Source organism: Paenibacillus sp. A3M_27_13 (assembly GCF_024213315.1).
Lineage (GTDB): Bacteria > Bacillota > Bacilli > Paenibacillales > Paenibacillaceae > Paenibacillus > Paenibacillus polymyxa_B.
In genome coordinates this window covers 115,344-173,014 of record NZ_JANAVE010000011.1, presented here as the reverse complement: position 1 = coordinate 173,014, position 57,671 = coordinate 115,344, and the positions used below count along the sequence as shown (strand labels likewise).

Sequence of the window (57,671 nt, the reverse complement as noted above, 5' to 3'; positions counted from 1 at the left end):
CCAAATTTGATTTGACCCTAAACGCCCAAGAGACCCAGAATAATATTGTATTTGGGTTAAAGTATGCTACTCGTCTGTTTAAGAAAGAGACAATAGAAAAACTTGGGGTCCATTTCATCAATGTACTGGAAGAGATCACAGCTTACCCCGAAAAGATGCTGTCCGAAATAAATATACTATCTCAGGATGAAAAACAGCAAATACTAAATAGTTTTAATGATACAAAGGCAGAATACCCTAGGGATAAGACTCTACATGAGCTGTTCCAAGACCAAGTGGAAAGGACACCTGATAATGTAGCTGTAGTGTTTGAGGACAAGCAATTAACCTACAGGCAGCTCAATGAAAAGGCAAATCAGCTTGCCAGAGCACTAAGAAGTAATGGTGTAAAGCAAAACAGCATAGTTGGAATAATGGTAGAAAGATCCGTAGATATGCAGGTTGGAATACTGGGAATTTTAAAAGCAGGAGGTGTCTATTTACCAATTTCAACCAAACTTCCTGAACTAAGAATAAAAAAATTACTGGAAGATAGTAATGCAACTATGCTGTTGACGCAATCACATTTAGCGGATAAAGCAGAGTTTTACGGTAATATATTACTGCTTGATTCCCCTGAAATATACATTGGAAGTGCTGAAAACCTTGATAAAATAAATAAACCAGAGGACTTAGCTTATATCATTTATACATCGGGATCTACTGGAGTTCCGAAGGGTTCAATGATAGAGCATCGAAGTGTAGTTAACTTGGTTTATGGACTAAGAAAGCTTGTCTATGAAAATTATGATAATTATTTAAATGTTGCCCTTGTGTCCCCTTACTTTTTTGACGCATCTGTAAAACAAATATTTGCGGCTTCTCTCCTTGGCCATACGCTGTTTATAGTTCCTGAGGATACAAGGCTAGATGGTGAGGGCCTTCTAAAGTACTATAACAGGAATTCAATTGCTGTTTCAGACGGAACACCAGCACATATAAAGCTTTTAACAGATACTGCCAGGCCTGGCGAAAGTCTTTCAGTTATGCAGTTTATTATCGGAGGGGAAGAACTTTCATGTAAAGGTATACAAGGTTTCTATGATCGGTTTAAAGATAATAACCCTACTATAACAAACGTTTATGGTCCAACAGAATGCTGCGTAGATTCAACTTATTACCATTTAAGCCGTGAGAAGGTGAGAAATCTAACAAGTATACCTATAGGTATGCCATTGCAGAATTATAAGATATATATACTTAATGAAGACATGAATATCTTACCGGTTAATACAACTGGTGAAATATATATATCTGGAGATGGGCTGGCAAAAGGCTATTTGAACAAACTTGAATTGACTACGGAAAAATTTGTAGCTAATCCTTTCAGCTCTGGAGAAAGAATGTATCGTACCGGTGATCTTGGAAGGTGGCTTCCTGACGGAAACATCGAATTTATAGGCAGAGTAGACCATCAGGTAAAGATTAGGGGCTTTAGGATAGAGCTTGGGGAAATAGAAGTGCAGCTATTAAAGCATCCTTCAATAAAAGAAGCTGCGGTAATTGCAAAGACAGACCAGGAGGGCAACAAGTATTTGTGTGCTTATATAGCAGGGGAAAGTGAATCTACAATATCAGATTTAAGGGCGCTTCTCTTAAAAGAACTTCCCGATTACATGATACCACAATACTTTGTTCAGCTGGAAAAGCTGCCTTTGACAGCCAATGGCAAAATAGATCGGAATAATTTACCCCAAAATGACGGTACTTTAGCTACATCAGTAGAGTATGTAGAGCCTTGCGGTGAAGTTGAGGAGAAGCTTGCACTGCTGTGGCATGATGCCCTTGGAGTACAAAAAATTGGTGTGAATGATAACTTCTTTGAACTGGGAGGATACTCACTGAAGGCAATATCCCTTATAAGCAGAATTTATGAACAGTTAAATGTTGAGGTACCACTAAAAGACTTTTATATGGCCCCAACCATAAAGGAAATTGCCCGTTTTATACACAATACGTACGCCAATGATTATATTACACCAAGTCCGGCAATTCATTTTAATTCAGCAATGGAGAGTCTTATGTTTGCATTCCCTCCAGGAGGAGGAAATGGAATAGCTTATGGTAGTTTATCAAAACAAATGAATGCTTATTCCATATATTCCTTTGACTTTATAGAAAATGAGAGCAGGATGGAGGAGTATGTGAAGGCAATTACTTCTGTCAAACCCGAGGGCCCATATATTCTATTTGGTTACTCGGCAGGAGGTAATCTGGCATTTGAAGTTGCTAAAGTATTAATTGAAACTGGACATCATGTATCCGATATAATCTTTCTGGATTCGGCTAAATCATTTGTCCTTATTGAGGAAGAAAGCGAAGATGCTAAGAAACTTGCTGAGCAACAGGATAAAGAATTTATAGAAGAAAATGAGAAACTTATAAAAGGCATGTTTGGAGATAACCAGGCAGTTATTGAAAAGGCCATTGAAAGAATGAGAAATTATCATAAATACACTAGAAGTGTTATAAACTCGGGACAGATAAACTCCAATATCCATCTTATTATATCACAGCAGCAAGACAATGAAGGTGAAGCTGATTTATGTGAAGGATGGAGAGAGGCAACAACGGGAGAGTTCAAAGTATATAACGGATTTGGCAGTCATTTTGATATGTTAAGTACAGGATATATAGATAAAAATGCGGCTATTATTAAAGAAATATTGGAAGAGATCAACCAATAGTTCAGATATAAGGGGTAGATATAATGGATAAGATTAAATTGTTTTGTCTGCCGTATGCAGGAGGTTCTGCAGCAGTATATAAATATTGGGAACAATACTTGCATGATAGGATTGAGCTTTTCCCGATTGAGCTTGCGGGAAGAGGCAGCAGGATTGGTGAACCGTTTTACGGAAGTGTTGAGGAAGCGCTTGAAGATATACACCGTATTATCATAAGCAACCTTGAAGAACAACCTTATGCGTTGTTTGGCCACAGTATGGGCAGTGTACTTGTATATGAACTTGCCTATAGAATAAAGGAGCTCGGACATCCATATCCTGTCCATATGTTTATTTCCGGCAGATATCCTCCGGGTTTTGTAAGTAAGAAGAAGGTACTCTATGATTTGCCGGATAAGGAGTTTGTGGATGAGGTATTTAAGCTGGGAGGCACGCCCAAAGAGGTTCTGAAAAGCAATGAATTAATGGAGTTGTTTTTACCGATACTCAGAGAGGATTTTAGAATTACTGACACATACAGGCACATTGAAAAAAACGCTAAGCTTGACTGCGATATAAGTGTATTGTGGGGAAAAAGAGAAAAGGGAGCCACTATTTTTGACGTTGCAAAATGGCATGATTATACGTCCAAAAGTTGTAAAATTCATATGTTTGACGGGGATCATTTTTTTATACACGATTACAAAAAGGATGTAGCAGCAATAATAAATAGTAGTCTCATCGACTTTGCAGACAATGGTATGTGAAGACTGAAGTTTATTTAAAATTTAATATGAAATCAAGAGGCTAAGTTTTTAGGTTGACTTTAATGACCTGTAGACTTAGCCTCTTTCCAGTCTAATCAAAAATTTCAAGAAAGTAGAACCTACGTCCTATTGGAATTATTTTCATGTTTCTGTATTACGACGAAAGCAGCGCTCCATTCCTATACGCTATCCCAACGGTACATGCTTAAAGACACATCGGTGAAAATCCTGGAAATTGCGCCGCCAGGGGTTCAAACGTATTTCAATAACGATCCGAGCTCTATGCTACTAGCATCATTCATTGATGAAACGATGAAGGTACTTGGTACGGATGCGGACGAGGTTCTAGTGGAAGAAGCGAAAGTATTTCGAAACAACCCGGGCCCGAACGAAGGTATTTTTGTGAACCAGTTAAACAATATGATGTTTGAGCCGCCAAAGGGTCATTAATCCGTTTAATACTTAGCGTATATTTTCGTTAATTATCTCAACTCGCTTTTAGAAAATCCTTGATTATCAAGGGCGTGTACATCGAAGACATGTAAACAACGTATTCGCCTTGACAATGAGCCTCGCGGCATCGGAGTCTAAACACGTGCGCCGATGCCCATAGGACACGGTTTACCTAGGGCTTGCTGAACGAATCAAAACTCCAACAGGCACAAGGGTTTAGGGCCTCTTATGTCGAAGGAAAACGGGGCAGCCCCGTGAAAAACCGTGCACTTGGAGGCGTCAGGACTGTATCAGCGAACCGAGAACCAGATGAACCTGCCCGTCGACTTTTTTCTGCCGTTCGGCGGAAAGCTCGCAGAAGATAACCGCTGGGTGCTGCTGGCCCAGATGATTCCGTGGTGGATGCTCGAAGAGAAGTATGCGAAAAACTTCAAGAAAAGCCTCAAGGGCCAAAAAGCCGTTTCGATCCGTATCGCGCTCGGCGCACTCATCATCCAGGAGCGGCTTGGCACCGATGATCGGGAGACACTTCGTCAGATTCTGGAGAACCCGTATCTGCAGTACTTCCTCGGTCTGCCGGAATATCGGTACCGCCGTCCGTTTCATCATTCTCTCATGACGCATTTCCGCAAGCGATTGGGTGGCGAAATTCTGGATGAAGTGAATGAATGGATCGCTCTGGAAGAAGCGCGCAAGTGTCGGATGATTCATCGGACGACGATGAACCTGGCAGCGGAACTGACGCAGCGTCCGGTAAGCCTTCAGAAACGCAGCCACAGCAGATGGAACTGACGAACGAGGGCGAACTGCTGCTGGACGCTACCTGCGCGCCGGCGGATATCGCCTACCCGACGGATTTGTCGTTACTGAATCAGGCCAGAGAAAAGCTGGAGAAGATCATCGACATCCTGCACGAACCGGAACGTGGAAAGACCCGCAAGCCCAGAACATACCGAGAGCGTGCCCGCAAAGCCTATCTGGCGGTTGCCAAGCAGCGGCGCGTGAAGCCGCGCGCGATACGAAAAGCGATCGGCAAGCAGCTCAGGTTCGTTTCCCGTGATCTGCGCATGATCGCCGAACTCGCCGATATGACGAGCGGCCTGCCGCGGCGTTTGTACAAGGAACTGCTGGTCATTCAAGAGCTTTATCGTCAGCAGCAAACGATGTATGACAAGCGGACACACAGCATATCGGATCGGATTGTCAGTATCGCACAGCCACATGTCAGACCGATCGTGCGCGGCAAAGCCAGGGCAAACGTCGAGTTCGGAGAGAAGCTGGCGATTAGCGTGGTGAACGGCTACGCTTTCCGCGAGCATCTGTCGTGGGATAGCTACAACGAAGGGCAGACATTGCAGGACGCCGTAGAGCGTTACCGCGCCAGATTTGGTTATTATCCCAAAGCGGTGCTGGCCGACCAGATCTATCGAACCCGCGACAACTTGCGCTTCTGCAAAGAGGGAATTCGCTTAAGCGGACCGCAGTTGGGTCGTATTAATAATGGTTTCGCATTTTCAATAACCTTAGATATAGTCGAGCATTTCATAACTACACTCACCTAAAATCACTTTGCGATGATTCGCTGCTCTCATCAGTTGGAGTAACTACAGACAATCTCTTTGTATTAGCAAAGTTAACATCAATTAAAGACTTTATGAGATTATTAATAAATTTACGCCGACCAATCGGAATTATTGGTTCGATTTCAACTTTACGGGAATACGGGTTTCTCAGTTATGAATCTGTTAATTCAATGGACATTACGATATATCCGATTAAAAGTGAAACAAGCAATTTTTGGAACACAATTCCAGAAAATCCAATTAACCAGTGTGCAAATCATTTAAGATTATATATTGATGGTGATGGTTATATTTATCCTTGCTATGGACTAGTGGGGCTGAGAGAGTTTTCTTTGGGTAACATTAAAGATGGTTTTGAGAATTCAACTTTTGTAACAGATAATTACGATTTAGATTTATTAGAGTTAAAGAGAAATGGACCGAAGCTACATGAAAGTACAAATCAGCTACAACGAGTATCAACACTTCCTTGGATTTGTGAACGTCATAGAATGGAGTTGTTAATGGATTGAAGTATCATTCAAATACTCAAACATTGTTATTTCACCTTGATTCTATATTTCCACACATGAAAATTCAAGAATTACTCCCACTATCATTAAATAGAAGTTATGTATATAAAGCCATCACAGCGCGTGAAGATTTTCTTTTGAAGATTCTTCCTATCAACTCTTTGGATAGATTACAACGTGAATATCTTGCTATACAAACACTATTTCGCGAAGGAGCTCCCGTACCACGTCCCCTCAAAGAAGAGAATAATATAATACAAATTAATGAAGTGGCATTTATGGCAAGGGCTTATGAGTTTGTTGAAGGTCATGCACTACAAATTAATAAATCCAATTTCTTCTCACTAGGCACTTCAATTGGTCATATACACAATATTTGGGATAAGATGAAGAAGCCGAGTTGGCTCCGAGATATTACAATTAATGAGTTACTATATAACTCATTGGACGCAATAAGAAATTCTTACAATGATTGTGAAAGTCTCTTATTGACTGAACGACTAACAAGCACAATAGCTGTAATATTAGAAAAGTATAACGATGAATCTTTATTTGGATGCTCACATGGGGATGCACACCACTTAAATGCAATACAAACAACTCTTGGACAAACTGTGATAATCGATTTTGAAGATGTTGGTTGGCAGTGGAGAATATATGATCTAGCGACTGCAATCTGGGGCACTTTTGGGAGAGGGGGGACCCCTGAAATTTGGAAAGAGCTTATTTCAGGGTACTCCTCTATACGCTTTTTAAACCAGGAGGAGGAAGGCCTAATACGTTTCTTAATTTTTGCCCGTCATTTATGGTGGCTAGGCTTACATGCTAAGAACTGGAATATGTGGGCGCGACAATATTCAAAAAAACATTTTTTCGAGTCAGGGATTAATTTGTTAATAGCCATAAGCAAAGATGTTTGTGGACTTAAGGTGCTGGGTGGTCTCTAACAGTACATTCTCTTAGGTATTCGTTTGCAACGCGACATCATAAGGAAAATAATAATGTACCTAAACCAAGGAAGAGACCAGTTTAATTACTTGGAAGTATTTCGACCTACTGTGACCTCATTTGATAATTACGTAAAATATAATTTTGACGAATATTTATAACTGAAGTATAATAATTTACGGAGGTTATACATATATGGATAAACAAATGAAAATGCATTACATGAATCGAATCGATGAAAAATTGTCTGATCTTCCGTGGTTTATTACGGAATTTATTGATAGTAGAAAACGAAAACTTTCTCCCACAACGCTTCTGAACTATTGCCATGACTATATTATTTTTTTTGATTGGTTAGTTGCAGAAAATTTTACTGAAGATAGCCGTAAAAACATTAAATTAGCTACTTTGGAGAAACTAACGATTCGTGAAGTGGAAAATTTCCTATCTTTTTTGGAGTATCAACTAGGCAATGCCAAGCTAACCATCAACCGTAAATTGTCCTCACTAAAATCCTTATTTGATTACTTACAGAACAAAGCTGAAACAAATGACTTAAAACCATATATCCAGCGCAATGTTATGGCCAAAATGGATTTAAACGTGATTAAAGAAAGCCAAGAAACCATTGCCAATCGTATTGATGGGAAAATTCTTAGAGAAGACGATTTTGAGTCATTTAGGCAGTTTATAGCTCATGATTTCGGAGAAATCAATAAAGAGAATAAACGTATTTTCAATTTCCATCAATTTAACCGTGAACGAGATACAGCTATTGTTTCCCTCATTTTAGGTTCTGGTCTTAGGCTCTCTGAGGTAGCAGGTATTAACATTGAAGATTTAGATATGAACAAAGCTTTGGTGCGTGTTATACGAAAAGGCAATAAAGAACAATACGTGTATTTCAGCAAGCAAGCGTTACTAGATTTAGAAAATTATCTGCAGATTAGAGAATCCAGATATATCCCAGAAAAAAACGAAAGCTTTTTGTTTATTGCAGCTTCCATAGGTCGTAAAGGAAAAAGCCGACGTTTAACGCAGCGATCTATTGAAAAACTAATCGAAAAGTATGCTTCAGCTTTTGGAAAACCAGCATTAACCGTGCATTCTCTAAGACATTCATTTGCAACGCGCTATCATTTAGAGAACAATGATGTGCCTAGATTGAAAAACCAATTAGGACATTCCTCAATACAAACAACCATGATCTATACACATTTAACAGATGAGGAAATGAGGAAGGCAGTCAATAATATGGATAAGTAATGTAGAGCGCGTCAAGTAAGTGACACTAAATTGCCTACCTGACTGGGAGAATGACACAAAGTTACCTACTTGACTGGGTGAGTGACACAAAGTTACCTACTTAGCTTGATAAATAAAAAAAATTACCTCATTCGCTTGAAGAAAAAGAACTAAGTCACTCAAAAGTATGATTTAACTACTAAAGTAGGGAACTTTGTGTCATTTTAGTAGGGGATTTTGTGTCAATGTACAATGTACATCACGAGAGGAAAATCGTGCTGTTATGCGTTTCTCTATATACATATTCACAAAACTCGTATTTTGTACACATGTATATAAATCGGTTTTACCCCTTGTTTTTAAGGTTTTTGCCGTTCTTGTTGATTGACACAAATCTCCCCTCGTTTTTGACACCAAAGCAAGGCAATCGTTGTAGATAGAATACTGAATAAAGTTACCTTTCCTGTACCAAATCTATGCAATAATCTACTTGCAAATAAACTGGATACAACAGTACAAAACGAGACCGTTAACGATATATAACCTGCCATTTCTGTTGCGGCGCCGATATCAAATTTCATAATGGACCATGCACTGCCAAGTAAGGCATCTGGCAGTCCGAGACCTATAAATACGAGGTAAATAACTATAAGTAGTACCGTAACCATCTTCGTTCTCTCCTTAATTTGTGTGGAATCTTTAATTGTGCGTTTTCTGTGTCTTGCCGGAACAATATGTCCGGACCAGTTCGTATTCCTCTGTTAAGCCTCTATTTTATTCTTTCAAGAAAACTACAATATATTTGTTTGAACATTTCTTCCTCTTCATACTCAATTAATTTCAAAAGTCTGATAATTAGTAAATCCCTAAACCAACGATTCAAGATACGATCTTCTCCTTTTTAAACTTCTTATTTTATATTATCGCTACACTTAAATCGAAAAAGAATGAGTTGCCAAGAAAACAGGCTAATCACATATTTTTAGCAGAAAATTACATGCTATTCCTTCAACCCCTCCTCTCTTCGCTTAAACTGTTGTCTAAACTCCGACGGTGGGAGTCCAAACCGAAGTTTGAACACTTTGGAAAAGTGAGCAACGCTTTCGAACCCAGTAGTGAAACAGACATCGGTAGCAGACAGTGACGTCTCTAACAGTAACTTCTTAGCTTTATCCAACCTCCTATTGCGAATCCATTTCAACGGTGAGGTATGATATATTGCCTGAAACTCCCGTTTGAACGTTGACAGGCTTCTACCAGACAAATAAGCCAGATCATTGAGGGATACGGGATTTGTGAAATTTTCTTCCATAATCTTATCGATACTACTGTTCCTATCATGGTTAGATAGTTGCAACAGTTGATATTGAAAATGATCATTTGAGTCTACCAGGTGAAATAGAAGTTCCATTAACTTGATCCGAACGAGTGCATCTCTAACATCGTCTGGGTTGTCGAAATAGGGTTTTAAAGACTCAATGTAAGATAGAGTGAGGTCATTAACCTTAATAATGGATACAGGAACTTCACCGTTCACTGGATAAATCGGTTTTAAACCAGCGAATTGGACAAATTCCTCAACCAATTTCTCATTCAGGAAAAACATCATATAATTAAGCATGTATTCAGAACCGGGTTCCCCTGATTTCTCGTATTCAACCAGCATAGACTTGTTAATAAACACCATTTCATTGCTCCGGACGATATACTCTTGATCTCTAAAACGTACCGTGTAAATGCCCGATTTAACAAACAACAAAAGATGTTCCTTCAGGAAGCATGTTCCTATATCACCTTGTGTATGCAAATAAAATTTAATGACGGATAACCCGTTCTGCTTTAGACTTCCTTTTTTATCTGGTGCACTTTCCAGCTCTTGCGGAGCTTTGATCAACTTGCTAGTTCTCATGGACATTAGGAATCCCCCTTTTTCTCCTACATCACCTTAAGGATAATTTCGTAATTAGTTAATAGAACTGGAATTGACTTCCCTGAGATTTAGTTGGATTTCCATCCGTAAGGTCTTGCGTTCTAACTTTACCTATAAGATAACAGGAAACAGTAATAGATACTTTACTCCTAGGCTCAGATCATTTGTTCATTTAGCTCAAAATTTAATAAGAGCGCAATACCTCATGTCGTAATCCTAACTCTCTAAATATGTTAGCTGAGCTATAAATGCATTCAAATCAAGTTCTGTTCTTCTCGGATGTCATATCATAATCCTCCTTGGTATGTATTAAAAAGCTATTAATTTCATCGGAACCCTGCTGTTCATTTTGTATTGTGAGATCAATATTTCATCTTTTAAGAATTTCAGTATAATGATTATTTTTTTCGAAAACTTGCATGATTATCCTCAAATGTATATCTAGTCTACATTTGTAGACGATGTGAAAAGGGAGAATACTTAATGAGTACCGCCGGTGTCGTTATTTCAAGCAGCAAGATCGATTTATACAAAATCAAAAGAACTCCGATATTGGTAGCATTAGTTATAGGTGCTTTTATAGCAATTCTTAGTGAAACTTTGTTAAGCAATGCATTGCCTGAACTGATGCAGGAATTTGGAGTGACAGCTTCAACCATTCAATGGCTTACTACCGCTTATAACTTAGTATCATAACCAATTTCACAATTTTGAGTTTAACTTAGTATTTTTTAAGCGCTTCAGAATTAATCTCGAAATTCATTTATTATTTTTGTGGTATATGTTTTAGGAACAGCAACGTCTTTCATTTTCTTTACCGTGTTGTGAAGTAAAGAATAATGGATTTAACTTTACCTTTATTCTAGGAACAATGTGACAATATTTTACCAGACAATATACAAATAAGAAGCCACTGATTTCCCAGATCAGTAGCTTCTTATTCATGTAATAGACTTATTCTGACTTAGCTTGTCGTTAGTTCCTTATACTAGCTCCTTTTTATGAGTATCTCTTATTACATGTGTACTGCTTAGCGTTACAATATGCTGTGGTTCCAGCCCTAGAAGCACTCTTCCGTACAGTTCCATGCAAGTAGAAGCTGTGGTAAACGCATGATTAGCCCCACCACGAATATCGCGGAATATTTGGGATAGTCGGTTCGAATCCAGTATTACACTTCCGCCGCTTTCGACCACTAACATTTCAACGGCTTCCCAACATAACATTGCCGCATATCCAATATCCGTTTGAACCCGCGCGAAGTTTTGTTGATCTAGGAGCTCACAGTTCTTTTCATAAGTCTCTAGAATTTCAACGGATCGATGGATATGAAGATGAGCAGATTCGATCTTCATGGCTGCCAGTCCTACCTTGTACTGGATATGTCCAATTTCTGCCTGGGATTTGTGGATTGTCATGGCTATTCCCTTATGGGGTGCCTTTTCAACAAAGTGTTCCAACGCTCCTCTTGCAAGTCCCAGAATTGTGCTAATTCCTGTTGTGAGACTGGTTATCAAAAATAAATAAGGTTTGAATCTGTCTTCGCCTTTTAGATGCTGCAGCATGCTTTCATCAACTTGCTCTGCATCCTCATAAGCGACAAACTCATCAGAAATAAAAACATCATTCATTTCCAAACTGTTACTTGCCGATCCTTTTAGGCTCATCGTGTGCCAATCATCAATAATTTTAATTTCATCCATGGGAACAACAGCAAGCTGCATTTTGGGATCTTGCTGCATTCCACTCGCATCCTTTAAATTTAACAATGCATGTGTTGCATGCTTAGACCCGGAACCAAAGGCCCAACGACCATACTCAACCAGATAACCTCCCTCAACTTTCCTCACCACTGTTTTGATGGCTTGAAGTACCGAGCAGAATCTCACTTCGTTGACTTGATTGAAGATTTTACTTACCACATTTGAGGGTAGTAGCTGGGATGCACTATAGTTATTTCCATTTAAATTTTGAATCACCCATCCAACAGAACCATTGCCTTTCGCAACTTCAGAGACAATTTCAATCATTGCCCTTATGCTAACTTCAAATCCACCATATTTCTTCGGTGTTCTGAGCTTAAAAAGTCCTGCACTTGAAAGCTTTTCGATAACTTCTTCCGGTATGTGCATGTTTTTATCAATTTCCGTACCATATTCCTTTAAGAATGGAACTAATTCCGTAGCATTCTGAAGAAGTTTTTGCTCTTCATTGGTAAGTGAAATTACTTTACTTAGGTTTGACATTCCAAACACTCTCCTCTTTACACGTATTAGATTTTAATATGGATCATGATATAAAAGACTCTTAAACTATTCTTATATCGATACAATTCAATTTCGGGTTATTCATCCTCGCGCTATATCTCATCATCATGTACCTCAATAAACTTCTAGTTATTTGGAAGACAGTACTTTAAAATAAAAAATATGACGACGAAGAGGATAATCTCGTTGCATTATTTTGATCATCCGTCCTTTAACCTCAACGATTTCAACAGAACCATCTTTGTGTTCCATGTAGAAATCAGGTGTATACACACGTTTTTTTATACTTCTTGCCACAGTGTTCCACAGCCTGCATGATCTCAAAGGTTTTATGAAGCTCTAGCTTATGAAGGTAACCTGCAATAATTAAAGGAACAACCCGCTTATTATAGAAGCGCTCCTCCGCTTGGCTATCAAATGTAAGACGTTGAGTAGGTAAAGGCTCCCGAGGCGGTTCTCGAATTTTCACATGAGGGTTCGATGTAAGGAATTCTATGAGATCGGCTTCAGACATATGCATAGACTCACCTCTTCTTCATTTGCGATGTTCACCCTCCAACAAATGAAATAGAAGAGCGAATAGATAATCGTAAATAATCTATTCGCTCTTACACCTTTTAATAAATCTGTGGTTGAATCAACAATGCTTCTTGAGAAGCATTATGACCAATCGGAGTCTCCTGACCACTTTTGGACTTTCACTCGTCTAACAAATACGCCAAGAACAAGGCCGGCAAGGGCAACAAACATCACGAAGAATAATGCGTTCTGCATACCAGCCGTCAAAGCCAATGTTGCATTAGCCGGGTTTGAAGGATCAGCAACATTGTTCATAAAGTCTCCTACTCCGCTTGTCATGACACTAACCGCCATAGCAATCCCGATCGCTCCTGCAATTTGCTGCAGCGTGTTCATAATAGCCGTACCATCCGGGTACATCTCAGCAGGTAGCTGATTCAGACCATTCGTCTGAGCAGGCATCCACACCATAATAATTCCAACCATCAGACAGGTATGCAAGACGACAATCAATGCGATTGACGATGCAACCGTAATATCAGAATAGAACCATAGGGTGGCCGCAGTTAGAATTAGACCAGGAACTACCAAAAACTTAGGTCCGAATTTGTCAAAGAGCGACCCAACAACAGGAGAAAGCACAGCTGAAATGATGCTGCCTGGAAGAAGAGTCAATCCAGCTGTCAAAGCACTTAATTCAAGAACACGAATCAAAAACATAGGAAGAACAAACATCGCTGCAAGATCAACACTCATACAAATGAATACTAGCGCCGTACCGATGGCAAACATCGGGTTTTTAAGTGTTCTTACGTTCATAAGAGGTTCTTTCATGTTCAGTTGTCGAATGACAAATAGTATCAATGCAACAACACCGGCGATCAGAGATACAATGACTACAGGGTTACCCCAGCCATGATCTCCTTCTCCAGCAGTACTAATACCGTAAACCAATCCTCCAAAACCAATTGTCGACAAAACCAGAGAGTAAATATCAATACGTGGTTTAGTTATTGGTGCTACATTTTTTATAAATGTAACGCCTATCACCAAAGCAACCACCAGAGTCATTAACGATACCCAGAATATCCAGTGCCAGCTCAGATTATCAATCAATAGACCTGAGGTGGTTGGACCTAAAGCAGGTCCCGCTGTGAACACAAGAGTGACCAGCCCCATCGCTTTTCCGCGTTTCTCGGCTGGGAATATAATGAGAGCAGTATTAAACATCAAAGGAAAGAGCAGGGCTGCTCCAGCAGCTTGAAGTATCCTTCCTAATAGCAATATATCGAAACTTCCCGCCATAGCACCTATTGCTGACCCTACGATTGAAATAATGACTGATGTCAGGAAAAGTTGCCTCGTTGTAAACCACTGTATCAATAATCCTGAAAGGGGAACTAAAATTCCCAGTGTGAGTAAATAACCACTTGATAACCACTGGACCGTGGACTCCGTAATTGCAAACTGATTAATTAAATCGCTGATAGCGATATTAATTGCTGTTTCATTAAACGTACCTATGATACCTGCAAGCATTAATGCGAACATTATGGGTAAAACTTTAACATTTGGGACCTTTTGCTCTTCTGAAATAGTTCCTGATTGCAAAACCTTCACTCCTCTGTGTCTTTCTAATTTTCACTGCATAGCATAAACAAAGCATTACAGAATACCTTTACTTAGAAATAATGTTTACCAGAACCGCCATGACAGGTAGCGCATTGTGTTATGTGTATATGTAAACCTCCTCTTGCATACTTATCTCATTCTCTCTCCAAATCTGTAGAGGAGAACTTTCAACTTTTTGATAATAACACACGCATGTCAAGTCCCCCCCCTAAACCAAAGGAAAAGTCAACCCCCTTTTTTTTGAATCTCTAAAACAAAAAAAGCCGCGATCTATGCGACTTTCTAAGTGATAATCTATTTTATAGTTATCTACGTTTCCTTTCTCAAAGCCTCAACGATACTCGTTTGATTTAATCGATACATCGGCCAAACTGTAGCAACGAGCGTTGTTGCTATGGCACCTGCACAAGCAAGAACAATGCTGCCCCTAGAATCGTCCAACCTACATCGACAGCACCTTTGAAGAGACGATGTATACCATAGCTCAATACTGTTCCGAGTATACTACCGTATACCGCAGCGTATAGGCCGTAAAATACGCCTTCCAACAGAATCATTTTCTTTACATTACGTTGTGTCATGCCGAGGGCTTTAAGAACTGCAAATTCTTTGGTACGCAGAATGACATTGTGCTGACGGTGTTCAGTATATTCAGGAATGCAATCAGGACAATGACACCAATAAATCCATATAAAAAGATCCTGGCGGTTGTCGCGTCGTTCTTGGCTTGAGCAAGTTGCTCCACTTTATCTGTTTAACTGTACCCCTTCTATAATTTTATTCTAATACACGTTATTAATGGGGAAACGTTCCTACAATTGATTTTCTTTGTCACCTCTCCGTTTACCCGTGTTTCCAAAGTATAAGCTACAAGATAGAAACTTTGCTTAGATAATTATCTAATCCGCAATGACAAAATGTTCTTGTCCCGCGACAAATGTCTACATCACTTTGGGCACACTATTTTACGTAATTACATATGAGAATATAGTTACATTATTTTTGGATCAATCTACTAGTAAGGATTTTATATCATTAGTTATATCAGATGTTAGCAGCTCATAGCCGTACCGTCCCCCGCTGAATCACTACTGAAATATTTAAAGAACGATTTAACAGGCACCCCATATGATTAAAGGGTGCCTGTTTTAAATTCATTATTTTTAGCTGGCTTTGTGTTACACTTTTTAACCAACCGATCCTAGTTCTCACTCCGGAGAGCATCTACGATACTAACTTTATTCAACCTGTACATCGGCCCAATCGTTGCGACGATCGTCGTAATCATCGAACCTGCGAAAGCGATGCCGATACTGTACCACGGGAACACCCAATCTGCATCCAAAGCACTCGCAAAGAGAACTTGTATTCCATAATTCAGCGTCGTCCCTAGGATAATTCCGATCACGGCGGCAAATAGTCCATAAAATACGCCTTCTAAAATAATCATTTTTCTCACTTCCTTCTGGGTCATGCCGATGGCCTTGAGGGTTGCAAATTCTTTCGTACGAAGAATTAGATTCGTACTTACTGTATTTACAATGTTCAAGAAAGCAATTAGAACAATGACACCGATAAAACCGTAAAGCAAGATACTAAAAGTCTTTGCATCGTTTTTAGCTTGAGCGACCTCTGCCACTCGATCATGGTAGTTAAAACCAGCGTTTTTATCAGTTAATGATTTAAGATAGTCCGTTATAGGATGATTTGATATATCGGGATTAGCGAGGATAAATATTCTGGAATAAGTGTCGCTACCCATAATCTTGGAGTATACTTTCGGCGTCGTAATAAATGAAAGATCTTGACCTGTACTATATTTCTTCGATAACAAATCTTGATCGACAATTCCGACCACAGTCACGGTTTGATATTCATTATGATTTCCGTCAATTGTTCGGATTTTGATGTGATCTCCAACCTTAAATTGGGTTTGATCGAGAATTAGTCGTTTGCCTTCTTCTGTCATCATCATTATTTTTTGTAGGACGATAACGCCATTCTCTTGGTTCATTTTCTCTTTGTCAATCTTCCCGGCCGTGAGTTTGGATTGCAGAGCATCCAAGCCATTGTCTCCGTAGGACACAAGGAAATTATTATCTGTTCGATACCCTTCCCCTTCGGCAACGATGTATCGATCCTTATGAAATCCATAATATATGGGATTGATCTTATCCTTAGGGATGATTGCATCTACTTGATTACTGTAAAATTTGTAGGCTTGTTGAACAGCATCAAGCTTAGAAACATCCCGATACACAGTATCGTCTATTCGACTTGAAGGACCATCATAGGAAAGCGAATAAGAATACTGCGCACCCGAGAGCTGTGTTATTTGCTGCATGAAATCAACCAAACCACTAAAGACAATAAATAAAATAATACTAATAATCATGGAAAAGGCTGTAATCCGGAAACGTTTCTTGTTCCGTTGCAAGTTTCTGCTGGCGAATTGCCCTACGACGCCAAACAGCTTTTTAACATACAGAGACTTTTTGACCTTTGTGATATTTTCAACCTTCGAGCTTCCCGCATTTTTCAGCGCTTCAAGAGGATATACGCGAGCTGCTTGTTTTGCTGGTCCAATAGCGGAAAGGTATACGCTCAGCAAGCCCAATAAACCGGCAGAGATTAGAATCGGTAGGGAAATGACCATTCTCATATCATTTAAGAAACCTAACGTTAACAAGCTGATATTGTAAAACAATACCTTCATAAAAAGGGTTCCTGTGAGAATCCCGATGGGTATGCCGATCAAGCTTATCAGGGTTGCTTCTTGCATCACAATTTTGCGAATTTGGGCTGGTGTAGCTCCAATGCATCTTAACATACCGAATTGTGAGATCCGCTCCAGTACAGAAATATGAAAAATATTATAAATCATTGCAATCGTACAAATCATTATAATCGCAATGACAGCAGCGAAAGTTAGGATTAAGCTGTTATTCACACCTTCATAAATGCTTTTTCCATACAATTTAAGCAGTTCATTATTGTACTCAATTCTTACATTTTCAATAAAGTTATCCCTATCCAGTTGCATAGCGGAACCTTGTTCGACATTACTCAGCTGTAAAGAGGACCTCAAGGCTTCCGTCTTTTCTTTGATGTTCTTCAAAGATTTCATTTTGACGTAAATAAAGTAATTTTTGTAGTTATCGATACTCTTGTTATCATTGAAAGTAATTGCAGGAAAGATGTATCCGGAAGACCAATTCTCTTTGCTTGACGGCTTCATAAAGCCTACAACAGTATATTCTCTTTGGGATTGAGCTTGGAAGGCTTCGTCAAGATCCCAACCATAATCGCCAAGTCCGTTAATCTTTTTGTCTTCACCAGTTGACGCCACCTTCCGGATTCCAAGGTTTAGCGTAATTGTTTCGCCAAGCTTTGGTTTTTTTAAAAAATAACTCAGACTCGAAGATGAAAGGATAATTTCATTCGAATTTTCCGGGTACCTGCCCGAGTCTAGCTGTGACTGAAGCATGTTCATTGCATTCGCATTATATCCCTTGACATTCAAGTACCGGTAGGGTGCGGCAAACGGATCTTCCTTCTTTTCCTTCTCTTTTGTTTCCCTAAGGACAGCATATCCTTCTCTACTGATGACGCCGGCACTTTTTACGGCTGCATTGTTTTTGACTTTCGGGATTGCTTCTCCTGAAATACCATTGAAAGAGACGTGGTAATCTCCGAAGTCCTGCATGGTTTGTCTGACTGACTTATCCCAATAGCTCATCCCGATTGTTCCAATGGAAGTAAACAGTGTAACCGACAAGATTATACCTAAGATTGTAAGCATCGATCTTTTTTTCTGTCCCTTTAAATATTTTCCAGTAAGATCTGTGTAGCTTTTCAACTTTCACTCACCTCATTTGCCTGTAGAAGGACTCCGTCTTCGATTCTTACGACTCGATCTGCGATTTTAGCAATATTCAAATCGTGCGTGATCATGATTAACGTCTGATTATATTTTTTAACTGAAAACATAAGTAAGTCCATAATATCCCTGCTGTTTTTACTATCCAGATTTCCGGTAGGTTCATCCGCCAAGATAATTGACGGTTTATTAATTAACGCACGGCCAATCGCCGTTCTTTGCTGTTGTCCGCCTGACAATTCGGATGGAAGATGATGTCTCCGCTCGGCCAGACCTAATATACCCATTAATTCCTGAACATAATTTTCATCTACCCTTTTGTTCTCTAATAGCATCGGTAACTTGATATTTTCCTCTGTAGATAGGACCGGGATCAGATTGTATGATTGAAAAATAAATCCAATTTTCCGTCTTCGGAATACAGCGAGCTCCTCTTCACTTCTGGAGTAAAGATCCGTACCATCGATGATGACCTGTCCACTAGCCGGGCGGTCCACTCCACCTAGAAGATGCATTAAGGTACTTTTTCCTGATCCACTGGCTCCTACGATGGCAACAAATTCTCCATGTTGAACAGAGAAATTGACATTTTTTAAAGCTTCAACCTTTGCCTCTGCACTTCCATAGGTTTTACACAAATTAATAGTTTTTAGTATTTCCACCTGTTTACCTCCTGAGCTAATGTTTCACTTTGTATGTTTGTTATTATAAAGATCGAAGCTTACAATAAAGTGAAGAGGAAGCTTACGTTATTGTAAGCTTCCTCCACTATCCCATTTATTAAACGAAACTCTAAATTCTGTTCCTAGCCCTAACTGACTTACAACGGTGATCATACCGCCTTGCTCTTCAATAATGGACTTGGATAAAGACAAGCCAATGCCAAGACTTTGCGGCTTTGTCGTTCTTCTCCCTCTATAGAATCGTTCAAAAATGTGAGGCAAATCTTCTGGGGAAATGCCCTCTCCTTGATCTCGAATGATTACTGTCTGGAATAATGAATTTTTTTCTAAAATAACATCAATTCCTCCCTCTAGTGGCGTATGTTCCAGTGCATTTTTAATCAAGTTAATCAAGGCTTCTGTTAGCCATTCTTCATCCGCCCAAACATACATATCTTCTCCACCATGAATGTGAATCTTCTGCTTCCTTTGCTCGGATAACATTCGCAACGAATGTACAGCATGATCGATCATTTCTCTTACTCGAACGCGTTCTATCAGGAACGTTATTGCTCCGGCTTCGACCCGTGCCAGCTTCAGCAAACTGATAATCAGCCATTCCATTCGCTCTAGTTGTTGACGGCCTCGATCCAGAAATTTCGTTCTCATTTCTTCTTTCATATGAGGATCATTTAGCAAATTTTCATTAAAAACGATGAGGATTGCTAGTGGCGTTTTGAGCTGATGCGAAATATCGGAAAGCAAGTTGCGTAGAAACATTTTCTCTTGTTGGAGTTGCCGAAGACTGTTGTGTAACCTTTCGGCCATCGCGTTAAAGTTTCGTCCTAATGCGCCAAAGTCCCCTTCATCATTCTCCGGAAGCGGTTGATCAAACTGATGTTCAACAACTTGCTCCGCTGCAAAGGTTATGGTTCGAATCTTGTTAAATATTTTGCGGTATTCCCATCCCAATAACAGCAGTAATGGAATACTATAAAGCAAAACCTGAGCCGCCGTTTTCATGGGTAAGGCGTTATCCGAGAGTACAGGTTGATCGTTTACGGGCATATCTTCCTTATATGCATATTGAGCCAGGCTGCGTTTTCCCTCTACGATTTCATTTTCTTGTGCACCCTGAGTGATAAAGTGGATAATTTCATTTTCTAGTTGAGGAGCTTGCTTCAAAACATAACCAATCAATGCAGCATTTTGATTAACCACGGCCTTATTGATCTGACTGACTTGATAACTCATATAAAAGAATATGATTACCGCTAACATAACTTGTAATACGATCGCTTTAACAGTAATAGACTTCCACTCTGGATTACGGACGAATTCATTCATGGTTTATCTCCCTACAATATCTGCATTCCATTTATATCCGACTCCTCGAACGGTAATGATGTATCTCGGTACTGCAGGAACATCCTCGATCTTCTCTCTTAACCTTCTGATATGAACTGAAAGGGTGTTGTTATCAATGAATTCTCCTGACATATCCCACAGACTGTTAAGGATGATACTTCTGCTGCAAATTTGCTTGGGGTGAGTCATTAACATCAATAGCAATCGATATTCCAGCCCCGTCAATAAAAGTTCCTGATTGTTTTTAAGAACAATTCCTTCTAGAACTCGAACTTCAATATCGTCGGATATCCATCTATTCGGTTCATCCTTGGGCTTATGATTGCGCCTTAATACGGCTTTCATTCTAGAGAGAAGTTCTTTGGTACGGAGCGGTTTGGTCATATAATCATCTGCTCCCAAATCAAGACCAGCAACAACATTTGTCTCCTCATCCAAAGCTGTCAAAAAAATGATGGGAACCTGGGATAATGCACGGATTTCCCTACACAGGTCATACCCTGAACCATCAGGTAAATTTATATCCAACAAAATTAAATCGACGTCGTCTGTCTTTAATGCCTTTCTGGCTTCTTCCAAGCTACCCGCAAGAACAACGCCATATCCTTCACTTGTTAAAGTATATTCAATACCGAACACCAAATTATCATCATCTTCAACCAGTAAAATTCGATTCATTGAGCACCTCAGTTTAATTCAAGAAAGTTTTTAAAATGCTTACTTATTATAGTACATAATTCCACTTTCAAATAAATGGCGGCGGTAAAACTACACCGTTTTTCCACTGTATCATGAAAGATATCTTTCACAAAGCTGTTTAGTGGAAAATTTATTAAAGATAACTCTGGTTCACCCATTAAACGTCACAAAAAATCATCAACCAATGTGGAATAATTTTTAAGTTGAGAAAGCCTATTTCTAAGCCACAAAAGACATGTAGGTGTCGGGCCATTTTCTTCACATTCTGTGCAATGGCCGTCATCAACGCCTGCCTTTTATAAGCTCAATGATTGTCATTGTATAATCAGCATAATTTCAAATAGGCATTCCCTGTTATTTAGGGTTTGCAATATAAAAAGTAATCTTGTATCATTTTCAGTGAATGAACGATCACTAACTTAAATAAAAGGAGAAATATCTTATGAATGAAATGGATACAAGCCGTACACTGCGTTTGTTATTCCCTCAATGGCAAGGAGGGAACAACCCTCCTTACGTTCTGGGAGCTCACTTGTTAAACTGGCTTGCTCCCAAGTCTAATGGTCCTTTTGAAGAAGTACCCGTCGATCTGAACCCTAATGTAGAAAAAGAACAAGGTATAATTTCCAAAAGTACCGTATTGCAACAAGCTAGATCAGCCAAAAGTCTAATTCATAAACATAACCCTGAACGTATCGTTGTCCTTGGAGGGGATTGCAGTGTAGAACTTGCTCCTTTTTCTTATTTGAATGAGAAATATGATGGAGATGTTGCTCTGTTATGGGTAGATGCTCACCCTGATGTCTCGATCCCTGAAGACTTTGAAAATCATCATGCTCATGTTCTTGCCAATTTGCTTGGGGTAGGTGATCAGGAATTTGTTGCAGAGGTGCCCCATCTTTTTAAACCTGAACAAATCCTATATGTAGGATTGAACGACATGATCGATGCTCTTCACTCAGAGCCCATGAAAAACATGAAATTAGATATTGTAGGTCCCGATGAAATTAAGCAGGATAGTTCTAAAGTGCTCCAATGGCTAGCTGAGAAAAAACCGTCCAAGATTATTATTCATTTTGATCTGGATGTTCTGGATATGAAAGAATTCCGTTCTCTTCTGGTTGCTTATCCGGGAACATACGAAGAATACACCAAGAGCTTCCCACAAGGATCAAGTATGGAAACCATTATCCGAGTTTTGCAAGATGTAGCCAAATCCTATGATGTAGTCGGTCTAGGGATCACTGAACATTTCCCTTGGGACTCTTATTTCTTGGCGAACATGCTGTCTCGTTTACCTCTGCTTGGAGATATTGATAATAAAGAGCGTCCAGTCTTTAATACACTTTAATCCAAATGCAGACTATGGTAATGTACATGGTATGATGGATGTACATTATTTCGCGAAACAAGGAGGTTGCAGGGATAAGAGCCAAGAAGGTATCCCTGTACATTTGAAGTACAATGAATAACTCTGAACCGCCTAAATCGAAACGAATGAAACAAAAAGACGATAGCAGACGCTTGCTCATCGAGGCTGCTGTTCGATGTTTTTCACGCAATGGATTTCACAAAACAGGCATTGTCGAAATTGCAAAAGAAGCAGGAATGAGTGCAGGGAATCTGTACCGCCACTTTCCAAGTAAAGATGCATTTATTATTGCACTGGTGGAAGAAGAACAGCGCCATGCCTTGGCCAAAATGGAATTTAAAGAAACCGAAAAAGATCCTCTCGGACAGATTCTGACGATTATAACTAGTTGTGTCAGTAATCCCGTATATCCTATGGACCAGAGATTATGGATCGAAATTTTGGCTGAAGCTTCACGCAATAAGGGCGTGCGACATGTCTTCAATCAAAGTGATATCATCATGCGTGAATCATTCAAAAATCTGCTTACAAGTGCTATTCATGAAAAACAAGTAGATCCAGAATATGATGTGGAGACCCTTTCTCTCTGGTTGTATGCGCTGATTGACGGCCTTATTGCACGTACAGCCACTGACGAACATTTCAGTTTTGATCACCATATGAGTCAATTCAATCAACTGATTCGCCAAGCATTAAAACCCAAAGAGCTCCAATAAAAGAAACAGCGGTAGCTATGGACGAGAAAATAAAGTCCTAGACTGCCGCTGTTTTACGATTACTTTAATGGCGCCTCCGTCAGCTGTTTTTTGGCGTACAATAACGATCCTCGCAAATATTGCCTGATTCTTGGTTTAGAGTCGTATCTAACGTCATCAGCGGATGTTCCTCGTCCCATACTTTTTGCAGCGTCTCCAGAAACACTTCACTTGATTGTGCGCCTGAAATCGCATATTTGCGGTTGATGACAAAGAAAGGTACACCTGTAGCTCCAAGGCTGCTTGCTTCACGCCCATCTGCACGAACTTCATCCACATATTGCGTGCTTTCCAGCACGTTGAGCGTTTTCTCGCGATCCATACCAGCTTCCGCCGCTATGTCAGCCAGTGTGTCCGCGTCACCGATATGCTTGGAATCTGTGAAATATGCTTTATACAGAAGCTCCAACACTTCCGCACTCTTGCCATAGGTACCCGCAAACTTGATCAATCGATGCGCATCGAGCGAATGAGTAGGGATTATTCGGTCAAATTGAAAATCCACTCCATCACCCTTCGCTTGTTGGGCAAATTGTTTATGCATGGCCTTGGCTTCTTCTCTGCTGCCACCATGCTTTGAAACATACAAGTCGTGTACATCGTAAGCTGGGTATTTCTCGGCATAAGGATCTAGCTGGAAGCTCCGGTACTCCACATTCACTTTATCTTTGGATGCAAACAGCCCCAGCCCGTCCTCGAAACGCTGTTTTCCGATATAACAAAATGGGCAGCCAATATCCGACCAAATCTCTACTTTCATTTCGTTCCTCTCCCTTCACTTGATAAACAGATCGAATCCTTTCTCAACTGTTGTATACAATCGGCATTTGATGAATTAAGGATGGCTCGGAAGCTGCATGATACATAAATTTAGCGATATTTTCTCGGGATACCCCCATTTTGGCTGGCTGATCGCCTAGCGAGTAAGCATAATGAACGTTTTCCTTATGCCTTACATTTGGATTAATAATCCGAACTACTGTCCAGTCTAAAGAAGATCGCTTGATGATTTCCTCAAGCTTTTTCATTTCGTAATAACCATTCGGAAACATCACCTTGGCCATAATTCCCGGTACAATTGTGGCAATCGAATTCCGATCCTTATCAGATTTCAAGGTTGGAGTAGCAAGTGTAATGAGTCGTTTCTTATTTAACTTTCTCATCGCATTTACAATAACCTCATGACCATCCGCAACAGGGGTACCTTTTAATTTTCTGGACGTATCAAGTGCGGGTCCCAATGTACTAATGACGACATCGGCATTCGACAGTGCTTGTTCCACCAAGTCTTGATTAGATAATTGACCCTCGACAACATTTAGCTTCTCATGTTTCTGTCCAATTTTCCCCGCATTTCTAGCATAAAGGGTAACGTTATCCCCGTTTTGAATTGCTACCTCAGTCAAAATTTTCCCAATTGCACCACTACCACCAAAAAGCGTTATGTTCATTAGTCGATCACCTCGATATTTTATTGTTAGATTGCTCTTTTGACCCAATGAACATTTAGGTTACAGCAAAACTTTATCGAACTTTTGTTGAATATATAACGTCCGTTGGTTATTATTATATGGATTATGTTGATTTCTTCAATCGCTAAAAAAGTGATTTTTGTTTTATATTCAACGGATTCGAATAATTTGTTAAATATCTTCTGGAGGCTATACATTATGGGAGTTAAAATCGATCGTAGAATCCTAAAAACAAAGGCAGCCATATTTAATGCATTTATAGGTTTGATCTCGGAGAAGGATTTTGAAGAAATAACTATTAATGAGATTGCGGATCGAGCGAATGTTAACAGGGGAACCATTTATTTTCACTACACCGATAAATACGATCTTCTTAACAAATGCATCGATGAGCATTTGAGCAGAATGATCTCCGTTTGCATCTCAACCGATCCAAATCAGGAAAAGGTTGATTTTATTCATTCTTTGTTACCTGTTTTTCAATACTTTGAGCAGAACCATACGTTTTTCGCTTCCATGCTTTCGAATAAAGGAATCCCTGCATTTCGGGAGCATATGTTAGAGATCGTGACGGGGAACATAAAAGACCAAGTCAATATGGAGGACCTTAATAAGGGGTATGACAAGCTATTGATCACACACTTTATGGCCTTTGCATTCATTGGGGTAATCGAATGGTGGATTATAAATAACATGCCACATTCACCGAAATACATGGCCGAACAGGTATGGGGATTGTTTAAAAGGAATCAGGTGTACCCTTCATAAGCGAGATAACCCGTTCTTTAACTTAAAGATTAGCGAAAACAAGTTATTTGAGAACATCATGTATTACACGATGTTCTCAACGAGTATGAAAAATGAGGTATCACAATTCTGCATAGTTACTAATCGTCCTTCTTCTCCCAAAGAATACTTTATTTTCCTTGAACACCTATATGCTTAATGAAATATGTTAGAGGACCCATGCCGAATCCTGAGCTTGGTGACCCTTTTCCTCAAATACTTTTTTGAAAATGGACTATCTTGATGCTTGGCGTTCATTTCTTATCTTTTGTCTATACATCCCTGGAGCCAAACCAAAATGTTTTCGGAATAGTTTAGATAGATGTGCTGTATCCTGATACCCCACATACTCAGCGATCCAGTTGATGGTGTGATCGCTATTTAGCAGCCAGTGTCGTACCTCCTGAAGTCTAATATGTGTAATGTATTCTTTAAACCCACAATCGGTCTTCTGCTTAAACCACTGACTGAAATAGACTGGATTCAAATGGACTTCAGAAGATACCTCCTCCAACGTTAATGATCTTCTAAAGTGACAGTTTATATAATGTAAAACGCGTTGCACCGCAGGTTCCCCAGCTGTATTGATAAGTCTATCCAAAAGATCAGGTATTTCTGTCATACTTAGAAGCCAATCCGTATCCCCGGGCAACTGATTCACAGTAATGACTTTAGCTCCTGCATAATTCCTTGTGATCAGCTCCTTCACTTCCATGAAATCATTCTCGTCTATTTGTATAAGAAGAACACCCATGAGTTCCTTCCCCCTTTTATGCTCGAAGTATACGAATAGTTTTATGGAATAAAACATAACGTGAAACAGTACACATTCCAAACAAAAATTGATTTGCACCATAAAACTCTAGATTAAGACACTATTAGGATGTTCATTTCCATTGCTATAATAACCATATGTTAAATAAACTAACTCGAGGAGGCTAAACCATAATGGAAAGTATAAAAGAGTTAAATGTATATCCTGAAAAAGGACATAGCATCATGTTTGTGTTCCGAAGAAAACCAGGGATGTCACTTGAAGAGTTTCGCTATCATTATGAATTCACTCATGGAGCTCTTGCTACCAAGCTTCCGGGGCTTATTTCTTATCGGCAGCATCCTACTCGAAAACCGGGGAAGGGAGATGGAGCCTACGTCCCCGACGAAGCACCCTATGATGCTGTTTCGTTATACATCTTCGAAAATGCAGCCGTAGCAGAGGCAGCTTGGGTTTCGCCGCAAGGTTTGTTAGTGGATGAAGATACACTAAAATTTATAGATACTGAGACCATGATTAGTTTGCCTGTTATCCCTCGGCAAGTCCTCTAAATTCATGTTCATAACATTAAATTTGAAACAGCCGAAACACCTCCATTCGTTATGGAACATGTTTCGGCTGTTTTACCTCTACTCTGTAATGATTTTTCCATTGGTAGCGATGACTTCTTTGTACCAATTGAAACTCTTCTTTCGTGTTCTCTCAAAAGTTCCCGATAAATCATCGTGACGATCGACATAAATGAAGCCATAACGTTTACGCATCTCTCCGGTGGAGTTGCTTACGATGTCTATGCATCCCCAACTAGTGTATCCCATGACCTCGACTCCATCTTGAATCGCTTCTGCGACTTGCACAAGATGCTCGCGGATATAATCAATCCGATAGGAATCCTCAACAATCCCCTTCTCATTCGGGACATCTATTGCGCCTAGGCCATTCTCGACAATAAACAAAGGTTTTTCATATCTGTCATAGAACTGATTTAACGTGTAGCGCAATCCCTTTGGATCGATTGACCAACCCCACTCGGAAGCTGAAAGGTACGGATTTTTAACCGCGCTCATAATATTGCCTCTGGATTGCTCATTAAGTTCAGGATCTGTCGTTGCACAGTAACTCATGTAATAGCTAAAAGAAATGAAATCGACCGTGTGTTTAAGTGTCTTCAGATCCTCTTCTGTGATATCGAGATCAATATTGGATTCTCTGAAATAACGCAGTATATACCCAGGATATTTACCTTTGACTTGCACATCTGCAAAGAAGAAATTCTCCCTGTCTTTACGCATGGCTTCCAACACATCCTCTGGTTTAGGTGTAAGAGGATACATTGGGCCACCCGCTATCATGCACCCGATCTGAGCATCGGGAATAATTTCATGACAAGCCTTCACTGCTAAAGCACTTGCAACGAATTGGTGATGGATAGCCTGATAAGTTACTTGCTCAGTTGCCTGATCAGGATAAATTCCTCCTGCAATAAAAGGACCATGAAGCATCATATTAATTTCGTTGAATGTCAGCCAATACTTTACTTTGTCCCCATACCGATCGAAAACAACTCTCGAAAAACGTTCAAAAAGAGTAATCACTTCTCGATTAGACCAGCCACCGTACTTATGGACGAGTCCAAGAGGCATTTCATAATGAGAAAGTGTAACTAATGGTTGAATTCCGTATTTGAGCAGTTCATCAAATAACCGATCATAAAATTCCAGACCTGCTTCGTTAGGAATGGCTTCATCTCCATTCGGAAAAATCCGGGTCCACGCTATAGAAGTTCTTAGTGTTCGGAACCCCATTTCTGCGAACAATGCGATATCCTCGGGGTAACGATGGTAAAAATCAATGGCCTGGTGTTTGAGATATTCACCATCAGGCTTATCCAGGATCTGACCGAATATTCCGTCCGACAACACATCTGAGACAGATAATCCCTTACCATCCTCCAGATATGCACCTTCGATCTGATTCGCAGCCACGGCTCCGCCCCAGAGAAAGTCAGGGGGGAATAAATCCCCCGACGTTTTAATTTCATTCACCGATTTTTTTGTAAAATCCATTGTTTTTCACCCTCCAAATTTTCTTTATCCGATTACCTTCATTAAAGGATCTTTTTCATCAATACTTCCGATTGATTCTGCATTAACATCGACATAGTCATTATAATTAGCTACAATAATAGGAGTTACCGTGTCATAGCCAGCTTTTTTAATCTGTTCTATGTCGAACTCAACCAACAGATCGCCAGCCTCAACATGTTGACCTACTTCAACGTGAGTCTCAAAATGTTGACCATTCAGTTTAACGGTATCTATGCCAATATGAATCAATATTTCTGCTCCACTGTCAGCCACAACAACAATGGCGTGTTTCTTCTTGAAAACAGTCGCGACCGTACCTTTCACAGGTGACACCGCTCTTCCTGTAGTGGGTCTAATTGCAATTCCTTTGCCCATCATACCAGCTGCAAAGGCAGGATCACTGACTTGCGAGAGTTCTACCACTTCTCCATGAATAGGACTAAGAATAGGTTGAACACGATCTGGATTATTAAATTGTACCGTTACGGGTGCTCTAGGATCACTCTCTATCGTCCCTGTAATTGTATTATTCGAAGAGACGGCTACAGCTTCTTTTCTCTCTGGAATATCTTCGAATCCAATAATGAGTGTCAGAACAAAACCAACAACAAAACTAACTGCACAGCCGATCAAGAAATACAGGAATGTGGAACCGAAGAAAAATGGTAACCCTGCAATCGGCCCGGTACCAATTCCCGTGGCACCAACTTTAAACCATCCCATTACTGCACTGCCCAGGCCTCCAGCAATGGCAGCTGCGATCAACGGTTTTTTTAACTTAACGGTTACACCGTAAAGAGCAGGTTCGGTAATCCCGATAATGGCATTCAGTGCTGCTGTTCCAGCTACAGCCTTGAATTCTTTGTTTTTGGTTTTCAAATATACCGCAAGAGTCGCCCCTGCCTGACCCGAATTGGCTGCAACTGCAATCCCCATTATATAGTCAACACCATACTTAGAAAGGGATTGGAACATGACTGGCAAGAACCCGTAATGCATACCTGTGATGACAATCAGCGGATAAAATCCTCCGAGAAGAAGCCCCGCTAGCCATCCATAGTTCATGTATAGTGAAATAAATCCGACGGCGATTCCATTTCCTATGAGTGTACCAGCAGGTCCAAGCGCAATAAGAATGATAGAAGAAACAATCAACAATGTAAGCAGTGGCAAAAAGATAGACTGAAGAACCTTAGGAATGATACGTTTTAAAACCTTTTCCACATAAGACATAAACCACACGCCCAGAATAATGGGTAATACAGACGATGCGTATATGACTGAAGTAATCGGGATGCCAACTAGGGTGACAGGTGATTCACCGTTCAAAAGAGCACCTAAGTTAGGATGAATCAAAACACCCGCAATCGCCCCAGCGACATATTGGTTAGCATTAAACTTTTTCGCCGTACTAAAAGCAAGAAGGATAGGCAAGAAATAAAAAGCCGCATCAGCGAATACAGATAGCAACTTATATGTGCTACTTTCCAAAGATACGAGTTCAAAAGATGAGAGTAATGTGATAATCCCTTTAAGTAATCCCGCCCCGATGATTGCTGGAATGATTGGAGCAAAAATACTTGAGATGACATTAAAGAAGGAATTGAGAATCCCTTTGAAGCCTTTCGAACCTGATGCAGAACTACTATCATCCGCAACTTGACGGTTACCCAGTAATTTTATAAATTCGCTGTGAACATCGGATACCTTATCCCCAACAATAATTTGAAATTGCCCCCCATTGACTGTCGCTCCCATAACACCCTGTATAGCCTGAATACCAGCTTTGTCTGCTTTCTCATTGTCTTTAAGGGTAAGACGCAATCGAGTTACACAGTGAGTTACATCTTTTACGTTTTCTTCTCCACCTAATAAAGGCAGTATTTCTCGTGCAATTTTCTGATTGCTCATGCTGATCCCCCCGGGATTTTAATGAAAAACGGAAACAAAAAAAGACCCAAATTCAACCAACTTACGCCCCGCGGTAGTCGTAAGTTCGTTAGAATTTAGGTCTTGCCTGCTCGAAGCAGTTACAATCCTACTTATCCTAAAGAATTATTCGGTTTGTGAATATGAACATAATTTAGCACGTACTTTGGAATCTGTCAACGCTTACATCAGGTGTAAAGATCTCAACTCCTGTTGACCACTCTTTCAATATGGATCGTCAAATAGAGTAATTCGTCCTTGTTTAAGAGATAATCATAGCTTAGCTTGATGTATTCTTTGATTTTCCAGGCACATTCATAAGATGGCTTATACTTTTCTTTCACAATATTTAGCAATTCCTCATCTTTACTTTCCGTCATAATTTTATTAAACATCCGCTGGGAAAAAAATTTGAGATGAGTTACGAATCTGAAATAGTTAAGCGATTCTTCATCCAAATCAATTCTGAATGTATATTGAACAATGTTTAGGATTTCCTTAATTAATCTTGTGATATTTGCCGCTTCAGGTACATTTTCGTTCATTTGAGCATTAACGATATGGAGGGCAATAAAGCCAGCCTCATCTTCAGGGAGTTCCACACCAAGACGCTCTTTAATTATGGACAGAGCTTCCATGCCGATTCCAAATTCCAATCTATAGAATCGTTTTATTTCCCAAAGGAGTGCATTATGAATATCTATCCCTTGTTGATGACGTTCGATTGTAAAATTAATATGATCGGGAAGCGAAATATATATGCTTTCATTCAGTTTTCGATTCGTTTTCTGCATAGCATAGTTAATAATATCTTCTGTAAGCGACATAACCTCCAACGATATTTTGTTTAATAACGTCTTTAGTCTATCGGTAAGTTCCTTATTCTCAAGGCTAAATACTTTTTCAATTTTGGACTTATCAACGGTGTCGCCTTTTTTCTTTTGAAAAGCAATCCCTAAACCCATAATCACCAATTCCTTGTTGTCTTCATTCATCGCCGTGATCACATTATTGTTGATCACTCTTGAAATCAACATGAATATCCCCCCAATGTTCAAAAAGCATCAAAAAAAGACAAGTCTCCATTGATCACTACGCTTGTCTGAATTGTATGTGATTCTAACATTTTGCTCAAATGAACGTCAATTATCAAATTCAATGTAAGGCTGTGTAGCCATCAACATTTTTGTTGTGCTGCACTTACTACGGACATGATTTTTTTAGCTAAAATAAGACTTCTCAGACAAGTAAGAGACAATTAATAGGCGTCCTACAAACCATATGAACCATATGTTGCAACTTTCCATGCCACCTGGCGAGGATTACGTCAACGCCAGATTTTTCTACTAACCTTTACCACTCTTAATATCATCCTCTGAAAGTCATAGTTAGTTCGAGCGAGGCATCACGAGTATGGCCAGGGATGCTTTCCCACAGCCCTTACTTGGCGGTACTTCCACTCAGAGAAATTTTATATATAGCGAATCAGTGTGATTAATCTACAACACCTCCAAGATTATTCCCGATCTCTCTCATAAATAGGGTATTATCTTGAAGGTGTTTAAATTTTTCCAACACTATGCAATTGTCTGTTACTTTCTGTTAGTTTCCCCAAGTTTAACTCTTCTTTATAGATAGACTATAAAAAACATAGCTATAAGCCCTTTTTTATTTCAAGCTTAGTCCGATTTATAGTAAAAGCCAATTGCAAAATAAAAAATACGTTCCTAAATACCCTATATAATGTGTTTATATATATTTTGTATACTGTATATAGTATATAGTATATAAATTTAAAATAAGTCTAATCTGTCTGGATGTTTCTTGACCATTATTTAATTGCGTACAGCATCTCTTCCCAAGCTGTTATCCCCCTTGAAAAGTCACTTTTAAATTAGAAAACCTATTAATTTATCTCCTTCAAATCACCAATACTGCTCTTAGAAAATCTAAACATAAAAACATGCTCTACTAACACTACTTAGAAATTAATATCTCTTATTTAGGTGATACTACCTAATAGAGGTAATAGATATGGAATAACACATATTGGAGCACAATTTGCCTGAGCTAGGTCATACGGAAGGGTTAATTATCTGTATTAACTGCTAAGCCATTTCCTAAGCAGCCTTATGGATGAGATGCATTTTCAACTTGCAGTAATGGGGATTTTAAACGTGGCGAATTATTCTAACTTGGGAGACTGTATTGCCACCCCATATCCTATAAACATATAACCTTATAAAATCATGTTTTATTAATTTCCATGTTTGATCTTCATTTGATACACTCGAAATCACTTCTAAATATCGTTCTTTTTCTTTCCCGTTCTATCAGCTAGAGTATATTCAAGAAATGAAAACTTGATTTCTAACATATCGTATCTCTTATTAAGTTCAAAGAACTCAAGACCATCAATTATAATCTTCTCTCTCTTATGGAAATTATAATTGAGGATAATTGACCAGGGCATGCACGGACAGATTCTTACGCCTTTCACCACTGCAGAGCAATCGCCCTTATTCACTTTTAATGAGATTGCTCCGTGGTCGTCTTTCGAGTTCTGCTAACTTTCCAAGGATATGAAAACACCCGATACGGTTGTGAGCCGACCGGGTGTTACGTGTCCAGGCAGAAAAATGTTACTTTAATTGGTTTTGAGGACCAAGTTTCAGATACGGATGCACGCAACCGGGCTGTAACCACTTCGTCGAATCAAGCCAATGCTTAACGAGTTCCGTCGTGAGATAATTAAAATTTGAATAATATCAATAGTTAACGTCTAAACATTCTCATTTCCCCAAATGCTTACTAGATCATTGATTTGAAGCGATACGACCTTTAGTTCTCCGCCAATGGCATAGAGTTCCAGCCCCCTGCTTTCCAAGTCCGGGAAAATCATGTCTGAAATGATTGTTTCTCCATGATTTCCGAAGACCTCGACACTTGACCAATCCACGTAAATACTCAGTTGTACCCGTCCATGCTCTGGCTTCATAGGGGCCTTGTGTATTGCTGTGAAATCGGAATGAAAATCAATGGCGCTCGACTTCGTCCGATCGACGAACAAGTCCCCATTCGAGATATTATATCCAATGATCGTCTCCTGATTAGAAGACTTCCGCACTTTAAACCCGAATTCCACGGCAGTGCTGATTTCAAATTCTGCAATAATTTCTGCCTTTGCAGCAGAGAAATCAGACAACACGTTCATACCTGGCTTAATCGTCAAGTCTTGCAGAGACAAAATTGGTTTTCTTAGCTGACTTAATTCACTTATGGGTGCTTGGATTAAGTGAAGTCCCTCCGGATAAGTCCTAAGCTGTAGCTCACGGGGAATTGACATCTTGCCACGCCATTCCTCTGAAGGTAGCGTGGTACCATAACGCCAATTGTTCATCCAGCCGACCCAAATCTTTCGACCGTCCTCGTTTGGAATCCCATTCCAGGTCACGGCCGCGTAAAAGTCTGATCCGTAGTCTACCCATTTAATAGTATCGAAAGATTCCAACGTTCCATCCAGAGCAAATGCCTTACCGTCAAAGTTGCCTATGAAATACATCATGCCAGAACCACCTGCCGGTGGTTCCGGATCATCTGGATTCACACCATTTCTATCCCCGACACTTAGCATCAGAATCCACTTCGTGGTATTAGGATCCTCATCCACTTGGATTTGAAATATATCAGGACATTCAAATATCCCTCGGTGGATATGCGGAATGTCAGAACCGAATTCGCTTGCAAAAGACCATTCTTTCAGGTTTGGAGATGTGTAAAATTCTACACGTTCTCTTACGGCAAGGACCATTATCCACATCGACGATTCATCATGCCAAAACACCTTCGGATCACGAAAGTCTAGCGTTTCCATTGGGAATAAAACCGGGTTACCTTCATATTTTGTCCAGGTTCGACCTTTATCCCTGCTGTAAGCAATGCTTTGCACCTGCGGCTTGCCGGGCTGAGCCCTGTTGCCCTCATTCGTATAAATTGCAACCAATCCTGATCCTTCTTCGTTGAAAAATCCGCTTGTATTGTTCTTATCCACCACCGCACTTCCCGAGAAGATCGCTCCGTCCTCTCCAGGCGGAATTGCCGGTGAGAGTTCGTCCCAATGTATTAGATCCTTGCTTACCGCATGCCCCCAATGCATGCGGCCAAAGTCAGGCTGCGTATCATGGGGCGTATGCTGGTAGAACAGGTGGTACTCTCCTTCATAGTAAACCAAGCCGTTTGGATCGTTCATCCAATTTTTCTCAGGTGAATAGTGGAATTGAGGCCTGTATGTCTCCCTATAATAACTGTTTCGTGATCCTTTTCTGCTGCTACTGTCGCCCGTTAGGAACATGTCTTTAATGGTATCCACTCTCCTATTGATTGTTGATAAGGTGTTTAACAGCCCAACCACCTTTTATATACTTCAGCCTTGATCTTTAAGATATCGGTCGTAGCCTTTCTGCTTGATTTCCAGCCATTTGTCTAGTCCCAGTCTGGACAGCTCGGCCTTATATTCCGCCCATTCTTCTTCCACTTTGCCTGTTTTGATCCATTCTGCCCGTTTGCGGTTAACGTAAGCAAACAAATCGGTTTCCAGTGTGGAGATCTGCTTCTGATCCTCCAGCGAGAAGAAGACTTTCGGGAAATTATGGTCAGCCTTCATATAAGGAACGAGTCTTTTCTTTATGAGCTCGAGCCTCCCCACTGCATCGTCGGGCTTGGTCGTTACTTTTCCGTAATATTCGTCAAGAATTGCCAATGGACCACCGATATTCGTTTTTTGACGCAGCTCGACTGGCGCAGTTCCCTTAAGCGGAAGATGCTTCAGCATATGACTCGCTTCATCGTATTCAAAAATGTTCTGCTGAGTTTTGTCGCCGTAGGTGCCCCAGTTGTCCTGTACGGACTGGATGGGTTCATACAGTTGGTCAATCCATTTTGCTGTAAGCTCAAGATTTTTGTTGTCACTGGTAATCACCATTCTCCCCCGGTCAAAGCCGAGATTGTTCGTGCGGGTCACATTGACTTCACCGCTTGGCCCCGCGAGCGGATTCATCAATTCATATTTATCGTTGTCTCCTGAAATGTTCGCCTTATCCCATTGAAAATAGAGACCATATTTTTCATTCTGTCCTTTGGCCAGATACGTATTGTAATCCTGCTCGAATGACTCTTCGTCAATCAGGTTCAGCTTATAAAGCTCATTAAGGTATTTGATCCCCTCTTTATAACCGTCCTGATCGGCAGTGAAGACCACTTTCCCCTCATTGGTCACTACAGTATGATCGCCGTTGTCCCCAAGACCAAATGATCCAAACAGAAAATTCAGGTCCTCATTGCCGTTATTGAGTATAAAGGACAGCGGGATTTCATCCGCCTGGCCATTTCCGTTAGGGTCGTCATTTTTAAATGCGAGCAGAACTTTTTTTAAATCCTCGGTGGTTTTTGGCATTTTAAGTCCCAGCTTTTTCAGCCACTCCACATTGATCCATGGCATGTCGTTTACAGAATGAATGCTCTCCTTCCCGGCCCCCAGCTCTTCAATCCAAGGAAAAGCATAAATATGCCCGTCCTGTGCAGTTATCATGGATTTGTACTCAGGTGCTTCCTTCAATACCTTCTGTAGATTCGGCATGTATTTATTAATCAAATCCTCCAGAGGGATAATGGTTCCATCCTGTCCGAGGTTCAACAAATCATAGTCGGAATAGCCGGCATCCAGTATGGCATCTGGAAGATCTCCACTGGCAACAGCTAGGTTTCTTTTTTCAATGAAGGAATCGGAGGTGAAGTTGGTAAAATCGATATGCACCCCTGTTTTTTCTTCCAGTCTTTTATAAATCAACTTTTCATTTGGATCGGAAGGTGCCAGCGGCGAGCTTTGAGTCATAAAATGCAAAGTAACTTTCTCTTTAAGCGGCAGAGTAACATTTTCCAGCTTGTAATCTTCGGATGCCGCGGAATTATTGCCTGAACCGCCACATCCGGCAAGCAGTGAAGTAGAAAGTACCAACACAGACAATGTTAGTAATGTTTTTTTCATCTCTATACCCCCGGTTTTTTATTTGATCGAACCTACCATGACACCCTTTTCGAAATACTTCTGGAAGAATGGATACATGACAATCAAAGGCAAACTTGATATGACAATGGCAGAGTACTTAATCATTTCAGACAATTTCTTAAGCTCCGCTTGTGCCATCGCATCGGCAATCATGCCGGGCTGAACCTGATTCTGTATCAAAATGGAGCGGAGTACCAGTTGAAGCGGAAACAGCTTCGGATCATCCAAATAAATCATGGCGTCGAAATAAGAATTCCACTGTCCGACAAAAGCGTATAAAGCTAGAACAAAAATAATAGGCTTGGAAAGCGGCAGGACGATTTTGAAGAAAATACTGAGCTCGGAAGCTCCGTCTATACTCGCCGCCTGGAACAGCTCTTTCGGAAGTCCCTGGAAATAAGTCTTTGCCAGAATAATATTGAATACGCTGATCGAGCCGGGTAGAATAATGGCCCAGACCGTATTCAACATGCCTAAATCCTTAATCACCAGATAGGTAGGAATCAGACCGCCACCGAAAAACATCGTTATCAGGAAAAAGATCATAATGGACCGTTTCCCTACCAACTCTTCAATCGCAAGCGGATAAGCCGCGAAGACGGAAAATAATACGGTTGCGAACGCAAAGGCTGCTGAATAAAAAATAGCATTAAAAAAACCGCGGATCATGGCACTGTTGCTTAGGATTTTGGCATATCCCGTGAGTGTCCAGTCTGATGATGTAATGGCAAACCCTTTGGTAATCAGGGTATTTGGAGTTAAAAAGGACGAAAGCACCACATAGACCAGCGGTAACAGAATAGCGAGAACAAACAAACCAAGTAGAATATAATTGATGATGAGCAGAATCCGGTCCTTCCCGGTGTAGTGAATATCCATAAATACCTCCTTCTTTAATACAGCCCTTCTCCTTCGTTCAGCTTCTTGACGACGGTATTTACGAAAATCAACAGGACTACATTAATTACGGAATTGAACAACCCGATTGCCGTAGAATAAGCATAATCGCCGGATTGCAACCCCACCTTGTATACGTAAGTCGCGATGATTTCCGAGGTTGGTGTGTTCAGAGCCGTCTGCATCAGGTAAGCCTTTTCATAGCCGATCGACATAATACCTCCTGCAGCGAGAATGAACAGGACGGCCATGACGGGTTTAAGAGCTGGCAGATCAATGTGGAAGATTCTCTTCATCAATGAAGCCCCATCAATTGTTGCAGCGTCATGCAACTGCGGGTCCACATTGGCTAAGGTGGCCACATAAATGATAGAAGACCAGCCCGCTGTTTGCCATATACCGGACAAAATATATACCGTTCGGAAATAGGCGGGATCAGTCATAAAAGAAATCGGCTTGCCGGTGAAGGTTGTTACCAAAGCGTTCACTATTCCAGCTGGCGATAGAAAAACAAACAGCATACCGGCAACAACAACAACCGAGATGAAGTTAGGTGCGTATACAATAAGCTGAATATTCTTCTTGAGCTTCGCTCCTCTGATCAGATTTAGCATTAAGGCCAGAATAATCGGTACTGGGAAACCGAGAATAAGACCGTAAGCGCTTAATTTAAGCGTATTCATTAAAATGTCATAAAAATTTGGTGATGAAAGAAACCGCTGAAAATGTTCAAATCCAACCCATTCGCTGCCCATGATTCCTTTTCTTGGGCTGAAATTTTTAAACGCAATGATCGAGCCGTACATGGGAACATACTTGAAAATGACGGTAAGAATTATGGACGGAAGCAGAAACAAATACAATATATAATTTCGAACCATGTAGCTTAACCAATGGTTTCTCTTTTTTGTTTCTGAAGCCTTTAGTCCCCTTTTTTGAACGATCGAATTCCCCAATGTTTTCCCTCCTACTGTTCACGGCTTGTTATACGACACAAAATATAAGCCATGTTATGTCACCTCTCTGACATAATTCACCAAGATGTTTTCAAATACTTGCTTGTAATATCCACACCTCCAACAGAACTAGAATTTTACACATCCCCAAAATGAATGGGTTTACAATTTACATTTGAACACTTTTTACTCTTACAATTTAGCAGATGTATATTTAATTAGTCAATATATTTCGGGTGAATAAATTCATTCAAAAAGCATATTTCAAGATAATTATAATGTTTTTAGCAAAAATACATCAAAAACACACGATATAAATAAACAAATGTAAATTTTTATTGTTCATTTGAATAAATTCATTGTTAAAAACATGAAAATACTATATATTTAGAAATATGGAGAATCTTAATTCGGAGAATAAGGTGAACAAAATGACGAGAAAGTCAAAGGTTACGATACAAGATATCGCTGATGCCTTGGGGATTTCTAGAAACACTGCATCCAAGGCGCTTAATGGAGTAGAGAATATTCCTGCCGTAACGAGGGACAAGGTGATCAAAAAGGCAGTGGAGCTTAAATACAAACAATTTTCTTATATGGAAACAGCCTCTGAAAAACAGGGCAATATCGCACTTTTGACCTGTAATCTTCCCAATAGTTCACACTTTGGATCGCTACTGATCAGCGGGCTGGAGAAGGAAATCAGCAACCAGGGCTATACATTATCCATTTATTTTGTCCGTGAGAACGATATCAATTCGATGACCCTGCCCGGCAATTTCGAACCTTCGAATGTGGCTGGCATCTTCTGCATCGAAATGTTCAGCAAGGAATACAGCAAGATGATCACAGATCTTTGCATCCCAACCATTTTTATTGATTGCGCTGCGGATATGATGTATCCAGAATTGAAGGCGGATCTGGTATTAATGGAAAATGAACACAGCACATACTGTGTTACCCGGAAATTAATTAATCATGGCTATGAAAGCTTCGGTTTTGTAGGCGATTACAATCACTGCAAAAGCTTCAATGAACGCTGGACCGGATTTAATAAGGCCTTAGCTGAAGCAGGAATCGCCGTAGATCCTGCTCATAGCATTGTAGCGCCTGACCGCAACTTCTTTATAGAGGAGAACTGGATGGAACAGCAGTTGGATGCCCTGAGGGAGTGTCCCTCCGTCTTTATTTGTGCCAATGATTTCATTGCCATCAGCGTGATCAAATCTTTGAAAAACAAAGGGATTAAAGTTCCGGAAGATGTTGCTGTCTGCGGGTTCGATGATGCTTCGGAATCCCGGGTTGTCGAGCCTCATCTTACAACCGTGCATATTTATAGTAGTCAGATGGGTATTATTTCAGCCGAAATGTTATTGTCCAGAATCAAAGACAATACCATGCCATACCGAGTGACTCATGTTGCAACGGATATCGTATACCGGGACTCGACCCCTGTTCTAAACTAAATCTACCAAGAGGTGAATCAAAGTGAAAAATGACAGAACGGTTCTTTGTGTGGGCGAGCTGCTCATTGATTTTTTCTGCACGGATATTGATGTTAATCTTGCCAAGGGTCAGCATTTCTCCAAGCAGGCCGGCGGCGCTCCGGCAAATGTAAGCGCAGCCGTAGCCAAGCTCGGAGGAAAAGCGTCATTCTTGGGGAAAGTCGGGGCTGATCCCTTTGGCATGTACCTGAAGCAAACTCTGGATGAGCAGCATGTGGATACGTCCATGCTCCTTTTTGATCCGGCAACGCCGACTACACTGGCCTTTGTTTCCCTTGCGGCTAACGGCGAACGGGATTTCGTGTTCAACCGCGGAGCTGACCGTCAACTGTCTCTGCAGGACATTGATAGAGAATGGACCCGGCAGGCTGCCATTCTGCATTTTGGCTCGGCAACGGCCTTGCTCGCCGATCCTTTCCGAGAAGCGTATTTGTCTTTATTAGATGGAGCGAAGGCCAATGGGCAATTCACCTCCTTTGATCCCAATTACCGGGGGGACCTCTGGAAAGACAGGCAGGAGGAATTTATCACACTGTCCAGAAGAGGAATACACAATGCGGATTTGGTAAAGGTAAGCGAAGAGGAATTAAACATCATTACAGGGCTGGCTGACCGCGATGCTTCATTGGAACTTTTGCATGGGTTGGGAGCCAAGACGGTGGCAGTTACCTTGGGGAAAGAAGGAACCCTCATCTCAAGTGGTGCCTCCCGTTCGTTAGTCGGCAGCATTGCTGTCAAATCGATCGACTCTACTGGTGCCGGAGATGCCTTTGTCGGAGCAATGCTGTATCAAATCAGCCAGTTGAGTCAGCCTAAGGCATTTACCTCTAACGCGAAGCAGCAGCAGGAATTTGTGACACTTGCCAATCAAGTTGGCGCCATCGTGTGCACTAAAGTTGGAGCGATTGCAGCCTTGCCGTCGTTGGAAGAAGTTAATCGTTTCGTAGCGCAAGGTTGAATCTAGGAACGTAAGAACTGCAAAAGGTGTCCGACGATCTCTAAGGTCGCTGGACACCTTTTTATGTAGAGATCCGTCGTTCATTGGAAAGATGCTGCTGATCAGGGCACCTTCCAATGAATGACGAAAAGCTTGGTCGATGAAAATGAAAACTTTTATATCGCAAATGAAAGAAAAAATTATTCGCGAAGTACCAAAAATTGTGCAACCAAGCCTATACAAATAGAGTGGTTGCATTAAGTCAATTTACACTTAGCCTGATTATTTTCTGATTTTGCTGATGAAAAACGGATATTCAGGGAACACTTCAATCTCCAGTTCCGATACCAACATTACATACTTGGATTTCATCAAAAATATCGAATGTCTTCTTATGTATTCTTCAACCCATATATAGAAGGTATCGTCTTCAATCATAACCGCTTCTGTAAATTCCCTGCTTAAGCTTGGATTTTATAAGGGTAGTTTTGATTGGAAACTTTGTGTCGATGTAAAAAAAGTTTGTGTCGCTGCTGCGCGGCGACACAAACTAAACTCATAGAGATACAAATGTCATTATTTAACCAACTTTAATCATTCATCTTTATGTTTTAGTTTCACTTTAACTTCATTAAAAAAAGCCGTTGTATCCCATACATTGAGACCAAAGTTTCCTTCTTTATAAGTTTGATCTTTTGTGTCGATAACTAATTTATTGTTCAAATAAACCTTAGTGATGTCGCCTTGCGCTTCTACTTTGAGATGATAATCTGTATTTGGCTGTAAATCCAGTTTTCCATCATTGTTATATGTCGCAATTTCATATCCGGTTCCATCAACAAATTTAATTAATTTTACAATATTATTTTTTATATCAACATTTGCTGCATACGAATTCTTTGCAGTTAAGTCAGAACGAAAAACCAATGAACCTGCTCCAATGGAGTTATCTATCAAATCTTTTTCAGAATTACCGGGGTGGGAATCTGTATCTGGCACGTTTATATTGGCTTCATATACAAAATTCCTGCCGGTCACTTTTGATACTATGAAAGCATCTCCCTTACTCTGTCCCTGTTTTCCATGAATGGTGTCCGCCCAGTTCCCGTTAACGATGGTCCAACCTGATAAGTTTGATTTAAAAGAAGAGTTCTTTTCTTTCCATACACTCTTTAGAGGATATAGGTCCAAAGATTTCAGCTTCACATTTCCGCCCTTACTATAAATTTTTAATCCTTTGCTTGCAGAATCCGCGAATATCTGATCGGTAATCACGGTCGTACCATCATTACCGAACACCTCTACAGCTGATCTATCAACAATTACCTGCAATTTAACCGTGCCGTTTTTTGCCTGTAATGGTCCCTCATGCTTGCCAACTACACTACTTCCGTAATCGAAATCTCCTGAATGAGTCCGGTCTACAAATAATTGTTCGTTGTAGACATCGTAACCGACAGTAGTATATTGCTCACCTCCTTCACGGATCTTGAAGCCAAATTCTGTTGCCTTAGTATCCGATACATCAAACAAAGCGATCAGTTCAAATGTATCTTCTGATAAATTAGAAAGAAGATGGCTGTTACCCGATATCATTTTATTGGTATACGATATACGATCCCCTCTGTCACGAATGCTTTTTAGCGAAATAGGGGTTTGTTTTAAACGTAGACCCTTTGTGGTTTGAGTGAGCTCCATCTTCCGCGGCAGTGTTGTTGAACTTCTCCACGTTGAGGTGGGTGTATCGTTGGCATACTTCCAATTACTCATCCAGCCGAGCCAATATTTCTCACCCTTCTTCCCTTCTACTCCACTCCAATCCACAGCAGCATAAAAATCAGCGCCATAGTCAGTCCATAACACTTTATCGGAAGTATTTTCATTTTTAAACGTTTTACCGTCAAAGCTGCCTACAAAATACTGCATGCCCGATCCGCCTGCCGGAGCACCATCATTTATACTTACCTGTAGGACCCACTTTCTTTTTGAAGGATCGCCATCAACCGGCAATTCGACTAACGTAGGACATTCCCATACTCCTCCGATGCTGCCGTTTGTGGAAGGAATCCACTGTCCAGAAACAGCGGACCAATCTGTGAGGAGACCGCTTTGTTTCATATCTGTTTTCTCCGGCTCTTTTGCAACCTGGTCAACTTTATCCGATATGGTCCCTTCATTATAAACATTAACATCATCAACATTTATATGACCGTAACCATCTTTGGCATGGTCTACTACCTTGATATATAATACTTCACCAATATATTTGGACGCGTCCCATACGTATTTTGAATATTTTTCTTCATTAAATTTTATATTGGCCTGGCGGATCAATTCTTGATCGTCGGCTGCTCTGACCAATGATACATAGGTATTGTCGCCATCATCGCCTGCTCCTAGTAACAGATTGATTTCTCCGGATCCGCTTAATTTAAAATAGGAGGAATGCAGTTCACCCGTTGCTTCATCTCCCTCGTGAAGCTTGGAATATCCCCACAAGTGATAATTCCCCTCATGTCCGAAGGGTCCACCCCAATAAGTCGCTTCACTGGATACATGATCATTCGAAAAAGTATCACCCTGGGTCACCGTCCATCCGGTTAAATCGCCTGTTTCAAAATCATGATTGATGATTTCTTTCTCATCGGTCATGATATTTCTACCCAGTTGAACATCCTGAAATATCGCAGAAGAGTGCAAAAGATGTAATCCAAAATGGCCGGACAGGAAGGTTGCATCATCGATATCATGAATGAGATTTCCGTCCAGATACATCTTTATATTTGTTCCAAATGTGCTCACTTTTAAATCATGGCTTTGATAAGTATCCAGCGTTACTGTGGTTTCAGCCAGAACCGTTTTATTCCCGTCTTCCATTTTCACAATTTTCACTTTATCGTTTAAAGCATCGATACTCGCCATATATCCATTTTTCGCATCAGCATCCGTCCGGAAAACAAGTGATCCTGTTTCATCTCCTCCCTCTGACAAATCTATAATCGCATTATATATAAAGTTGTCCCCAGTCTTACCACTTATGATAAAAGCATCATCTGCAGATGTACCGCTTTTCCCCTCCATGGTATCTTCCCACCGGCCGGTTACAGCTGTCCAATTAGATAGATTGGTTGCAAAGTTAGAGGTGTTCTTGAAATTCACATTTCGGAAGGAAGCTGTTGAATTCCAGGCGGTCAGACCGTAATAACCATAATCAAATTCAGTATCCGTTTCTTTAATTACAGACTGATTATCTATAAACACCTGAATGTCATGACCATATACGTCTACCTGCACGTTGTAAGTTGATGAGGTTCCCAGGGTTAAAGACTTGCTAGCAATTTCTGTATTCGATCCATCGACATTCTTATTTAAAGTAACGACATCATTTTTGGCATCCAGGCTGACGACATAACCGTTTTTCGCATTCTTGTCAGCACGAAAAACCAGACCTCCTGAGCCTTCCCTGCCATTCTTTTTATTAAGGGTAATATCTCCCTCATAGGTGAATGAACCGCCTTCCTGTGAAGACATAGCGTACGAAGTGGTATCCACACTGTTGGCCTGTATTCCGTTATCTTCACCAAATTCGCTTGCATAGGTCCACTGTTTTAAATTGGGGGAAGTATACAACATTACTTTATTCGCTGCGGCCAAAGACATCACCCATTGTCTGGAGTCTTCATGCCAGAATACTTTAGGGTCTCGCCAATCCGATATCGGGGGATCCGGCATTACCGGATTTCCTTCATACTTGGTCCAGGTTCTGCCTCTATCTAAGCTGTACGCAATACTTTGAACCTGGCCGTTATCCCCGGAATGAGTGAAGATCGCAACCATCGCTTCTTTTCCGAACCCTGCTGTATTGTTCCAATCGATCACAGCACTTCCCGAGAAAATCTGACCGTTTTCATCTGGATACAACGCAATCGGTAAATGTTTCCAATGAATAAGGTCTTTGCTCACCGCATGCCCCCAATGCATCGGTCCCCATTTCGTCCCATAAGGATGATACTGGTAAAAAAGATGATATTCACCCTTATAATAAACCATTCCATTCGGGTCGTTCATCCAGTTAGCCTCAGGCGAAAAATGAATCTGATTACGGTAAGGTTCATCGTAATAACCAAGATCCGCTGCAAAGGCGGGAGTTAATGGTAAACTAAATACCATAAAGCAAATAAGCAACATACTTAACTTCCTCTTCACCATCTTTCACATCCTCTTTTAATATTTTGAACACCTAGTGTTATTCTTAACATCACAAATAAAGCGTTTACATTTATCTCTATAACTCAATTTCTTATGTTTACGCTGTTTTGGTCACAAAAATCCGACAAAGTCCGGCCAAGGATGACTCCCTGACCGGCACGTTTTAAGCCAAAACCCCAAATGCGTACCCAATAATGCCTACTGCGAATAAAGCAAAAATCAGAGCGATTGCGTTCACTTTCTTTTTCAGTAGCCTCATACATAAAAAGGTCAATAATAGTGGTAAAAGTCCGGGCATCAATTGATCCAAAATCATCTGAACGGTCGTAATAACCTCTTTTCCATCCGTTCCCACATATCTTGATACCACCAGCGGCACATTCAGGGTGGTCCATTTGGAAACAAGTGCGCCCATAACGAAAAGCCCCAGTATGGAGGCTGACTCCGTGAGTTTTTGCAACCGGTTTCCAGACATATCGGAGACAATCTCCGTACCTTTGTGATAACCGTATTTCAGACCGTACCATTTCGTTGCCAAGCGTGCGGTGTTAAAGAGAAGGAAGAAAAGAACCGGTCCGACAAGGCTACCGGATAAGGCGATTGAGGCTCCGAGTGCAGCCAGAACCGGGCGTAAAGTCCCCCAGTAAATGGGGTCACCCACTCCCGCAAGGGGTCCCATTAAACCGACTTTGACTCCACTTATGGTGGCATTGTCAATCGGCTGGCCGCTTGCTTTCTGCTCTTCCATCGCAGCCGTTACACCCATAATAGGCGCTGAGATAAACGGTTGAGTGTTGAAAAATTCCAGATGTCTTTTCAATGCCTCTTTTTGATCTTCTTTCTTGCTGTACAGCCGCTTAATCGCAGGGATCAAGGTGACACAGAAACCGATCGACTGCATTCGCTCAAAATTGAACGAGCCTAACAGGAAGCATGAACGGACAAACATCTTATTTAAATCACTTTTAGTCAGCTTCTTTTCTTTCATAGTGCTCTCCTCTCCCTTCAGGTAGTTACTATAACTCTTCAATTTCTTCCATCTTCTCATTACGCTGGTTGTATTTTGGGCTCAGCTGGATGTAAAGCAGAGCCAGAACCGCGCCAATGACCCCAAAACCAACCAGATTAATGCTGGTAAAAGCTGCAATGACAAAGCCCAGAAAGAAGAATGGCATCAGGTATTTGGCTGCCATCATATTAATGACCATCGCATACCCTACGACTACGATAAAGCCGCCCGCAATTTGTAGTCCTCTTGTGATTACCTCCGGAATTGCGTTAAGCATAGCAGTCACCAGGCCCGTTTCTGCGGCAACTGCCACCAAAACAGCGGGCAAAGCAACGCGCAGACCTTGCAAAAGTAAGGCAATAAAGTGACATAGCTCAATTCCTTTGAAATTTGCAGATTCCGCATACTTATCAGCTAAATGCTGGAAGAAGACAGTAATCGTCCTGACAAAAATGGTAAGCACTTGTCCGGCGGCTGCAATTGGAATCGCAACGGCAATTCCGGCGCCGATCGATTGATGGCCGACGATGACCAAAATGGTTGAAACCACACTGGCTAGAGCAGCGTCTGGTGCCATGGATGCTCCTACATTCATCCATCCCAAAGCCATTAATTCCAGAGTACCGCCAAGTATAATGCCAGTTTTGAGATCGCCAAGGACAAGGCCAATCAACGTACACGCAATCAGAGGACGATGGGTTTGCCCTTCATCTAGAACGCTACCCATGCCACATATGGCCGCTACCAGTGTTACCATCACAATTTGAAAAACAGTCATTTCTATAACTCCTCTCTAGTTGCCGCCTGGTATTTACGATCACAAATCCTGCAGTTTGGTAATCAAGTTGATTTTCGGATCACTGGCTACTTTTCTGATTTCCAGCTCAATGCCTCTTTCATGCAGCTTACGAAATGCATCTACATCCTGTTGGTTTACGGATACCGCCCCGGTAATCTGTGTCTTTCCTTCCTTAAAACACATTCCTCCAACATTCACCGAGCGGATGGGTACTCCCCCTTCTACAACCCGCAGTACATCCGTAGGGTTGGTAAAGAGGAACAATGTTTTAAAATCACTGTATTTGGGGTTATTATAAGCCTCTATCGCTTTGTTAATCGTTACGACATACGCCTTAATTCCAGGCGGCGACACCTGAAGCAATAAGGTTTTGCGTAATGTATCCGCTGCGACTTCATCGCTAACCGCGATGATCTTGTTGCACTTCGCTTCTTTCACCCAAACGGTCGCCACCTGACCGTGAATCAGACGGTCATCAATACGAACTAATGCAATTTCCATTCTATAATTCCTCCTCTAATTGACTGTTTCGAATGGCACGAAAAGACATCATGGAATCGTGCCCCGCATGTATCGCTAGATTTACCAAATTCTCTACTTGTTCAATCCCTCTGTTTGCAAGAAGGTCAACGATCATTGGCAGGTTTACTCCTGTCACAATATCCATTTTTTCATGGTTAACTGCAATTCGGCTGGCAGCATTATAAGGACTGCCGCCGAATAGATCAACAAGGAAGATAACACCGTCCGTCCAATCCAGCGATGCCAACGCAGCCTTATATTTCTCTACAAGTCCGCTGACACTTTCACCTGGTTCAAACGTAACACCTGCCACATTATCCAATTGGCCGAAAACCATTTCTGTTGACCTCAGTATTTCTTCAGAAAATTTCCCGTGTGTCCCAACAATTACACCGATCATCTGTCTCACCCCCTTTGTTTCTCTCCACATATATCTATGATGCAAGTTCTGTGCCAAACTTCTGTATAGATCAGAGGGAATTTTGTAAACAACAAAAAAACCCCCGTTGCGTCGGAGGTTTTTTCCAGTCTGAACAGATCATTATTTATCAATCTCCACTGCTTTCATACACATATGAAAGCGTTTTATACTCTTTGGCCATTACTGTGGAATAAAGTTATATACTTCGCTCAACATTTCGCAAATATAATATTTTTCGTCATCAGAAAGAGTAAGATTCATACCAGAAACAAATATGCTGCATGAACGGTTTACCACCTCGAATATGTGCTGGTCGAGCTGTTTCACTTCCCCCTGATAAACAAGTCCATCGCGAATAACCATACGTTCCAGCGCATAAGCTGTGTGAGTAGAAATTTGGACTTTTGTTGCATAATCAAATTTGACTTCTAATCCAAGTTCCAGCTCTTGCACAAATCTCATCACCATTCCCAGAATTTTGTGGGGATTCAAATAAGTCATAAATTCTTTCAGACTTTCCTCGCATAACTCCCTGACGACTACACTTTGATCCACAGCAGGGATCTGTTTGTTATTCAGCAGTAGCTCTCTCAATGTCTGCTCACCGCTTGCTTCAATCAGCTTTTCCAAAGGAATAAACGGGATTTCCGGCTCGCTTGGCCGTTTTACTCCAATCACAGCAAGAATTGTTCGCTTAGACCGCATATCCTGGACCACTTTATCCAACTCCCTTACGTTTGCCGGGACAACAAGTATTTCCTCATCCGTCAAATCGCAGACAATTTTCTCTACAAACTCTTTCAATTTGACCGCTGCACCTTTGCCGGAGGAGCAAACCGTCACAATTGCCTTATGAACTACTTTCACTGCGGCGCTGCTATTGTTATATCCCCTGAAATCCTTTAGCGATTGGTATATTTCCTCTATCCCCATGTCAAAAACACTGGCCTTTCGGACAGCCTCCAGCGTGAGCGGAGTTGAAACCATATCAATAGTCTTTACATTGATTCCAACACGTTCCATAATAGTTTCTTCAAGATTGAGCAAAGAGCCCATATCAACCAGCAGCAACACGCCTCTACCACGGTCAATGCTCTTTACTTTATCGATAATAAGCTCCAAAATTTCCCTAGGACTGACATCGAGAGGCATATCAACAGCACAAAGATTAGAACTGCCCAGCAAGCTGTCTACGACGCCGACGATGCTGCTCGCTGTACTGGTACCGTGTGCTGCCACAATAATTCCCACACTACCCTGTCGTTCTTCCTCAACAGATTTCAGAAGAATCGCCATATAAGTTATTTCGGCCTCCGGTACATGTACACCAAACTTAGACTCGATCAAACTTTTGATAGTCTGGGCCAGTCTGTACTCTTCATCATGTTCATTCATCGGTTCATAGATTCGTGCATCACCGTATTTTTTCTCTCTGGTGCGCTTGAAAAAGGCGCTTAAATGAAGACTGAAAGCATACACGAATCTCTCGCTGTAAATTCGGTTTAGTTCCTTTTTGGCCATTTCCTTAATCTGCTCGGAGAATTCAAGGATGTCTTTGTCCACAATTTTCAGAATTCGTTCCCTGCTCCCCTTGGTGTTATAAAAACGGTTATAAAAGCTTTTAATATGGATATTGACATCCGTAGCAATAAATCTGTGGATGTAGGCGTCGTCTAGCCCTTCTTCCTTCAACATGCTAATCTTGTCTTCAATTAGTTTGTAAAGGTTAAACGGCAGCTCGGAAACAACCTCTTCATCCAAAGCTTTTCTTCCTTCAGGAGTAATGTATAGGCACGAGGAAATACATCCGATTTCCTTCATCTTATATTGCGTTTTATCAATATTAAACAAACCATCTCGGATATTTCCCGGCAGGTTTTTAAAATCAAGTCCTATTTCTTCTTTGTTTTCATGTATGCTGTTTAAAAAACCTTTAGCGCATACCAGTTGGATGTTCGACTTTAACTGGCCGATATTGCCGTAGGTGACGCTGCCGATCAGTGCTCTTACTACCTCTGGTTCAATCCTAATCGGCTTGTTTACCCTATTGGCCTCGTTAGCAAACAAATGCTTCAAAATCAGCATTTGCTCCTCAATAGCACGTTCCTGAAGGGAAGGGATATTGATTGTGATGGGTATGCGCCTAATGAAGGTTTTTAGCATGGATGATCCGGGATCCTCCGTCGTAGCTCCAATCAATAACACACTCGCATCTCTTTTTCGATCCGTTTCGCCCAATTTGTTATAGGTGTGAGTATCCATGAAATAGAAAATCATTTCCTGGCCTTCCGGGGGTAAACGGTGAATCTCATCCAAAAACAGGATGCCTCCGTCAGCTTTCTCCACCAGCCCTGCCTTTTCATGATCAGCGCCTGTAAACGCCCCTTTAACGTGACCAAAGATGTGGGAAAGTAGCAAGTGGGGGTTATTGAAATAATCAGCGCAGTTAAAAACGATAAATGGCGCATGCTCTGAAAACCGCTTCATATACTTGCCATAATGGTACATCAACCTGGCAAACATAGTTTTTCCAACACCCGTCTGCCCGACTATCAGGGTATGCAGACCTCTAGGAGGATACAGAATCGCTGCCTTCCCCTGCTCAACCTGGTTACGCATGCTGCCCCTGAAACCGATCAAGGCATGGAACGGATCGACCTGTTCGTCAGGCAGCAATACCTCTTTGATGCTTTTGACCTCAATTTGTTTCTCTTTCAGCCGAACCCGAAAGGTGTCCTCGATAATCTGCTTGTGCAGAAATCTGACCGGTCTTCCTTTGATTTTAAGGATTAGATCGTCACGCAGCAGATTATTCAACTCTTTGCTCACATTGTTTCTCAACATCTTTTGATCATCAGCAATTTCCGCAGCCGTAATCCCTTCCCCCGCAAATAAAGCCTCTTTGGAAATTTTCTTGGTGCTCTCGGCAATATACTCTAAAATCTTATCTATTCTTTTCACCTGTATTCCTCCAGCCTGAATCAGTCATTGGAAATTGATTTCAACCTGCTTATTTAGGGAACAGAATATGGTTTTTCAGCGCATGAGCAACTCCATCCTCGTCATTCGAGAGAGTAACGGTGTTGGCAGCAGCTTTGACCTCAAGGGGAGCATTTTCCATGGCAATGCCAAGTTCCGCAAAGGCCAGCATGTCGATATCATTGTAGTTGTCACCAATAGCCAGACAATCGCTTTGTTTCAGTTGGTACTCTTTTAGCAGAATTTGAATGGCTGCGGTTTTGGAAGCCTTTTTTGACATGATTTCCAGATAAGTAGGCTTGGATAAGTAGAGATTTACTTCCTCGCCGTATACGGGTCGCAATACTTGAAGGACGCGTCTGATCTCTTCGGGATCACCCATGCACAAAATTTTACTGGTTCCATCAGTCTCTTCCCTCCAACCATTGGTAAGCTTAGAAAAACTATAAATGCGAGGCTCGATATTGGTGATGTCACGTTCTTGAAGCGCCCATGCATCCAATTGCTCAATATACCACTCATCATCCTTATACAGGCTTACGTGAAGATCATAGGCAGCCAGGCTGTCAAGCAAACGCTGTGTCATTTGCTTATCTATATAACGGGTGTTCAGCTTGTTCCCGTGTTTATCTATAACAAGTGCCCCACTGTAGCATATGAGAGGCTCCGAAATACCAAGATGCTTCTGCAATGGAATAATTGCTTTTGGCATTCGCGCAGAGACAAGAACTACTGGAATCTGCTTATCATTTATAACCTGGAGAATGGTTTCTTTGGTTGCTTCCGTGATTTGATGCGCCGAGTTAAGCAGCGTCCCGTCAATATCAATGCAGACAATTTTATAAGTTTCCATAAATGATTCCTCCAGCTCCAGTGTATTTTGTTATTCAATGAATGAGTATACAAGAAAGATAGTGTATATAACCAAAAATACAACACACATAATAACTGTTACTTATTACGACAAGCTTTGGCTTGTTTTGAATCGTTTCTATCAGATAAAATTACTCGGTAACGTTAACATCTAGGCAGGAGAATTGCATAGGCATAGAGAAGTAGATCTTTCATAAATGACTGACTGTGAATTTGTTCCGGAAATGTATGGAAAAGGAGTTTGAATAAGTCAATGATACGATATGGATTACAACAGGAACAAGGATTCAAGCTGGTTATGACGCCCGAATTGCGACAAGCAATCACGATCTTGCAATATTCTTCGGCTGATTTAATATCCTTTCTGCATGAACAGGCGAACAATAATCCAGTCATTGATTTGCCGGAGTTTAATATGTCCATTGGCGGTATCAAAGAAGAAGCAGAGCAGTTTTCACAGAAAGATCAAGGAGAGCTGATTGAACATTATCGTGGCGGAGAAAAATATCCATCGGTCCAGCGAGCAACCCCCGTTACATTTCTGGACTTTGTCCCCAATCCGAATGATACCCTGTTTGAACACCTGAACAGGCAGCTTGGACTGGTATGTGGGCTTACAAATTCACAGCGTATGGTGGCACGGTACCTCATTGGCAATTTGAACGAAATGGGATATTTAGAACTTGATGTTCCAACAGTCGCCTCACTAGTGGACGTTTCCATAGCCGAAATTGAGGATATGCTCTTGGTGATACAGAGTTTTGATCCACCGGGGATCGCCTCTTACAGCTTGGAAGAGTGTCTTCTTCTCCAGCTCCAGCTTGCTGGCATGGATGATGAATGCATAGTCAGAATGGTAAGCAACCATCTGGCTGATCTGGCAAACAATCGGATACAAAAAATTGCGGATGCTCTTGAAATCGGTAGGCGAGAGGTTATACAGATGGCCGATCGAATTCGCAAGCTAAATCCATGCCCGGGCGCAGCATTTGCTCATAAAGAGCAGCAATACATCATAGCAGATATCACGGTCGAAAAAGCCAACGGCGAATATCTTGTCCTGATTAATGACATTAGTGCGCCGCGGGTTGAGATCAACCCTTTTTACCAGCAAATGATGCGGGATCTACCGAATAGTGAAACCAAACTTTTTATCCATGAGAAGATGAATACGGCAAAATGGCTGATCAATAGCCTGAAGCAACGTCGGCTGACCCTTCTACGGGTTGCCAAGGCCATTGTGGAAAAGCAACAGGATTTTTTTGAGCATGGCGTGTATTTCCTCAAACCAATCACCCAAAAGGAGATTGCCGAAAAGACGGGCTTACACGAATCCACGGTCAGCAGGGCGGTCAGTAATAAATTTATACAGACGCCACGCGGATTGTTCGAACTCAAATTCTTCTTTACTTCCTCCTTGACGTCAGCGGACGGAGATGCTGCTTCATCGGAGAGTGCAAAAAAGCGTATCAAAATTTTGATAGATGATGAGGACAAGCAAAAACCGTTATCGGATCAGGCTATTACTACCCTGCTGGGAAAGGAAGGTTTGCATTTATCACGCAGAACCGTGGCGAAATATCGAGAAGAACTAAGATATCTTTCTTCTGCCAAAAGAAAAAAGTTTGAAGTTTGAATGGTTAAAGATAGTGGCGATGCAGCAAGACAGGCAACGTCTCAGGAAAGCTTGATCCGACTCGCTAGTTCTTGAATTCACCATTACACCCCCTTTCTTGAACTAGGATGTTTTCACTTTTGAAACGTTTCCAATTTGCTGTAATAAAAACGTCAGTTAGTAGATCCACACTATGAATCGAAAGAATGAGGCTAATATTTTTCAATAAAATCATGTAGTTTCGCCTTGCTTGAAGACAACGGGGAGACGATACACTTGCTGATCTAAAGTTTCACCTTCGATTTTCTTATAAAGTAATCTGATTGTCATACGTGCCATCTCCTCCACTGGCTGCCTGATTGTAGACAATATCGGATGAAAATAAGGATGATCCTGAATCCCGTCGTAGCCGATAACCTTTACATCCTCTGGAACGCGAATGCCCTCCCTGCGCGCTCTTTCTATATAGCTGGCGGCTAACATATCGGTAATAGCAAAAATGCCGTCCACATCGCGGTGCTCATTTAGGAACTCGTTAAAATAGGCATCGTCGTCCACTATAGGGTCGGGCTTCTCGTAGATTACATAATCGACTCCCAATGTTTGCGCTTCATGAATGAAACCTTTTCTCCGATTCATGGTTTCACTGAAAACGGAAGTGACGCTTCCCATAAAAGCCGGTTTCTGGGCTCCCGCTTTAACAAGCTCCCTCAAAGCCAGACGCCCTCCCTCATAATTATCGGAGGTCACACAGGTAATTTTTTTGTTGAAGTGCCTATCAATACTTACAATCGGAATGTCATTGCTTACGCTATTCTCTATATCATTGTAAGTAATGCCGACAATACCAGCCACTTTGTTTTGCCGTAGCATATCCAGATAATATAGTTCCTTTTCGGGCTTGCCGCCGCTATTACATAACATGAGCTTAAAGCCTTCTCTATCCAACTCATCCTCAATGTAATAAGCCAGTTCAGAAAAAAAAGGATGCCAGATACTTGGAAGCAGCAAGGCTACCATCTTGGATTTCCTCATCTTGAAATTTCGAGCGACTTCATTAGGAAAATAATTCAGTTCTTGTATAGCTTTCTCCACTTTCCTGCGTGTTTCTGGTTTTACAGAGCCCGAGTTGTTAATAACGCGAGACACCGTTCCCACAGCTACGCCAGCTATGTTAGCTACATCTTTAATACTTGGCATCTCCCTCCCCCTATCTCTCTTTATGAAAATTATAATAACACTAAGATGGAAACGTTTCAATTATGTTTGAAACGCTTTTTTTGCTGACTGTTTTCATGCTTCCTAAAGAATGTCTTCGCTTTAATGAAGCTCTATTGTCAGTTGTATGCGGATCTAAAAAACAAGGCTTGTGATGAAAATTATCATTAGAGAGAACGGTTAAAATCTGTATCAATTTTTGTTCCGGAAATATGCCTACGCTTACTCAAGCGTTCTCTCCAGTACATCCGTCAGAAAAATGATTTGCTCCTCGAGCTTGCCCTTTTCATGACTACAAATGCCCACGGCCTTTATAAAAGCTTTTTATCTTCCCTGCCGGGCTGAAGCGCCAGTGTGGATTCCATTAGATATACGTCCTTGTCCTCTACATCTGTTCATATTCATCTCTATCCTTCTTGTTTTAGTGGTTAATCCTAAATTTCCTCCGAAAGACACGAATAGCGTTATTAAAAGTTACATGCCGACCGTTTCTTTAGTCCCATTTACCAATTTACCGAAGAGATCACGTTAAATTTGTAAAGGCAGCCGATAATCGGCTGCCTTTACGTTTAAATAGTGTTTGCAAAATTATATTTCTTATCTTCTAGAATAGGCTTGCAGATTTGCGTATATAGGCCTTACAAGAGCACATTTCTCAAGTGCTTGCCGTATCAACATTTGCCCAATAGAGCCGCTGGTGCCAAACAGGTAAAGCCTTCCTGGAAAGTGTCTTAGAACGTTGATGCTACTTTGGCCACTTCTTGAAGTCCTTCTTTTACAATCACTTCTGCACGATCCTTGTACTGATTATGTCCTTCAATAATAACATCGGTAGTTTGAATTCCGAAAAGGCCAAGATTCATCTTCACTGGTTTAACCGCTGATTCGAAGGATGCCATCGGCTCTATCGAGTACATTCCTCCACGTGCGCTTAGCAATGCGATTTTTTTATCACCGACAAGACCAACAGGACCTTCAGCAGTAAATTTAAATGTTTTGCCAACCTGGGAGATATGAGCGATGTAGTTGACCAACGGTGCAGGTGCCATGGTGTTCCAGAGTGGAAAGGCAATGACTACTTTATCTGCGGCAAGGAATTGATCCAGATAACGATTGGACGTTGTTGTGGCTTCCAACTCTTCTGCCGTAAGTTCATAACCTTGACTTAATTTATAGATGCCTGTGATCACAGTATTCCCATAAGTAGGAAGGTTCTCTACGAACAAATCAAGTTCAGTAATTACATCAGACGAATGGGTATCTTTATAAGTCTTGAGAAAAGTCTCATACATCTGAACACTTACTGCTTGATCTGCTGGGCGATCATTCGCTTTAATAAAAAGTACATTGGACATAGTAATTTCTCCCTTATAGTAAGATATTTATCTCAGTCCATTTCATATTGTGCCTTTTTTAAGCACATTTAAGACTTTTAAATGCAACTGCGATGAGCACATTATAATTCATTTATTCCTTAATCTCAAGTTCTATTTCTGTACGAATGTTAGGTTACAAAATATGCTTTATAACGTTGTAGTACAGGAGTGACACCTGATTGTTTGGTCAGTAGGAGCAATGGCGTTTTGAGGGGGAGCCCTTTCACAGTATTCGTAACCATATATATCTATCATCTGAATACATCTATAGATGACTAACCGTGATCGATGAGAAGGTATACTTTTAAACATTTTTCTTACAACTAGGGTTTTAAATAACTTACTTTCGTCTATTGATTGAACTTACCATCAAAATTTATATGGCTATCTAAAAGATATTGGGAACGGGTCTATTCTGGTAGTATCCTTTAATACTTTAACAGGTATTACCATACCAGTGCTGTTCTCTATATACAATAGTTGCAAGTATGCGCAATTGTGGGGATGAGTGATCAGTGTACTGTTATAACAAAATCCAGCAAGAAAATAAAAAGTCGCCAATATGGCGACATCTTTAACTCTTAACCACTAAGGCAGCATCATTGGTTAAAGCTTTTGAGATGCATCTTTGAAACAGCACATTACAAATTTATGCCTGTTTTTTTATTTTTTACTAATTAAAGTAAATCTATACGGTTAGCGACATCATCGATTGTAAACTGACTCAAATATTTTATAGTGTGCTGTTCAGTTTCATACAGAATTTTTTCCAATTCAAGATCAAGCTGTTTAGCGGCATCTCCACAATCGATATCAAAATCAGATTCTGATATATCCGTATTTACTGCATAATAAATATCACCTAAAGTAATTAGACTGGGAGCTTTTCGTAAAATGTAGCCCCCCTCACGTCCACCTTTTGACTCCACGATACCTGCAATGGTTAAAGACTGCATGACTCTTCTCATGAATGTAGCATGCGATTTAACTTGACTCGCAATCATTGCACTAGATAAAACGCTGTTACTTTTTGCTAGCCATACGACAGAATGAACGGCTATTTTAAAACGGGGAGGACCAATGTGGATTCCGCGATTTGCTGTACTCATATGAACACACCTTTTCTCTGTTTAGTTATTATTGGTTATTTAAACTGAATTGGAACTGATAATAAGCTTTAAATATTCTCAATTCGTTCTGCTAAAGAATATATACCTTTTTCTTTCCCGTATATTCAATAATAATCTGCACCGACTCCTTAAACCGCAGCGCATGCACAATCTCCCGCTCCCGCAGAAACTTGAGGCTGTCTTACAGATCCACATCATCCGTCTTGTCAATCAGCCACTGGTATGTAGCTTGGGCCTTTTCTTCGGCGGCTATTTACTCATACAAATCTGCCAGTGGATCACCTCTAGCCGCGTGTAGGTCGTGATGAACGGAACCCCTGTTGCACTGTTGTAGAACAAGACTACTAGACTGCCGCTGCTTTATTAACTAACGTACCCAGTTAGCATAATGACCTGTTTGTTGACTATATGTCCCTAGATTAAGTTCCCCTTTAATAAAGACTGTTCGGCATAAGAAGATCTCTCTTAGAGAGAGCGTTACTTTGTCTGATTGAACAACTAACGTACACCTTCCTCAATAAAAAATTTCAGCCCTTGAGAAAGATAAGGTATCACCAATTGGATATATTCTTCAGCTGGCCTTGTATCGTTATATTGCCAGTTAACGGCCGCCCCGTAAATGCTCCAGCTTAACATTACAGATGCAATTCGAACGGATTCCTCACGGACTCCTGCATTCTGATTCATCATCATCTCGAAAAATACTTGCTCAAGTTCTTTCTTAATTATCGCTTCTATTACAGAAGTAAATGATTCGAAGCTTTTTCGACATTGGGAAGCCAGCGAAGATTGAAATTGAGTAACCGACATAAATA

The 57,671-nt window shown here is 40.8% G+C and carries 43 protein-coding genes and 4 pseudogenes (2 of these 47 cut by a window edge); 15 read left to right on the top strand and 32 right to left on the bottom strand.

Annotation, left to right across the window (positions count from 1 at the left end; translation table 11 throughout):
* From NLX82_RS25360 to xerS, 7 genes and pseudogenes are all read left to right on the top strand, one after another.
* Positions 1–2,726, top strand: the end of a protein-coding gene (locus NLX82_RS25360) for a non-ribosomal peptide synthetase (RefSeq protein WP_076160368.1). It extends 7,384 nt beyond the left edge of the window; 2,726 of the gene's 10,110 nt are visible here — the last part of the coding sequence; its start codon lies off the left edge, out of view; the stop codon is at positions 2,724–2,726.
* Positions 2,727–2,749: 23 nt separating this feature from the next.
* Positions 2,750–3,472 carry a thioesterase II family protein gene (locus tag NLX82_RS25355; RefSeq protein WP_023988771.1) on the top strand — a complete coding sequence of 241 codons (723 nt, stop codon included), beginning with the start codon at positions 2,750–2,752 and terminating at the stop codon, positions 3,470–3,472.
* A 129-nt stretch (positions 3,473–3,601) separates the two neighbouring features.
* A complete protein-coding gene (locus NLX82_RS25350) occupies positions 3,602–3,922 on the top strand; it encodes a short-chain dehydrogenase (protein WP_023988770.1) in 321 nt (106 codons plus the stop codon).
* Positions 3,923–4,210: 288 nt separating this feature from the next.
* Positions 4,211–5,418, top strand: a pseudogene (locus NLX82_RS25345) (IS5 family transposase); the annotation flags it as partial.
* 260 nt (positions 5,419–5,678) lie between these two features.
* Positions 5,679–6,020: an SPASM domain-containing protein gene (locus NLX82_RS25340; RefSeq protein ID WP_254349226.1), complete on the top strand. Its 342-nt coding sequence runs from the start codon at positions 5,679–5,681 to the stop codon at positions 6,018–6,020.
* Positions 6,017–6,967, top strand: a complete 951-nt coding sequence (locus NLX82_RS25335) for a phosphotransferase enzyme family protein (RefSeq protein ID WP_023988769.1) — start codon at positions 6,017–6,019, stop codon at positions 6,965–6,967. The genes NLX82_RS25340 and NLX82_RS25335 overlap by 4 nt, the downstream gene beginning before the upstream one ends.
* 196 nt (positions 6,968–7,163) lie before the next feature.
* Positions 7,164–8,234, top strand: coding sequence for a tyrosine recombinase XerS (gene xerS, locus NLX82_RS25330; RefSeq protein WP_023988768.1), 1,071 nt, complete (start codon positions 7,164–7,166; stop codon positions 8,232–8,234).
* A gap of 338 nt (positions 8,235–8,572) precedes the next feature.
* On the opposite strand, the gene NLX82_RS25325 is transcribed toward xerS, so the two are convergent.
* Together NLX82_RS25325 and NLX82_RS25320 are read right to left on the bottom strand one after the other, a co-directional pair.
* Positions 8,573–8,881 carry a hypothetical protein gene (locus NLX82_RS25325; RefSeq protein ID WP_068938394.1) on the bottom strand — a complete coding sequence of 103 codons (309 nt, stop codon included), beginning with the start codon at positions 8,879–8,881 and terminating at the stop codon, positions 8,573–8,575.
* Positions 8,882–9,213: 332 nt separating this feature from the next.
* Entirely contained in the window at positions 9,214–10,128 is a 915-nt protein-coding gene (locus NLX82_RS25320) for a helix-turn-helix domain-containing protein (protein ID WP_069079925.1), read from the bottom strand.
* Positions 10,129–10,626: 498 nt separating this feature from the next.
* On the opposite strand from NLX82_RS25320, the pseudogene NLX82_RS25315 reads away from it, so the two are divergent.
* A pseudogene (locus NLX82_RS25315) lies at positions 10,627–10,833 on the top strand (MFS transporter); the annotation flags it as partial.
* A gap of 293 nt (positions 10,834–11,126) precedes the next feature.
* On the opposite strand, the gene NLX82_RS25310 reads toward NLX82_RS25315, so the two are convergent.
* The 8 genes from NLX82_RS25310 to NLX82_RS25275 form a co-directional block, all read right to left on the bottom strand.
* Complete coding sequence (locus tag NLX82_RS25310; RefSeq protein ID WP_023988695.1) at positions 11,127–12,389, bottom strand: acyl-CoA dehydrogenase family protein; 1,263 nt, start codon at positions 12,387–12,389, stop codon at positions 11,127–11,129.
* A gap of 280 nt (positions 12,390–12,669) precedes the next feature.
* Entirely contained in the window at positions 12,670–12,930 is a 261-nt protein-coding gene (locus NLX82_RS25305) for a hypothetical protein (protein ID WP_023988693.1), read from the bottom strand.
* A 140-nt stretch (positions 12,931–13,070) separates the two neighbouring features.
* On the bottom strand, positions 13,071–14,480 hold the full coding sequence (locus NLX82_RS25300) for a DHA2 family efflux MFS transporter permease subunit (RefSeq protein ID WP_081326325.1): 1,410 nt from the start codon (positions 14,478–14,480) through the stop codon (positions 13,071–13,073).
* 473 nt (positions 14,481–14,953) lie between these two features.
* Entirely contained in the window at positions 14,954–15,181 is a 228-nt protein-coding gene (locus tag NLX82_RS25295; protein ID WP_226887817.1) for an FtsX-like permease family protein, read from the bottom strand.
* A 581-nt stretch (positions 15,182–15,762) separates the two neighbouring features.
* Complete coding sequence (locus NLX82_RS25290) at positions 15,763–18,420, bottom strand: ABC transporter permease (protein ID WP_254349225.1); 2,658 nt, start codon at positions 18,418–18,420, stop codon at positions 15,763–15,765.
* The gene (locus NLX82_RS25285; protein WP_254349224.1) at positions 18,417–19,103 is read right to left on the bottom strand and encodes an ABC transporter ATP-binding protein; all 687 of its coding nucleotides are present in this window, start codon (positions 19,101–19,103) and stop codon (positions 18,417–18,419) included. Before NLX82_RS25285 ends, NLX82_RS25290 begins: the two co-directional genes overlap by 4 nt.
* Before the next feature lie 87 nt (positions 19,104–19,190).
* Complete coding sequence (locus NLX82_RS25280) at positions 19,191–20,450, bottom strand: HAMP domain-containing sensor histidine kinase (protein WP_023988688.1); 1,260 nt, start codon at positions 20,448–20,450, stop codon at positions 19,191–19,193.
* Positions 20,451–20,453: 3 nt separating this feature from the next.
* Positions 20,454–21,149 (bottom strand): response regulator transcription factor, encoded by a 696-nt coding sequence (locus NLX82_RS25275; protein WP_023988687.1) that lies wholly within the window; start codon positions 21,147–21,149, stop codon positions 20,454–20,456.
* A 463-nt stretch (positions 21,150–21,612) separates the two neighbouring features.
* Between NLX82_RS25275 and NLX82_RS25270 the strand changes: the two genes are divergently transcribed.
* Positions 21,613–22,521, top strand: a complete 909-nt coding sequence (locus NLX82_RS25270) for an arginase family protein (protein WP_075154216.1) — start codon at positions 21,613–21,615, stop codon at positions 22,519–22,521.
* Between the two features lie 146 nt (positions 22,522–22,667).
* Positions 22,668–23,258, top strand: a complete 591-nt coding sequence (locus tag NLX82_RS25265; protein WP_179085402.1) for a TetR/AcrR family transcriptional regulator — start codon at positions 22,668–22,670, stop codon at positions 23,256–23,258.
* Positions 23,259–23,337: 79 nt separating this feature from the next.
* Here NLX82_RS25265 and NLX82_RS25260 read toward each other — a convergent pair whose 3' ends face one another.
* Together NLX82_RS25260 and NLX82_RS25255 are read right to left on the bottom strand one after the other, a co-directional pair.
* Positions 23,338–24,057, bottom strand: coding sequence for a DsbA family oxidoreductase (locus NLX82_RS25260; protein WP_069079927.1), 720 nt, complete (start codon positions 24,055–24,057; stop codon positions 23,338–23,340).
* Between the two features lie 43 nt (positions 24,058–24,100).
* Positions 24,101–24,748, bottom strand: coding sequence for an NAD(P)-dependent oxidoreductase (locus NLX82_RS25255; RefSeq protein WP_028541251.1), 648 nt, complete (start codon positions 24,746–24,748; stop codon positions 24,101–24,103).
* Positions 24,749–24,967: 219 nt separating this feature from the next.
* Between NLX82_RS25255 and NLX82_RS25250 the strand changes: the two genes are divergently transcribed.
* Positions 24,968–25,537, top strand: coding sequence for a TetR/AcrR family transcriptional regulator (locus NLX82_RS25250; protein WP_176716834.1), 570 nt, complete (start codon positions 24,968–24,970; stop codon positions 25,535–25,537).
* A 253-nt stretch (positions 25,538–25,790) separates the two neighbouring features.
* Here the strand turns inward: NLX82_RS25250 and NLX82_RS25245 are convergent, their stop codons facing one another.
* The gene (locus NLX82_RS25245) at positions 25,791–26,309 is read right to left on the bottom strand and encodes a helix-turn-helix transcriptional regulator (RefSeq protein WP_023988681.1); all 519 of its coding nucleotides are present in this window, start codon (positions 26,307–26,309) and stop codon (positions 25,791–25,793) included.
* A 194-nt stretch (positions 26,310–26,503) separates the two neighbouring features.
* Between NLX82_RS25245 and NLX82_RS25240 the strand changes: the two genes are divergently transcribed.
* Positions 26,504–26,881 carry an EthD domain-containing protein gene (locus NLX82_RS25240; RefSeq protein WP_023988680.1) on the top strand — a complete coding sequence of 126 codons (378 nt, stop codon included), beginning with the start codon at positions 26,504–26,506 and terminating at the stop codon, positions 26,879–26,881.
* 78 nt (positions 26,882–26,959) lie between these two features.
* Here NLX82_RS25240 and NLX82_RS25235 read toward each other — a convergent pair whose 3' ends face one another.
* The 7 genes from NLX82_RS25235 to NLX82_RS25205 form a co-directional block, all read right to left on the bottom strand.
* Complete coding sequence (locus tag NLX82_RS25235) at positions 26,960–28,396, bottom strand: glycoside hydrolase family 1 protein (RefSeq protein WP_048481502.1); 1,437 nt, start codon at positions 28,394–28,396, stop codon at positions 26,960–26,962.
* Positions 28,397–28,420: 24 nt separating this feature from the next.
* Positions 28,421–30,328 (bottom strand): beta-glucoside-specific PTS transporter subunit IIABC, encoded by a 1,908-nt coding sequence (locus tag NLX82_RS25230; protein WP_053325476.1) that lies wholly within the window; start codon positions 30,326–30,328, stop codon positions 28,421–28,423.
* A 221-nt stretch (positions 30,329–30,549) separates the two neighbouring features.
* Positions 30,550–31,383, bottom strand: coding sequence for a BglG family transcription antiterminator LicT (gene licT / locus NLX82_RS25225; RefSeq protein ID WP_023988677.1), 834 nt, complete (start codon positions 31,381–31,383; stop codon positions 30,550–30,552).
* A gap of 1,745 nt (positions 31,384–33,128) precedes the next feature.
* Positions 33,129–34,697 carry a glycoside hydrolase family 32 protein gene (locus NLX82_RS25220; protein ID WP_226887818.1) on the bottom strand — a complete coding sequence of 523 codons (1,569 nt, stop codon included), beginning with the start codon at positions 34,695–34,697 and terminating at the stop codon, positions 33,129–33,131.
* 72 nt (positions 34,698–34,769) lie between these two features.
* Positions 34,770–36,389 (bottom strand): ABC transporter substrate-binding protein, encoded by a 1,620-nt coding sequence (locus tag NLX82_RS25215; RefSeq protein WP_023988674.1) that lies wholly within the window; start codon positions 36,387–36,389, stop codon positions 34,770–34,772.
* An 18-nt stretch (positions 36,390–36,407) separates the two neighbouring features.
* Entirely contained in the window at positions 36,408–37,289 is an 882-nt protein-coding gene (locus NLX82_RS25210; RefSeq protein WP_013309484.1) for a carbohydrate ABC transporter permease, read from the bottom strand.
* A gap of 14 nt (positions 37,290–37,303) precedes the next feature.
* A complete protein-coding gene (locus NLX82_RS25205) occupies positions 37,304–38,188 on the bottom strand; it encodes an ABC transporter permease (protein WP_226887819.1) in 885 nt (294 codons plus the stop codon).
* Between the two features lie 506 nt (positions 38,189–38,694).
* Between NLX82_RS25205 and NLX82_RS25200 the strand changes: the two genes are divergently transcribed.
* Both NLX82_RS25200 and NLX82_RS25195 read left to right on the top strand, forming a co-directional pair.
* The gene (locus NLX82_RS25200; RefSeq protein WP_254349223.1) at positions 38,695–39,729 is read left to right on the top strand and encodes a LacI family DNA-binding transcriptional regulator; all 1,035 of its coding nucleotides are present in this window, start codon (positions 38,695–38,697) and stop codon (positions 39,727–39,729) included.
* 22 nt (positions 39,730–39,751) lie between these two features.
* Positions 39,752–40,726, top strand: a complete 975-nt coding sequence (locus NLX82_RS25195) for a carbohydrate kinase family protein (protein ID WP_053325473.1) — start codon at positions 39,752–39,754, stop codon at positions 40,724–40,726.
* A gap of 573 nt (positions 40,727–41,299) precedes the next feature.
* Here the strand turns inward: NLX82_RS25195 and NLX82_RS25190 are convergent.
* The 7 genes from NLX82_RS25190 to NLX82_RS25160 all read right to left on the bottom strand — a co-directional run bounded on the left by NLX82_RS25190 (position 41,300) and on the right by NLX82_RS25160 (position 51,497).
* A complete protein-coding gene (locus NLX82_RS25190) occupies positions 41,300–44,914 on the bottom strand; it encodes a GH32 C-terminal domain-containing protein (RefSeq protein WP_110455563.1) in 3,615 nt (1,204 codons plus the stop codon).
* Between the two features lie 163 nt (positions 44,915–45,077).
* Complete coding sequence (manZ, locus tag NLX82_RS25185; protein WP_013309479.1) at positions 45,078–45,902, bottom strand: PTS mannose transporter subunit IID; 825 nt, start codon at positions 45,900–45,902, stop codon at positions 45,078–45,080.
* A gap of 28 nt (positions 45,903–45,930) precedes the next feature.
* Positions 45,931–46,701: a PTS mannose/fructose/sorbose transporter subunit IIC gene (locus NLX82_RS25180; protein WP_023988666.1), complete on the bottom strand. Its 771-nt coding sequence runs from the start codon at positions 46,699–46,701 to the stop codon at positions 45,931–45,933.
* Between the two features lie 39 nt (positions 46,702–46,740).
* Entirely contained in the window at positions 46,741–47,223 is a 483-nt protein-coding gene (locus tag NLX82_RS25175) for a mannose/fructose/sorbose PTS transporter subunit IIB (RefSeq protein ID WP_023988665.1), read from the bottom strand.
* 1 nt (position 47,224) lies between these two features.
* Positions 47,225–47,644, bottom strand: coding sequence for a PTS sugar transporter subunit IIA (locus NLX82_RS25170; protein WP_013309476.1), 420 nt, complete (start codon positions 47,642–47,644; stop codon positions 47,225–47,227).
* A 201-nt stretch (positions 47,645–47,845) separates the two neighbouring features.
* Positions 47,846–50,626, bottom strand: coding sequence for a sigma-54-dependent transcriptional regulator (locus tag NLX82_RS25165; protein ID WP_254349222.1), 2,781 nt, complete (start codon positions 50,624–50,626; stop codon positions 47,846–47,848).
* Between the two features lie 49 nt (positions 50,627–50,675).
* A complete protein-coding gene (locus tag NLX82_RS25160; protein ID WP_023988663.1) occupies positions 50,676–51,497 on the bottom strand; it encodes a Cof-type HAD-IIB family hydrolase in 822 nt (273 codons plus the stop codon).
* 273 nt (positions 51,498–51,770) lie between these two features.
* Here NLX82_RS25160 and rpoN point away from each other — a divergent pair, with 273 nt between their 5' ends.
* The gene (gene rpoN, locus NLX82_RS25155) at positions 51,771–53,153 is read left to right on the top strand and encodes an RNA polymerase factor sigma-54 (RefSeq protein ID WP_254349221.1); all 1,383 of its coding nucleotides are present in this window, start codon (positions 51,771–51,773) and stop codon (positions 53,151–53,153) included.
* Positions 53,154–53,363: 210 nt separating this feature from the next.
* Here the strand turns inward: rpoN and NLX82_RS25150 are convergent, their stop codons facing one another.
* From NLX82_RS25150 to NLX82_RS25130, 5 genes and pseudogenes are all read right to left on the bottom strand, one after another.
* Complete coding sequence (locus NLX82_RS25150; protein WP_023988661.1) at positions 53,364–54,332, bottom strand: LacI family DNA-binding transcriptional regulator; 969 nt, start codon at positions 54,330–54,332, stop codon at positions 53,364–53,366.
* A 749-nt stretch (positions 54,333–55,081) separates the two neighbouring features.
* Positions 55,082–55,708, bottom strand: a pseudogene (locus NLX82_RS25145) (FMN-dependent NADH-azoreductase); the annotation flags it as partial.
* 695 nt (positions 55,709–56,403) lie between these two features.
* A complete protein-coding gene (locus NLX82_RS25140; protein WP_023988659.1) occupies positions 56,404–56,835 on the bottom strand; it encodes an RrF2 family transcriptional regulator in 432 nt (143 codons plus the stop codon).
* Positions 56,836–56,926: 91 nt separating this feature from the next.
* A pseudogene (locus NLX82_RS25135) lies at positions 56,927–57,195 on the bottom strand (manganese catalase family protein); the annotation flags it as partial.
* Between the two features lie 159 nt (positions 57,196–57,354).
* Positions 57,355–57,671, bottom strand: the 3' portion of a protein-coding gene (locus tag NLX82_RS25130; protein WP_028541261.1) for a TetR/AcrR family transcriptional regulator. Its footprint extends 268 nt past the window's final position; only the last 317 of its 585 coding nucleotides appear in the window; its start codon lies off the right edge, out of view; it ends in the stop codon at positions 57,355–57,357.

Bases quoted from the DNA above. Each gene is read 5' to 3' on its own strand.
- NLX82_RS25355 (WP_023988771.1), top strand. From the start codon at position 2,750: ATGGATAAGATTAAATTGTTTTGTCTGCCGTATGCAGGAGGTTCTGCA.
- NLX82_RS25340 (WP_254349226.1), top strand. From the start codon at position 5,679: ATGGACATTACGATATATCCGATTAAAAGTGAAACAAGCAATTTTTGG.
- xerS (WP_023988768.1), top strand. From the start codon at position 7,164: ATGGATAAACAAATGAAAATGCATTACATGAATCGAATCGATGAAAAA.
- NLX82_RS25325 (WP_068938394.1), bottom strand. From the start codon at position 8,881: ATGGTTACGGTACTACTTATAGTTATTTACCTCGTATTTATAGGTCTC.
- NLX82_RS25320 (WP_069079925.1), bottom strand. From the start codon at position 10,128: ATGTCCATGAGAACTAGCAAGTTGATCAAAGCTCCGCAAGAGCTGGAA.
- NLX82_RS25310 (WP_023988695.1), bottom strand. From the start codon at position 12,389: ATGTCAAACCTAAGTAAAGTAATTTCACTTACCAATGAAGAGCAAAAA.
- NLX82_RS25305 (WP_023988693.1), bottom strand. From the start codon at position 12,930: ATGCATATGTCTGAAGCCGATCTCATAGAATTCCTTACATCGAACCCT.
- NLX82_RS25300 (WP_081326325.1), bottom strand. From the start codon at position 14,480: ATGTTCGCATTAATGCTTGCAGGTATCATAGGTACGTTTAATGAAACA.
- NLX82_RS25280 (WP_023988688.1), bottom strand. From the start codon at position 20,450: ATGAATGAATTCGTCCGTAATCCAGAGTGGAAGTCTATTACTGTTAAA.
- NLX82_RS25275 (WP_023988687.1), bottom strand. From the start codon at position 21,149: ATGAATCGAATTTTACTGGTTGAAGATGATGATAATTTGGTGTTCGGT.
- NLX82_RS25270 (WP_075154216.1), top strand. From the start codon at position 21,613: ATGAATGAAATGGATACAAGCCGTACACTGCGTTTGTTATTCCCTCAA.
- NLX82_RS25265 (WP_179085402.1), top strand. From the start codon at position 22,668: ATGAAACAAAAAGACGATAGCAGACGCTTGCTCATCGAGGCTGCTGTT.
- NLX82_RS25260 (WP_069079927.1), bottom strand. From the start codon at position 24,057: ATGAAAGTAGAGATTTGGTCGGATATTGGCTGCCCATTTTGTTATATC.
- NLX82_RS25255 (WP_028541251.1), bottom strand. From the start codon at position 24,748: ATGAACATAACGCTTTTTGGTGGTAGTGGTGCAATTGGGAAAATTTTG.
- NLX82_RS25250 (WP_176716834.1), top strand. From the start codon at position 24,968: ATGGGAGTTAAAATCGATCGTAGAATCCTAAAAACAAAGGCAGCCATA.
- NLX82_RS25245 (WP_023988681.1), bottom strand. From the start codon at position 26,309: ATGGGTGTTCTTCTTATACAAATAGACGAGAATGATTTCATGGAAGTG.
- NLX82_RS25240 (WP_023988680.1), top strand. From the start codon at position 26,504: ATGGAAAGTATAAAAGAGTTAAATGTATATCCTGAAAAAGGACATAGC.
- NLX82_RS25235 (WP_048481502.1), bottom strand. From the start codon at position 28,396: ATGGATTTTACAAAAAAATCGGTGAATGAAATTAAAACGTCGGGGGAT.
- NLX82_RS25230 (WP_053325476.1), bottom strand. From the start codon at position 30,328: ATGAGCAATCAGAAAATTGCACGAGAAATACTGCCTTTATTAGGTGGA.
- licT (WP_023988677.1), bottom strand. From the start codon at position 31,383: ATGTTGATTTCAAGAGTGATCAACAATAATGTGATCACGGCGATGAAT.
- NLX82_RS25220 (WP_226887818.1), bottom strand. From the start codon at position 34,697: ATGTTCCTAACGGGCGACAGTAGCAGCAGAAAAGGATCACGAAACAGT.
- NLX82_RS25215 (WP_023988674.1), bottom strand. From the start codon at position 36,389: ATGAAAAAAACATTACTAACATTGTCTGTGTTGGTACTTTCTACTTCA.
- NLX82_RS25210 (WP_013309484.1), bottom strand. From the start codon at position 37,289: ATGGATATTCACTACACCGGGAAGGACCGGATTCTGCTCATCATCAAT.
- NLX82_RS25205 (WP_226887819.1), bottom strand. From the start codon at position 38,188: ATGGTTCGAAATTATATATTGTATTTGTTTCTGCTTCCGTCCATAATT.
- NLX82_RS25200 (WP_254349223.1), top strand. From the start codon at position 38,695: ATGACGAGAAAGTCAAAGGTTACGATACAAGATATCGCTGATGCCTTG.
- NLX82_RS25190 (WP_110455563.1), bottom strand. From the start codon at position 44,914: ATGGTGAAGAGGAAGTTAAGTATGTTGCTTATTTGCTTTATGGTATTT.
- manZ (WP_013309479.1), bottom strand. From the start codon at position 45,902: ATGAAAGAAAAGAAGCTGACTAAAAGTGATTTAAATAAGATGTTTGTC.
- NLX82_RS25180 (WP_023988666.1), bottom strand. From the start codon at position 46,701: ATGACTGTTTTTCAAATTGTGATGGTAACACTGGTAGCGGCCATATGT.
- NLX82_RS25175 (WP_023988665.1), bottom strand. From the start codon at position 47,223: ATGGAAATTGCATTAGTTCGTATTGATGACCGTCTGATTCACGGTCAG.
- NLX82_RS25170 (WP_013309476.1), bottom strand. From the start codon at position 47,644: ATGATCGGTGTAATTGTTGGGACACACGGGAAATTTTCTGAAGAAATA.
- NLX82_RS25160 (WP_023988663.1), bottom strand. From the start codon at position 51,497: ATGGAAACTTATAAAATTGTCTGCATTGATATTGACGGGACGCTGCTT.
- rpoN (WP_254349221.1), top strand. From the start codon at position 51,771: ATGATACGATATGGATTACAACAGGAACAAGGATTCAAGCTGGTTATG.
- NLX82_RS25150 (WP_023988661.1), bottom strand. From the start codon at position 54,332: ATGCCAAGTATTAAAGATGTAGCTAACATAGCTGGCGTAGCTGTGGGA.
- NLX82_RS25140 (WP_023988659.1), bottom strand. From the start codon at position 56,835: ATGAGTACAGCAAATCGCGGAATCCACATTGGTCCTCCCCGTTTTAAA.